Genomic DNA, 57671 nt, shown 5'->3' with positions numbered 1-57671 from the left:
CAGCTGTTGAAGGAATTGACCTGACAACTTTTGTACCTTCTATCAAGGAATTAACAAGTACAAGTGCTCACTAATAGCATTCATCAATAAGTCGTAAGATTATTGAAAATCATATCAATGGAAGATTTTAGATCCCAACGGACTAAAATCTTCCATTTTTTGTTTAGAATCGTTCTATTTTACTTTAAATACGATTTTTTTCTGAGAAAATGAAGAAAATAGAATCTATTTTTTCTTAAATTGAAAGTTATAAAATCTCTTGATTTTAGAATCAAAACAGCCCTATTAATGGATTATAGGAATGTTTTTTGATGTATAAAAAACGATTTTTCTCTTTTAAAATATCAGAGAAAGAAACAATAACGGAAAAAGAACAAAACTAAATACGATATGACTTTTGATATTGATATGATCAAAAAAGTGTATGAGCGTTACCCTGAAAGAATTGCTGCGGCAAGACAAATCGTGGGAAAACCTCTTACCCTTTCAGAAAAAATTCTTTACACCCACCTTTGGGAAGGAAATGCTACACAAGCACATGAAAGAGGAAACTCTTATGTAGATTTTGCACCGGACAGAGTAGCTATGCAGGATGCCACAGCGCAAATGGCGCTTTTACAGTTCATGCAGGCAGGAAAAACTAAAGTAGCTGTTCCTTCAACAGCTCACGCGGATCACCTGATTCAGGCGAAAGTAGGTGCTGATAAAGATTTACAGGAAGGTATTAACAAAAACTCTGAGGTGTTCAACTTCTTAAGTTCTGTATGTGATAAATACGGGATCGGATTCTGGAAACCCGGAGCAGGGATCATTCACCAGGTTGTATTGGAAAACTATGCTTTCCCTGGAGGTATGATGATTGGTACTGACTCTCACACCGTAAACGCTGGCGGACTAGGAATGGTTGCCATTGGTGTAGGAGGTGCGGATGCAGTAGATGTAATGGCAGGAATGGCTTGGGAGCTTAAAATGCCTAAGCTTATCGGGGTTAAATTAACCGGTAAAATGAACGGATGGACTTCTGCTAAAGACGTTATCCTAAAAGTGGCAGGAATTCTTACTGTAAAAGGAGGAACAGGATGTATCGTAGAATACTTCGGTGAGGGTGCTGAATCTCTTTCTGCTACAGGTAAAGGTACTATCTGTAACATGGGTGCTGAAATCGGAGCTACGACTTCTACTTTTGGTTATGATGATTCAATGAGAAGATACCTGGCTGCTACAGGAAGACAGGATGTAGTAGATGCAGCTGATAAAATTGCTGAACACTTAACGGGTGATGCTGAGGTATATGCCAACCCTGAACAATATTTCGACCAATTAATCGAAATCAATCTTTCTGAACTGACTCCGCACTTAAACGGACCTTTCACTCCGGATTTAGCGACTCCAGTCGCTGAATTCAGAGCTAAAGCTGAAGCAAATGGATGGCCTCTAGAAGTAGAATGGGCCCTGATTGGTTCTTGTACCAACTCTTCGTATGAAGATTTATCAAGAGCAGCTTCAATTGTAGAGGATGCCGTATCCAAAGGAGTGAAACCTAAAGCTATTTTAGGAATTAACCCAGGTTCTGAGCAGGTAAAATTCACAGCAGAAAGAGACGGTTTCTTAGATTCATTCAGAAAGTTTGAAAACGCAAGAATCTTTACCAATGCTTGTGGACCTTGTATCGGGCAATGGGACAGAGAAGGAGCTGAAAAAGGAGAGAAAAACTCTATCATTCACTCTTTCAACAGAAACTTTGCAAAAAGAGCTGACGGTAACCCTAATACCCATGCATTCGTAGCTTCTCCGGAAATGGTAGCTGCTGTGGCTATTTCAGGTAGATTAGACTTCAACCCGATTACAGATACTTTAACGAACGAAGCTGGTGAACAGGTAAGACTTGACGAGCCTAAAGGATATGAACTTCCTGCAAAAGGATTTGCTGTAGATGACAACGGTTATCAGGCTCCTTCTGAGGATGGATCTAAAGTGGTTGTTAATGTAAGCCCTACTTCAGACAGACTTCAGTTATTAGAAGAATTCCCGGCTTGGGACGGTAAAAATATTACAGGAGCGAAAGTATTGATCAAAGCTTTTGGAAAATGTACTACTGACCACATTTCTATGGCAGGACCATGGTTGAAATACAGAGGCCACTTAGACAATATTTCCAACAACATGTTAATTGGAGCTGTAAACGCTTATAACATGGAAACCAACCACGTTAAGAATGAATTAACGGGTGAATATGGTGAAGTTCCGGCTGTACAGAGAGCTTATAAAGCTGCAGGCGTTCCAACCATTGTTGTAGGAGACCAAAACTATGGGGAAGGTTCTTCAAGAGAGCACGCTGCTATGGAGCCTAGACACCTTGGTGTAAAAGCGGTATTGGTAAAATCATTCGCGAGAATCCACGAAACCAACCTTAAAAAACAAGGAATGTTAGGAATCACTTTCGCTAATGAGGCTGATTATGACAAAATTCAGGAAGATGATACGGTTAATTTCTTAGATCTTGATCAGTTTGCTTCAGGAAAACAACTGACTTTAGAGTTCGTTCACAAAGACGGAACTAAAGATATCATCATGGCCAACCATACTTATAACGATCAACAGATTGATTGGTTCAAAGCTGGTTCTGCCCTGAACTTGATTAAACAACAAGAGAAATAAGAATTGATTCTTAACTCTATTAATTATAAAAAGACGGCTTCTCTTGAAGTCGTCTTTTTGTTTTCATTACCATAAAATTGTAATAACCATTTAGTTTATATATTTTATAATCAACAGAATTTATTAATAAAATTGCTATAAAAAACCAATAGGATCGGATTTTAGTCCGCTTTCAAAATCAATAGGGTTTGAATACTCTGTTCTATACTATTTTAGGTTATCCAGAACAATATATCCTTCTGATACGGCTCTATTCCCAATAGTTTTTAATACTAATCCATAATACTGCTGTCTTGATGGTACTGAAAAAAAAATTTAATAAAAATGAACCTATAAAAATGGAAACCAGAAATTAGTATTTTTACGCTAAGTAATAAATTTATAAACAAATGACCTTCGGACAACAATTATTATTCTTCTTTAGTGCGTTAGGAGCTTTCAACGGGCTTCTGTTAGGGGTTTATCTATTGTTTGTAAAAAAGCAGAAAGATCTGTCTCATTTGTTTTTAGGGCTGCTTTTACTTATGCTGAGTATTCGGATCGGAAAATCAGTTTTTATATATTTTGATCGTGATCTTCCGAAAATCTACCTTCAAATAGGTTTGTCAGCATGTCTTCTGATAGGTCCTGCATTATATTATTATATCCGCTCATTGGAAATTCCCAACAAGTCTGATCTACAGAGCTGGAAATATGTATTCGGAATTCTTACAGGAATAATCGTTATAGGTGGATATTTTATTTCATATGCTGAATTTCCTTATTTATGGAACCATTATATAGTACAACTCATTTATATTGTATGGGCATTGTTCATTATATGGGCAGGATATGAATATGTAAAATATATTAAAAATAAACAATGGGCATCTCAAACCAATATCTCTTCTATATATTTCAGTAATGTAATTATTTTTTTGGCCTATCTGTTTTTTTTAATAGGTTGGATAAAAGGAGCATATATTGCAGGAAGTATTACTTTTTCATTTTTATTGTATCTCAACTTTTTATTCTTTTTCAATAGGAAAAATGAAGTTACAGCGAAAAATGAAAAAATAAATAAATATGCTAATAAAAAAATCCCAAAAGCACAGGCAGATAATTTTGTTTCAAAACTGGCAAATTTAATGGAAGCCGAAGAGCTTTATAAGGATCCAGATCTAAAACTGAGTAATCTGGCATCTAAAATGAATATCTCCTCCCACCAACTTTCTCAGCTGCTCAACGACAACCTGGGAAAAAGCTTTTCTGTATATATTAATGAGTATAGGATCAATGAAGCTTGTGAAAGAATACTCAACAGCACTAATCTTAAAATTGAAGAGATAGGGTATGAAGTTGGGTTCAATTCCAAATCTACTTTTTTCACTACTTTCAAAAAAATAAAAAATACAACACCTCTCCTGTACCGTGAGGCTTTTCAGGGAAATGAGGAGATTCATTGTAAACTATCATAATGCTATATTCCGGTTTCCAATAAGTCTTATTTTATAATTCTGCACTTCTGAATTTCAATTTCAGGACCTTTTTTATGTAATTGTCTTATACTTTTGGCTTCATAAAAATTAATTTATGAGGTTAGCGAGCTTGTCTAAAATTCATAATTTATTTTTTGTTTATCACATAGATCCATCTCCAAAGTCTATAGTCTAGATATTTTTTTGTAAAAAAGGATAATCTCATGCTCAATTTAGAATTTCAATAAGATGTAAACAAACTCTAAAAATTAAATAAAAATGAAAAAACAAAACCTGATTTTCGTATTAACGCTTTTTTGCTTTATGAATCTTTATGCTCAAAACAATGCTCAAAACAATGCTCAAAACTCAATAAGAGAAACGATAGAAATGTACTTTGACGGCTGGAAAAAAGGAGACACCCTGAAGGTGGGAAAAGCAATGCACAGTACATGCAAACTTAAAAACCTAAAAGAAGATAAAGTAATTGTCTTTGACAGGAAAACCTATTTAAGCGGATTTAAGCCTAAAACCACCTTCGAAAAAATAGAGTCTAAAATATTGAGCCTTGATATCACCGGAAATATAGCCGCTGCAAAATGTGAGATAAAAACAGCGAAATATATTTTCACAGATTATTTTAACCTCATGTATACAGAAGGCAGATGGTACATTGTTGATAAAATTTCGACGAGAAAAGAGATTTGATGTGAAATGTTTAAAGAGAGTAATTTCAAGGCATTTAAACCTTATAGGCTTTAAAAACTTATAAGGTTTGGTTTCATTGAATCCTGTTCTTTTATTTCAGCCTATCCAGTAAATTAGCTCTATAGCTATCTCCTATTGGGATTTCATACTCTGGCAGCACCAGCTTTTTAGCTCCGATACTTTTGACCTTATCCAGATTAACGATAAAAGATTTATGAATTCTTACAAACTTTTCAGATAGCTGATTTTCCATAGACTTAAGTGTATCCAGAACGATATATTCTTCTTCGGAAGTCCGGATATTCACATAGTCTTTGATACTTTCAATATAAAGGATTTCATTAAAATTGATGCGATGCTGCTGCCCTGATGATTTAACGAAGAAATGAGCATCTTCTTCCTGGAAAGAAAACCTTTCCTGTGCCTTTAGTGTACTTTTCAGAAACCGTTCAAAGGATATGGGTTTCAGAAGATAATCAACAATATTATGCTCATATCCTTCCAATGCATATTCTGAATAGGCCGTTGTTAAAATATATTTTTGTTTGGCCCCTACAATCTTCATAAAATTGATTCCTGTAAGTTCAGGCATCTGAATATCCAGAAAGATAAGATCTGAATCATTGTTCTGAATATATTCTAATGCCTCAATTGGGTTTTCTATGGAAAAAACCAGTTCAAGAAAAGGAATTTTCTGTACATACTGTTCAAGAAGCGAAATAGCCAAAGGTTCGTCATCAACGATGATACATTTTATCTTATTCATCCCGTAAATCAATTTTTAAATCTACAACAAACTCAATTTCTGACTCTATGATCTTCAGCTCGTGCTTAGGATAAAGTATTTCCAGCCTTTTTTCACATTCTGAATACCAATTCCCGAACCTGAGTCTTTCATTTTATCTTTTTAAAATTTAAAAGGTAAAAATGTAATACTTTATTCTGATCGGAAATTTTCAGTTCAAATCCTTTGCCCCGAAGATCTCCATGTTTAAAGGTATTTTCAACAAATGGCACCAAAAGCATGGGGGAAATATTCAGATGAGGATACTGAATATTTTTTTCCACAAGAATAAGTTCCGGATTTCTGAGTCTCAACTTTTCCAGCTCAATTAAACTATCGATGTAGCCAATCTCTTTATCCAGAGAAATACAATCTTTTTCAAGATCTTTTGTACTGTATCTCAATAATTGTCCAAGTTCTTCAATGGCAGGTAATGCTTTCTCCGACTTCTGATACACCAATGAATAAATATTATTTAATGTATTGAAGATAAAATGGGGATTGATCTGGGTTTTTAAAGCTTTCAGTTCTGCATTTTTCTTTTCTTCCATAAGCTGAAGTCTTTCTGCATCAAGCGAGGAATATATTTTAAATAAACAGAAAACGGTACTGATAAATATAGACGTTACACTATTATAAATATTATCAAAAAAATAATATCCAAAATTAGTTCCTTCAGGATAGTTGCTTATTCCTCCAAAATAAGGCAGCAAAACCTCATCTGTAAAATATCGTATCACCACAAAACAGGTAACACTTATGGAAAAACCTATAATGGTTTTATAAAGTTTTTTAATATCAAAAAATTGGGGAACAATAATGAAAAAGTTAAAGTAAAAGCAAATTAAGCTGGTCAGCAGATAAGTGAATTTAAACTCAATATGTTGTATATCATACACAAAATAAGGAACAATAATTGTCCCTACCAAAAACATAGCCCAATAAAAAATATGGAGAAAAATCAGTTGTCTTTGTTTCATAACACAAAAATAATTTTTCTGACGTATCCAGTACCTTATTTTCGATAAACCCGGCAATTTTATCGATGAAAATAAATTCAAAGGATAAATGATCCGCTTTGTCTAAAGACTATTTTGAGAGAAAGCTACCAACAATACCTTTGCTTAAGAAAAGAACTCGATCATTATAATTATTCATTAAAAAACAAAAACCATGAAAACCATTATTTATATTTTCTTGCTTTGCCTTCCAATTTTTATTTTAGCACAAAAACAACCTTCAGAGTATTTCAAAAATCCCAAAACTAAGGTATTGGTGGTAGGGTCTTTTCATTTCGATTATCCCAATCTGGATGCTATCAAAATAAAAAAAGAAGACCAAATTGATGTTCTATCTCCTAAAACAGCTCAGGAAGTGACGGAGCTCGTAGAATACATCAAAAAATTCAAACCCACAAAAATTGCTATTGAGGCATGGCCGGAATGGAATGCCAATGAGAAGCTGAAAGAGTACAATAAAGGAAAATACAGGGATCAAAGGGATGAGCGTTATCAACTGGCTATCCGTATTGCCAGTGAAATGAAGATCAATGAAATTTCCAGTATTGATGCGGGATCTATTTGGGAGGAACTTCAGGAAAGATTTGGTAAAACAGATTCTTCATTTTTCAAAAAAATCTCGCAGGATTACGATTTTAAAAATGAAGACCCGGTTGCACAGCAATTTGTTACCTTCTTTAAAAATTCTGATCGTAAGAACTTCTCTTCACTACTGAAAACATTTCAGTATATGAACAGTAAGGAAAGTCATCTTTACGGATATGGAGCTTATCTGAGCGGAGATTTTAAGCTAAGAGCCCATGATGGTGCAGATATGCTTGCGCTGTATTGGTATGACCGAAATCTAAGAATGTTCCGCAATATCCAGAATATTTCTCACGCTGCGGAAGACAGAATCCTTGTCATTGCCGGAAATGGCCATGCCGCAGTATTACGACAATTTTTCACCTATTCAGCGGAATATGATTTCGTAGAGTTCTCATCTTTGAAATAATAAAATCTTCTGGGTACCTGTAACAAAATTTCTTTTTTAGCGTCTAACCGGATAGTAGTAAAAACATTATGAAAAAAACTCTATTCGCTATATCGCTGGTAAGCTCTGTATTTGCTTTTTCTCAGGAAAAAAATAATAACAGCACCAAAGAAAAACAAATTGACGGCATTGTTATCACCAAAACTAAAAAAGCCGTTGAACAAAAAGCAGACCGTACTGTTTTTGATTTTTCTGAACAACCTCAGCTTAATAACGGAAATGTTCTGGAAGGAGTTAAAAAGCTTCCGGGACTTGTCGCTACAGACATTGCCGGAATGATGTACCAGGGAAAAATGCTGGAAGTATTTCTTAACGGAAGACCTTTAAACATTACTTCTAATGATCTGACAGCTTTCCTGGAGGGGATGCCTGCCAATTCTGTAGAAAGAATTGAAATCATTACCCAACCGGGAGCTGAATTTCCTGCGACTTCGGGAGGTGCAATCATGAATATCATCACCAACAAAAACGCTAATAAATATTTAACGGCCACCTATTCGGGAAATTATTCCTTCACGAATTATGATCAATATAGAAGCAGAACGACTAATTCCGTGAATTTAAATGCTAGAAATAAATATTTCGGTTGGCAATTGAACGTAGGGCAAAATTACCGTGAAAGCATGCTGAATGGTCAGCAAGATGAGCTTTTAACAAGTCATACAGACAGGTATGCACGTGGATATTTTGCAAAATCAGGATTAAGTTTTGATTTAGGTCAGGACAGATTATTATTAAACTACGATATATATCACAATAATAATGACAATTACACTTTAAGTGATGGACATGGAGATTTACCTTTCAAGAGAAATCCGGCGGATTTAAAAGAAGCGTTTTATACCTCTTCAGATGTTGCCCATACCAATACTTTGAGACAGGAGGCAGTGGTAACCTATCAGAAACGTTTTGGGGACAAATCTCAAAAACTTGATTTCCAATTTGGCTACACCAGATCAGACAACAAGTTTTCTCAGGATAATTACTTTCAGGATGGAATATTTGTAACTGAACCTACTGTACCTCTTGATAGCCCTACTAATGGTTTAAAAGATATTCTGAATAATAAATCGGTAATGAATATCGCCAATTTCAAAGTAGACTATGCACAGCCCATCAAGCTTCTGGATGGTGGAAAAGTAAGCTTTGGGGGATTGTATGAGAAACAGAATTATGATACAGAAAGTTTTGGTTTAACCAATCTTGAATACCAGAGACAAACCGCTTCTACTTATCTTGAATTTCAGGCAAAACTGAAAAAATTTGATTTCACATTGGGAACCCGTGCTGAAAACTATGATATTTCAGGAGTAACAAGGTATATTAAAGATAAAAAACTGATAGAGGATAATTTACTTCCTTTCAATAAGTTTAAATTCTTCCCGAATGCCAGTGTACAATACAGCATGATGAATCAGGTTTATATTGCCGCAAACTATAACCGAAAAATCAGCTTACCTAGTATTTCTGCCCTGAACCCGAATAATGTAACGTTCTCCGGACCCAGTACAGAAGTAAACGGTAACCCGAATCTACAGCCTACGATCTTTGATAACTATGAAATAAAAGTATCGGCATTTGATTATGCATTTATCGGGTATAGTGTAAGTTCAGCAAGCAACCAGGTAGCTCAGATTATCAGAAAAGACGGAAGAAAACTCTTCAATGAGCAGATTAATATCTCTAATATGAGAATCCATAATTTCAATATTGGACTTCCTGTTCCGTTTCAGATTTTTACCAAGTCTATAGGTGAGATTATGAAGTCGAACTTCAATCCTGACAAAATGAATTTTATGTACATTTATGCAGGATATCAGAAACATGACATTGACAACCTGAACAATAAAGGATTCTGGATCTTCAATATTATGACTCAGATTATTTTACCTAAAGATATCAAACTAACGGCTAATTATAGTTATCTGACCCCAAAAGCAGGATATTTCTACTTTACTGCAGAGAAGCCATTCAACAATTCGCTTGATCTGACGCTCACAAAGAAATTTATGAACAACCGTCTTACGCTTTCAGTTTTTGCCAATGATATTTTCAACGGACAGATGATGCAGGTACGTTCTAATCCACCATCTGGAACACCGGTAATGATCAGCAGTAAATATGACACAAGAAACTTTGGAATCTCTATCAATTATAAAATTCCTACCAAGAATAAATTGGCGAAAGAGGATCCAAATATCCTAAACCAAACCAAGAAAGAAGATAACGGCGGAGTTATGCAGCAAGGACAGCAATAGATTTAAATGATTAATAACCAAAAATGAGGCAGTAATTCTATCACTGCCTCATTTTTATTTCTATTGATTTATAATAATGAAAATTATATCTCACGCAGATTTAGCTGATAATGCAGATTTTTTTCGTCATAGAATGATAGCATATCCCCATTAAGATCTGTGAAATCTGTGTGATCTGCGAGAAAAGATCTAACCCCTTTAGAAATCTAACGTTTGAAATCTCCAGCTCAGTGTATCAATTAATGTTAACTGATTAAGATTTACAGGCAGCTCTGCTATGATTTTTAAGGTTTGAAGCGCCATCATACTTCCTACAATCCCTGGCAAAGCGCCTAGAACACCTAAACTATCACAATCTGGCATCTCTTCATCAAAAGGAGCTTCAGGGAATATACCCCGTAGATTTTTACTTCCATGATGATTGAATATAGCCACCTGCCCTGAAAATCCTAAAATACTTCCATAAACCAAGGTCTTGCCTAATGCTACACAGGTATCATTCACCAGATATCTTGTCGAGAAATTATCTGAACCATCTACAATAATATCATATTGGGAAAGGATTTCCGAAATATTGGAGGCATCAATTTTTTGCTCAATTCCCATTACGTTTACCTGATGATTAAGGCTATTCACAAACTTTTCAGCACTTTTGGTTTTCAATGTTCCCACTTCATTTTCGTTATGAATAATCTGGCGGTTCAGATTATGAAGCTCTACATGATCAAAATCGGCAATACCTATAGTGCCAACTCCTGCAGCTGCCAAATACTGAATCACAGGACTTCCTAACCCTCCAGCACCTATAACAAGCACTTTCGAAGCCATTATCTTTTTTTGTCCTTCCAGTCCTATTTCATCAATAAAGATCTGGCGGCTGTATCTTTTAAAGATATCCTCTTTCATTCTGAACTATATTATTTAAGCACCACTATAAACAGAATCCCAATCCTTCATTACCGGATCATATCCTGATTGTTTAATCATAGTTTTAATATCCTCCATGCTTCTTTCATCACTCGTTTCAAACTGTTCCAGGGACTCTTTATCTACAGCATATCCACCCGGATTGGTTTTTGAACCTGCACTCATTGTTGTGGCTCCCAGCGCTACAATATGATTTCTGAAATTTTCATTTTCTCTTGTGGAAATTGATATTTCAAGATCTTCGTTCCAGATTCTATAAGCACAGATCAGTTGCAGCAAATCTTTATCTTCCATGATAAAATTAGGTTCAATGATCCCTTCTGCCGGCCTCAGTCGTGGAAATGACACTGAAAATTTGCTTTTCCAGTACTGTTTTTGTAGATAATCGATGTGAAGAGCATTGAAAAAGCTGTCTATACGCCAATCTTCCAGCCCAAGCAGTACTCCCAGTCCCATTTTATGAATTCCAGCCCTGCCAATTCTGTCAGGTGTATCCAAGCGGAAATGGAAATTGGATTTTTTACCTTTCGGGTGATATTCTTTATATACCTCCTGATGATAAGTTTCCTGATATACCAATACCGAATGTACACCTTCTTCATGGAGAAGTTTATACTCATCCTCTTCTAAGGGCTGTACTTCAATGGAAATATTAGAGAAATTAGACCTCAGTAAACGAACGGCATTCTGAAAATAAGGAACTCCTACTATTTTATTGGCCTCACCACTCACCAGTAGAACATGATTGACTCCCATTGATTTTAAAACAGTACTTTCAATCATCAATTCAGAGTCTGAAAGTGTTTTTCTCCTAAGGTTATTATCAAGACTGAACCCGCAGTAAGTACAGATATTCTGGCATTCATTACTAAGATACAGTGGAGCATACAGTTGAATGGTCTTCCCGAAACGTTTCTGGGTGAGTGCTCTTGTCATATTAGCCATCAATTCCAGCTCCTGTGAAGCCGCTGGTGAAAGCAGATTCAGAAAGTCATCCAATGTTCTGTTTCTCTTTTGGAGACTGTTTCGAACTTCAGATAGGGTTACTTTTTCAAGTCTGGTTTTTACTTCATCCCATTGATATTGCTCGAAAACCTCCTTAAAACTATTCATGATTCTGATTTTTATTCAAACAAAAACGAAGTTAGCGGGCTTGATGCTTCAGCATGGTTGGCTATGGCTCCCAAACCTGATTCAAAAGCTCTTCTTCCGGCAATCACCCCTTCTTTAAAAGCAACAGCCATATTCACCGGGTTTCTGGCAACAGCAATCGCAGTATTCACCAAAACGGCATCTGCTCCCATCTCCATTGCTTTTGCAGCATCTGACGGTGCTCCTATTCCTGCATCTACAACCACTGGAACGTTACTTTGACTGATGATAATTTCTAAGAAATCTAATGTTCTCAACCCTTTATTAGTTCCGATAGGCGCTCCTAAAGGCATTACTACTGCTGTCCCTGCATCTTCAAGACGTTTGCATAAAACCGGATCGGCATGGATGTAAGGCATCACCACAAAACCTAATTTTGCCAGTTCTTCCGTGGCATACAGCGTTTCAATAGGATCGGGTAATAAATATTTAGGATCCGGATGAATTTCAAGCTTTACCCAGTTGGTTTCCAAGGCTTCTCTGGCTAATTGTGCTGCCAATACCGCCTCTTTTGCTGTTCTAGCCCCCGAAGTATTGGGTAAAAGATGAACATTCGTTCCTTTTAATGAATCCAGTAAGTCGTCTTCGGCTGATTGAGCATCAATTCTCTTTAAAGCCATCGTCACCATATTGGATTCTGAAGCAACAACAGAGGCTGCCATATCTTCAAGACTTCCGAATTTTCCTGTTCCTAAAAACAATCTCGATTCAAAGGTTCTGTCTGCTATTATTAATTTTTGGTTATGCATATATCATTGCTTTTTTAAATTCATTAATGATGGCTGGCTGGTTGGTAATCTGGCCTGAAACCGCTACTCCATAAATTCCGATCTGCTGTAATGCCTGAATGTCTTCAAGATCCACTCCACCAATGGCAAATATTTTAGGAATCGTCATTCCTTTTCCAAGAATCTGATCTATAATTTCCTGATAGCCTTCAAATCCAAGAATAGGGCTGAGCTTTTCTTTTGTAGAGGTAAATCTTAATGGCCCTAAGCCAATATAGTCACATGATTCGTTCATTCTTTGAATTACATCTGAAATCGTATTAGCTGTTCCGCCAATGATTTTACTCTCACCTAAAATAATTCTTGCTTCTTCAGTAGAACCATCACTTAATCCTAAGTGAACCCCATCAGCATCTATAATTTTCGCTAATTGAACATTATCATTGATGATACAAATTGACTGATATTCTGAACAAAGCTGCTTTGACACTTCACAAAGACTCATTAATTCATTTTCAGGCGCATTTTTCCAACGAATCTGCACCCATTTTATTCCGTTATCTAAAGCTTTTCGGATATTCTGCTCCTGTTCCTGTTTTGTACTTCCCTGTGAGATGTATTGTAATTTTTCCATATAGACTATGAATGTGTTCCCAATAAAGAGGGATTGCTTTTTTAAAATTATTCTCTATATAATTCTCCTTTTATACAACCGGTTTCCAGACTTCACCTTTTGTTTATTTTCCTGCATTTTCTAAAAACAGATAAAGGTTCATCACTTTCCCAAACCGCTCCTAATAAAGCCACACCATCTACTCCAAGATCAAAGACTTCCTGAATACGATCTGCATCAATTCCTCCTAAGGCAACCAGTTTTACATCGGGATTATTTCTTTGTTTCAAGCTTTCAATCACTGTTGAATCAATTCCGTATCCTTTTTTCGAAATACTTGGAAAGAATGGGCTTATGAAAGCATATTCCCATTCTTTTTCCAAAGCATTAAAAGTGGTAATATCATGGACAGAGGTTGAAATTGTATTTCCATTCATAAAAGGTTTATATTTTCTCTCCTTTCGGTCTTCTTCTCTAAAGTGAAATCTTGAAATGCCATAGTCTTTTCCAAGGTCATAATGACTGTGCAGTACCAATTTTTCATAAAACTGTTCATCAATACTGCTGATAAAACCATTCATTTCTTCTAGGCTGATCCACGGTTTTCTGATATGAAGCAGATCCAGCCCATCGTGAAACATCTGATTGATGATCGCTAATTCATTAGGAACTGAGCTTTCAGGTGTGATGACGAGAATCATATATAAATTTCCTTTCCTTTTTCTATAAACTCCTGTGATTTATCAAACATTCCCTGCTCTGCGGATTCACGGATTTCCTGAGTGATCTTCATAGAACAGAATTTTGGTCCGCACATAGAACAGAAATGAGCAATTTTAGCTCCATCAGCAGGAAGCGTTTCATCGTGATAAGCTCTTGCCGTATCCGGATCTAATGAAAGATTGAACTGGTCTTCCCATCTGAATTCAAATCTTGCTTTACTTAATGCGTTATCTCTGTATTGTGCGCCTGGATGTCCTTTTGCTAAATCTGCAGCGTGGGCAGCTAATTTGTAAGTAATCACTCCCACTTTTACATCGTCTTTGTTCGGAAGTCCTAAATGTTCTTTTGGGGTTACATAGCAAAGCATTGCACATCCGAACCATCCGATCATCGCTGCTCCAATTCCTGAAGTAATATGATCATACCCTGGTGCAATGTCTGTGGTTAAAGGTCCCAGGGTATAGAAAGGAGCTTCATCACATACTTCCAATTGTTTTTCCATATTTTCTTTGATCATGTGCATCGGAACGTGACCTGGCCCTTCAATCATTACCTGTACATTGTGTTTCCATGCAATTTTTGTCAGTTCACCTAAGGTTTCCAATTCTGCAAACTGAGCTGCGTCATTAGCATCAGCAATAGAACCAGGACGTAAACCATCTCCTAAAGAGAAAGCTACATCGTACTTCTTCATGATCTCGCAAATCTCTTCAAAATGTGTGTATAAAAAGTTTTCTTTATGATGATACAAACACCATTTTGCCATAATAGAGCCTCCTCTGGATACAATTCCTGTTACTCTGTTCGCTGTCAGATGAATATATCTTAATAAAACTCCGGCATGAATGGTAAAATAAGAAACGCCCTGTTCTGCCTGTTCTATCAGTGTATCTTTAAAAACTTCCCAGGTTAAATCTTCCGGTACTCCTTTTACTTTCTCCAATGCCTGATAAATAGGAACTGTACCGATTGGAACCGGGCTGTTTCTGATAATCCACTCTCTCGTCTCGTGGATGTTTTTTCCTGTGGAAAGATCCATAATGGTATCTGCTCCCCATCGGCAAGCCCAAACAGCTTTCTCTACTTCTTCATCAATACTTGATGACACTGCACTGTTCCCGATATTGGCATTGATTTTCACCAAGAAGTTTCTTCCAATAATCATCGGCTCACTTTCCGGGTGATTGATGTTATTTGGAATGATGGCTCTTCCAGCCGCAATTTCGTCTCTTACAAACTCCGGAGTGATCTTACTTTTAGGAGTATTAGCGCCAAAGCTATTTCCAATATGCTGGCAGGCCATTTCTTTCGGAACCGACTGCAATTGTTCTATTCTTTGATTTTCCCTGATGGCGATATATTCCATTTCAGGAGTAATGATGCCTTGCTTCGCATAATAAAGTTGAGTAAGCTCTTTTCCTTCCTGAGCCACTTTAGGTTTATGATCGTAGGAAAAGCGCAATGCATCAAGTTTAGGATCTGCCAGACGTGCTTTTCCATATTCTGAAGTGATTCCATCCAAAATCACAACATCTTCTCTGTCCAGAATCCATTGTTCTCTTATCCTAGGAAGTCCCTTTTGAATATCAATTGTTGCATTTTCATCGGTGTAAGGACCGGAAGTATCATAGATGGTTACCGGAGCATTTTCTTCAAAATTTCCATTGCTGAGTTTGGTAGGACTAAGCTTTATTTCACGCATTGCTACATTGATAGGATGAATTTTTCCTTCAATATAAATTTTCTTTGAGTTCGGAAATGGCGAACATGTAATTGAATGAGCCATAAATATGGGTATTAAGTATGAGAATTATCCGCCCTGAGTGGCAGTAATGATTAAAATAGAATCGTTGTTATTAAGGGATGTTTCCGCCCAGGCAGACAGCGGAATAATGCGATTGTTGAGGGCTACGGCAATACCTTTCTTTTTCCGGGTAATTCCATAGCCAATAATGCTTCCAGACTCTCAGGAAGTATATCAAATGTTTTTCGGGTGTGGTTGATTATAAGTTCCATTCCTAATGATTTACATATACTTTAGGAATGGCCATTATTGTACAATAGAATGTACAGCAAAAGTCATCTACTTTTCCCTACGCTGGTATGATCCAGATCAGGTTCAAAGGGTAAAGTCTCAGTCTGTAAAAACAGACACCCCTAAAGTGTGGGACGAAGTTAGTTATTTTTTGAGAATGGGCAAAATCAAATTTTACAGAAACAAGAAATCCATCTCAACTTTGGAGATGGATCTTATTGATATTTATTCAAAATGCTTTAATAGAAAAGCTTTAAGCTGCCATTGGTATTATATTGATTAGTCCAATTTGATTGATTCAGAAAAAATTCGGAGCTATAAGGTTTATACTCTTTTGAAATTCTTCTCTGAGGATTATTTTTTGATAATGAAAGGTAAAAATAATCTTCAAAAATTCCCAAATTCTTAAATGGATTTTGTGCAGAATCAAAATTATCAAATGTAATTTCGTTCGTAATGTATGCATCAACATTATTATGCTTTTCAGTTTTAGTTGCCTTTTCTAAATTTCCTGAATTATTATAAATAAACTTTTCTACGTACGTCAAAATATAATCTTGTGCGTCAGTTGGATCGTATGGAGCGTTAGGATATTGAGTTAAGATCTCAATTAACTTTCCTGAAGCGTCATAAGTATAGGTCAAAGACTTATCCATGTATGAATTATTAACCTCTGGAATAACTAATTTAATAACTCTACCTTGATGATCAAATTCAAACCTTCTTTCCTTCAATTGAACATTGAAACTAGGGTCAGAGCTATAATTTTTCATAATTGCTGTATTTCCTGTATACGTTATCATTGTATACACTGATTTTGAATAAGCATAAGAAAACCCCGTACTTCCAGAAAGTTCCAACTTCCCCCCTACTTTTTTACTAACTCTTCCCTGAGAATCATATTCGAAAATATAATTTTGTTCCAATTCATTAAACACAGGTGATAAAACAGGATAATTCCACGAGATTTTGCTAGTACTTTCAGTAACCGTCTGTTGTGAATTATCAATAGGTATTTCATCATTGTCTGAACAAGATGCCATAACCAGCAATGTGGCTAATAAAAGTGATTTGAATTTCATGTTATAGTTTATGATATGGTTATTCTTCGCAAGCTCTCCAGATCGCATCATTCTGCGGAACAGGAGCTATAATTTCAATCTTTTCCTTGGTAACAGGATGAATAAACTCTAATTTTCTGGCATGAAGATTAATTCCTCCATCCGGATTGGAACGTGGCGAACCATATTTTAAATCTCCTTTAATCGGAACACCTGTTTTAGATAGCTGGGCTCTGATCTGGTGATGCCTTCCGGTTTCAAGATCTATTTCAAGAAGCAGATAATTATCTAAAGTTTTGATAATATTATAGGTAAGAATAGCCTCTTTAGCTCCTTCTGTAGCTTTTGGAAAAACAATCGCCTTGTTATTCTTTTCGTTTTTCTTTAAATAATGAACAAGTCTTTGGCTTTGTGGAATTAATTCTTTCCCCACTACTGCCCAATAGGTCTTTTTAACTTCACGATTCTTCACCATCTGAGTAAGACGGGAAAGCGCTTTTGAGGTTTTAGCATAAATAACCAGCCCTGAAGTGGGACGGTCTATACGATGAACCAAGCCGAGAAAAACATTTCCCGGCTTAGCATCTCTTATTTTTATAAAGTTTTTGATAGATTCTAATAGTGATTCATCACCCGTCTTATCACCTTGTACAAGCTGACCAACTTTTTTGTTCACTACCAGAAGATGGTTGTCTTCATATACAATCTGCTCCTTCATTCAGTCTATCTGTTTCTGTTTCTATTGGACATTGAAAGAATAATCCCTGCCAAAAGACCAATTGTTTTAAGTCCCGAAATCATTGAACTATCCGGCAACAAAGCTCCAACCACACAAACTGCTGCTGCTGCATACATCGCATACATAAAGTTTTTATTGGTCAGCATCGGTGCCTGAATAAAGAAACTTGCCCCTATCAGAACATAGAAGACTTTTCTGGAAAGTAAATGATTGATCTCAGGTGAAAATAAATTGAACCAGCCTATAGCAAGACAGATTAATGCAGCAATAGATAATATTCCCTGAATAGATTGTTGTTGATTTTGCATGAATTAATAACTTTCGTTTTGGTTAGGGAATTCTACGTTCTTTACATCCTTTACATATTGAGACACAGCTCCTGTAATCTCTGTGTAAAGATCAAGGTATCTTCTTAAAAATTTAGGACTGAAACCCTTATTCATTCCCACCATATCATGATATACCAAAACCTGACCGTCACAATCAGCTCCGGCTCCAATTCCGATAGTAGGAATAGAAATGCTCTCAGTCACTTTTTTAGCAAGTTCAGCAGGAATTTTTTCCAATACAACAGAAAAGCATCCTAATTCTTCTAAAAGCTGAGCATCAGCAATCAGTTTTTCAGCTTCTGCCTCTTCTTTTGCTCTTACTTTATACGTTCCGAATTTATAAATAGACTGTGGTGTTAATCCTAAGTGTCCCATTACAGGAATTCCTGCATTGATGATTTTTTTAATAGATTTTGAAATCTCTTTTCCACCTTCAATTTTAACGGCATGAGCACCTCCTTCTTTCATCATTCTTACTGCAGACTCTAATGCTTTTTCAGGATTACTCTGATACGTTCCGAAAGGCAGATCAGCTACCACTAAAGCTCTGTCCGTTCCTCTTACCACACTTTGTGCATGGTAGATCATTTGGTCTAATGTAATAGGTAATGTAGTTTCAAAACCTGCCATTACATTAGCTGCAGAGTCTCCAATCAAAATAGCATCTACTCCACCAGCATCTACCATTTTTGCCGTGGTAAAGTCATAAGCAGTAAGCATTGTTATTTTTTCCTTGTCGAATTTCATTTTACGCAAGGTTTCAGTTGTAACTTTTTTAATTTCAGAGTGAACAGACATAATTTATCTATTTTTTAAAAGTTAAAAAGTCGGCCATTTAGCCGACTTAAGTTTTTATGATTTTTATAAAACTACGTGACCGAGTTTCATGAGTTTATCGTGATTTAGAATCTTGATGTTTCGTCCGTCAACTTCTATCAGGTTATCCTGTTTGAATTCTGAGATCAGACGGATGGCACTTTCAGTAGCAGTACCAATGATGTTGGCAATTTCTTCTCTGGTTAACGAGATCTTGATAAAACCTTCCGGGTCTACTCCTAATTTCTGTTCCAAAAGCAGCAATATTTCAGCCAGCCTTTCTCTCACCGTTTTCTGGGCAAGGAACGTGATGGTATTGGAAGATTCTCCTAATTCGTAAGAAATTTTCTGAAGCATTACGAAAGACAATTGCGGATCTACTTCCAGAAGATACATAAAGATATCTGCTGGTAAGAAAACACATTCAATGTCTGTCATAGCTTCTGCTTTGGCTTGGAAATTTTCCCCGCAAAGCAAAGAACGATAGCCGATAATATCCCCTTCTTTGATAAATCTTAAAATCTGATCTTTCCCAAATGCTCCTGATTTTGAAAGTTTAGCGGCTCCTTTTTCAAGTACGAACACCCCTTTTGGCGTTTCCCCATCCTCGAAAATAGTATCGTGTTTCTGAAAACTCAATCTTTTTTTACCGTTAATATATTTTTCAAAATCTGCGCTAGAAAGTCTTTCCTTAAATGATTTATCATTAAAAACTCTGGCGAACCTCTCTTCAATGGCTATCTGTTGTTCCTGCGGCATTTTATATGATATTTATCACAAAAATAGAACTTTTTAACTCGATAAACAAAAAAAATTGTTATAATTTTGTAGTTCAATAATTTAGGGAGGTGAGCGAGAACTGTTTTCATTGTGGTCAAGGGATAGAAAAAGAGAGAATTTTGTTTGATGAAAAGACTTTCTGTTGCAATGGCTGTAAGTCTGTTTATGAAATTCTGAATACAAACAATTTAAGTAATTTCTATGAACTTAATAAAGGGGCAGGAATTCGTCCGAGCGATGAAAGTTCTACTCAATTCGCTTATTTAGACACTCCGGAAATTTTTGAAAAGATCACAGATTTTTCTGAAGGAAACACCAGCCTTGTTACCTTTAAAATCCCTGTAATTCACTGCTCTTCCTGTATCTGGTTATTGGAAAGCCTTCATACCCTGAATCCTTATATTAAATATTCACAGGTTAACTTTACCAGAAAAACCTTACAGATTTCATTCAATCATAACGATCTAAAATTAAGCGATCTAGCTAATTTTTTAACAAATTTAGGATACAAACCTGTTATCAGTCTTGAAACTGCAGAAAAAAATGTTGACCATCTTGATAAATCACTTCTTGTAAAATTTGCGATTGCAGGTTTTGCTTTCGGAAACGGAATGTTTTTAGCGTTCCCGGAATATGTAGGAGGTGAAGATTACTGGATGGAACATTATAAAGGACTTTTCAGAGTTCTGATGTTCTTACTGGCATGCCCGGTAGTATTTTATTCTGCTTCCGATTATTATAAATCCGCCTGGTATGGTTTAAAAAAATAAAATCGTTAACATTGATGTTCCAATTGTATTAGGAATATTCGTTCTCTTCGGAAGAAGTATTTATGAAGTGGCAACAGATTACGGCCCAGGATATTTTGATACTTTATGTGGTCTTCTTTTCTTCATGTTGATGGGAAAACTGTTCCAGAAAAGAACTTATAGCGCTCTTTCTTATGACAGAGATTATAAGTCATTTTATCCTATTGCTGTAACGAAAGTAGACTTTGAAGGGAAACAGGAAAACATCCTTCTTTCTGAAATAAAAGTGGGAGACAGAATTCTAGTTAGAAACCAGGAAATCATCCCTGTAGACGCTATCCTGATCAACGGAGAAGGAAATATTGACAACAGTTTTATCACAGGAGAAAGTGAAAGCATCAGCAAACAACCGGGAGACAAAATCTTTGCAGGTGGTAAGCAGGTAGGATCATCTTTGGAACTTGAAGTGATTAAAGATGTAGACCAAAGTTATCTGACGCAGCTTTGGAATAAAGAAGCATTCAAGAAACACGAGACCGGCCTAGATACCCTGACTAACAATATCAGTAAATATTTCACCTTTATCATTTTAGGTATTGCATTGATTTCCGGAATTTATTGGGCATTCATCGATTTAGAGAAGATGTTCCAGGTTATTTCTGCCATTCTTATTATAGCATGTCCTTGTGCCCTTGCACTATCCGCACCGTTCACTTTCGGTCACATTATGAGAATTTTAGGCCGAAATAAGTTTTATGTAAAAGATACTTTAACGATTGAAAAAATCGCCAAATTAGACACTATCGTTTTTGATAAAACAGGAACCATTACCCACAGAAAAAAATCCAACATCAAGTATGAAGGATCTGAGATGAATGAGTTCGACCAACTGAATATCAAAACATTATTAAAAAATTCCAACCATCCACTGTCCAAGTCTCTTTATGAATACATAGAGCTTAATGACAACTATTTCCCAGTTGAAAACTTCCAGGAGATTTCAGGAAAAGGCTATGTAGCCAGCATAAGGGGAAATAATTATAAAATTGGTTCTGCCCGCTACAACAATCAAGAACCTAAGAACCTTGAAACCGCAGTTTACATCAGCAAAAATGACGAATTTTTAGGAAAATTTATCTTCAAAAATGAATACAGACCTAAACTTAAAGACTTATTCAAAAAACTCACCCAATACAAAATATTTATTCTGAGTGGGGATAATTCCTCAGAAGAAACACAGCTTAAAGAGCTTATTCCAAATTACAAAGGAATGGCTTTCAACCAGAGTCCGGAAGATAAATTGAACTACATCAAAAACCTTCAGGATCAGCACATGAAAGTGGCTATGCTAGGGGATGGACTGAATGACGCAGGAGCGCTAAAACAAAGTAACGTAGGGATTGCCATCGCTGATGACACCAATAGCTTTACCCCCTCTTCTGATGTCATTATGAACGGTGAAAAAGTGGTTACTTTGGATGACTACCTAAACGTCTGCAAAGGTTCGATTACTATTGTGAAAATGACATTTATAATCAGTTTTCTTTATAACATTGTTGGGTTAAGTTACGCTGTTACAGGCCACATGCATCCGCTTTTCGCTGCAATTATCATGCCTGTAAGTTCCATTACAGTAGTTACTTTTACTACAGTTTCAACTTGGATACTAGGTCGAAAATACTTCAAAAACCGGGCTTAAACCCGCTTATTTAGACTGATTTTAAATTAGCTGAAATCGGCATTTCGTGATGAATGTCATTATTTTTCACTAAATTTGAACCCCGAAAATAGGTTAATTTTGTTGTCCAATGGATATTCTATATTTAATGATCGTCTGCAGTGTTTCTTTAGCTGCGATCTTCCTGGTCGTATTTATAGTGTATGCCAGAAAAGGGCAGTTTGAAGATGATGAATCTCCTGCTGTCAGAATCCTTTTCGATGATGAAGTCAAGGAAAAAGATGAAACTGGCGACAAAAATAAAGACGAGAAAGAAATAGGAGAAAATAATAAAAATTGAGAAAAATAGTGAATAGTTGATATGGAAACACAAAAGTTTAGTTATGACAATAGTATTGTCCGTGCGTTCCTCTATGCGACCATTATCTTTGGTTTCATAGGATTTACGTTCGGGCTTACGGCGGCATTAATGCTTTTCTACCCTGAATTACCTGAATTCTTATTCGGTACAGATGATACAACCATTAAAAGTTTGGCATCGGGTAATATTCAAGGGTTAATAAACACTCATGGAGCGTTTGGTTTTGGTAGAATCAGAATGTTGCACACCAATACCGTGATCTTTGCGTTCGTGTGTAATATTGTTTATGTAGGGGTATACTACTCTACGCAAAGATTATTGAAGACAAGAATGTATAGTGATACATTATCTTGGATTCACTTCTGGACATGGCAGTTTATGATTGTTGCTACGTTCATTACCTTCTTTATGGGTATTAACACTTCTAAAGAATATGCTGAACATGAGTGGCCGATAGACATCCTGATTGCATTCTCATGGATTATTTTCGGGGCTAATATGATTCTCACTATTTCAAAGAGAAGAGTAAGGCACCTTTATGTTGCTATTTGGTTCTATCTTGGAACTTGGGTAGCAGTAGCAATGCTTCACATTTTCAACAACCTTGAGGTTCCATTATCTTTCTCTGGCTGGAAGTCTTATTCTGCATATGCAGGAGCAAAAGATGCCATCGTACAATGGTGGTATGGTCACAATGCAGTAGCATTCGTATTGACAACTCCAGTTCTAGGTCTAATGTATTACTTCTTACCAAAAGCTGCAGACAGACCTGTATTCTCATACAAACTGTCTATTATTCACTTTTGGTCACTAATCTTCGTATATATCTGGGCTGGTCCTCACCACCTTCAGTATACCGCTCTTCCAGCATGGGCACAGGCAGTGGGAACAGGTTTCTCTATTATGCTTATCGCACCATCTTGGGGAGGAATGTTAAATGGTCTTCTTACCTTGAGAGGAGCTTGGGATAAAGTAAGAGAAAATCCTATTCTTAAGTTCTTCGTAGTTGCAGTTACTTGTTATGGTATGGCAACGTTTGAAGGACCGCTTTTAGCAACTAAAAACATCAACAAAATTGGTCACTTTACAGACTGGGTTATCGGTCACGTACACTTAGGAGCTCTTGGATGGAATGGTTTCATGGCATTCGGGGTTATCTATTACCTGGTACCAATTATGTGGAGAACAAAAATCTGGTCTGTAAAATTAGCTAACTGGCATTTCTGGTTAGGTACTTTAGGAATCATTTTCTATGCAGTACCCATGTATATTTCTGGATTCACACAAGGATTAATGTGGAAGCAATTCAACCCGGACGGAACATTATTATGGAAAAACTGGTTGGATACAGTAACTGCAATTATTCCTTACTTCAAAATGAGATTCTTAGGAGGGTTATTCTATATTTCTGGAGCTATCCTAATGATTGTTAACGTAATTGCTACCGTAAGAAAAGGATCATTCCAGAAAGAAGTTCCTGCTGAAGCACCGGCATTAGCAAATATTGGTAACAAACGTAAAGAAGGAGAAGGATTCCACCTTTGGTTGGAAAGAATGCCATTACTTTTAACAGTATTATCATTATTTACTATTTCCATCGGAAGTATGGTAGAAATTATTCCTACTCTTACTCTTAAGAAAAGTGTCCCTACAATTTCTGCGGTAAAACCTTATTCACCGCTTGAGCTTGAAGGTAGAGATATTTATATCCGTGAAGGATGTAATGCTTGTCACTCTCAGATGATCAGACCGTTCAGAGATGAGATTACAAGATTTAACGGTAAAAACGGACAGTATTCTAAAGCTGGAGAGTTCATCTATGACAGACCATTCCTTTGGGGATCTAAGAGAACTGGACCAGATTTACATAGAGAAGGTGGTAAAAACCCAAGTTCTTGGCACTACAAGCACATGTATAACCCAAGATCTACTTCTGCAGGTTCTATCATGCCTCGTTACCCTTGGTTAATTGCTACGAACTTAGACAGATCTAAAATGGTAGATAAAATGAAGCTTATGAAGAACACATTTGATGTTCCTTACACAAAAGCTGAAATTGATTCTGCAGATAAGTGGGCAAACAACCAATCGGCAAAAATTGTAAAAGATATCTTCTCTGAAGCAAATGACTTGAAAGAAGCTTATGCTAAGAGACCTCAGGGAGAATTAGAGAAAAAAGAAATCATTGCTCTTATTTCTTATCTTCAGAGATTAGGAACAGATATTAAAACAACTGAAATTAAAACAGCAAGTAATAACTAAAAACATTAAAAGGTTAGTATGATTCCTCAGAACTTTAAAGATATATTATCCAATACAGAAAATGCTGGCTTCTACCAGACACTGGCTCTGATTTTCTTTATGCTGTTCTTCGTAGCTCTGGTAATCTATGTTTTTAGCAAGCCTAAGAAATATTACAAAGAGGAAGAAGAAGCTCCTTTAGGAGAGGATGAAGACGACGATTTTAATTTAAAAAATTAAACTATTTTTTATGAAACAAAGAACACCTGTTGTTGTAAACATCTTGATAATAATTGGACTTTTAATAGTTTTTTATTATTTGTTTGTGCAGAGCTACGCGTTCCTAGCTTCGCCTTACTTCTGGGGAACTGTTGTGATAGCTGGTATCCTTGCCTTTATCCACAGTGCTATTGGAGATTTAATTGAAAACAACAAATTCAAAAAATTATCTCCGGAAGAGAAAGCGGCTTATTTAGCTGAAAAGAAAATTCCTTTCTTCAAAAGAATGTATGCAGCTGCCTTTAAAAAGCAATCTGATACAGAAGAAAAAGATATCCTTATTGACCACGGTTTCGACGGAATCATGGAGTTGGATAACCAATTACCAAAATGGTGGGTAGGTTTATTCTATTTTGGGACTGCTTTTTGTATTGTATATATTGCAGCTTACTCTTTCACAGATTTCGCTCACCCGTTAAGCGAATATGAAAAAGAATACAAAGAGCAATTGGCAAGCATTGCAGCTTATGAAGCAAGCCAGCCTCCTGTAACGATTGAAACAGCTAAATATTCAGCTGATAATATCGCAGAAGGTAAAGAATTATTCAAAACAAACTGTGCATCTTGTCACAAAGAAGACGGTAGTGGTGGTATCGGTCCAAACCTGACTGATAACTTCTGGATCAATCAGCCTGAGAAGACGTTATTCAAAAACGTATTCCACATGGACTGGAATGGTTCTCCTACTAACCCTGCGATGAGAGCATTCGGTAAAAATGGAGAAGTTTCTGGAGCTGAAATTGAAAAGATTGCAGCTTATGTATATCACATTAACCAGGAATTACCACCAGTGACTCAGGCTCAAGGAGGAGCAGCTCCTCAAGGAACTGAAGCACATTGGGAAAAAGAATAATTTAGAAAAATTAGAAACATATGAAAAAAACATAATTTGTTATTACCTTAAAAATAGTAACGAATTATGTTTTTTCTTTTTTAAACACATTACAATATGTCAGACATAGAAGAAATAGAAGTACGAGGCGGACAGGGACAGGTTCTGGACCCTGAAACTTACAGAGATTCTATAGGGACAATGGAGCAATCCGGTAAAAGAAGATGGGTTTTTCCAAGGAAACCAAAAGGGAAATACACCAACTATAGAAACATTGTAAGCTATCTACTATTAATCATTTATTTTTCATTACCGTTCATCAAAATCAATGGTAACCCATTGTTGATGTTCAATGTTATAGACAGGGAATTTTTCATCTTTGGACAGCCTTTCTATCCACAAGACTTTTTTATCCTGACTTTAGGTGCCATCGCATCCTTAATCTTTATTATCGTTTTTACGATTGCATTCGGAAGAATTTTCTGCGGGTGGATTTGCCCTCAGACAATTTTTATGGAATCGATCTTCCGTAAAATCGAATATCTGATTGAAGGTGACCGAAACAAGCAAATGAAGCTGGACAGACAGGAGTGGGATAGCGAAAAGATTTGGAAAAGAACTTTAAAATGGTCTGTTTATATCGTTATTTCACTCATCATCACCCACTTTATGTTTATGTATATTGTTGGATATGAAGAGGTATTCAAAATTGTTTCTGAAGGACCATTTGCCCATCCTACCAATTTTATTGTAATGATTCTCCTTACCGCTGCATTTTACTTTGTATTTGCATGGTTCAGAGAACAGGTATGTACATTAGTTTGTCCATACGGCCGACTACAAGGAGTATTGATTGATAAAGATACAATCAACGTTTTCTACGACTTCAAGAGAGGGGAAAACAGATCAAAATGGAGAAAAGGTGAAGATCGAAAAGCAGCTGGAAAAGGAGATTGTATCGATTGTCACCAGTGTGTAGTGGTATGTCCTACCGGAATTGACATCAGAGACGGACAGCAGCTGGAGTGTATCAACTGTACAGCCTGTATTGATGCCTGTGATGAAGTGATGGAAAAAGTAGGCCTACCAAAAGGACTGGTAAGATATGCTTCCGAAAATGAAATTGAGAAAGAAACTCAGTTCAAATTTACAGGAAGAATGAAAGGATTCAGTATATTCTTATTACTACTGGTAGGGTTCTTAGGATACCTATTGTACAGCCGTGGAGAAATGGAAGCTAAATTCATTAAACCAGCAGGGAGTACATTCTTTGTGAAAGAAGGAAAAATTATCAATACTTATAATTATACTTTCCTGAATAAGACCAATGAGAAAAAAATCGTTACCATCAAAGTAATAGATCCTGCACATGGTGAAATCACTTATAGTGCATCAAGTAAAATTCCTGTAGACAGAGATAAAATTTCTAAGGGGACCATCAATATCAGTTTCCCGGAAGATGAAATGAAACTTTCCAAACAGAATATTACAATCGGGGTTTATGACATGAAGGGTAAACTTATCGATTCTTATCAAACTTATTTTGAAGGACCATTTAAATTACAATTTTAATTAGACAAAATGAAGAACTTTAGTTGGGGACACGGTGTTGTAGTTGCATTATTAGCATTTATTATTTTTATATTATCGATGATGTTTCTTTTCCCGAACGGGCAAAAGAATTCTGAAATGGTTACTGATAATTATTATGAGGAAGAATTACAATACCAGGATGTAATTGATGCCAAAAAAAGGGCCGATGAACTACAGGAAAAACCTGCATACAGCCAAGACGCTAATGGAATTAAAATCGTTTTTCCAAAAGATTATACTTCTACAAACACTACGGTAAAATTTGTTTTAAACAGAACCGACGATCAGAATTTAGATATCAAAAAATCTGTAGAGCTTGATGGCAACCAATCATTCATAATACCTGCACAGGTATTGAAAATGGGGAATTATACCTTAAGACTGAGCTGGACAAAAGACAAAACAGACTACCGAATGGACTATGATGTGATATGGAAATAGGACTTGTTATATCGGCTATTGCTTTAGGCTTTGCTTCCGGTTTTCACTGTATCGGAATGTGTGGTCCTATTGCTTTATCCATGGGATTAACAAAAAAGCAAGCAACCAATTTTTATCTTCAAAATCTTACCTATCAGTTTGGAAGAATTTTCACCTATTCTTTACTAGGTGCACTTCTGGGTATCATAGGGCAAGGATTTGAAATGGCAGGATTTCAGAAATACCTGACCATCACGGCCGGTATTCTGCTTATTGTTATGGCTTTATTTTCATTTGGTGGAAAAGACTTTGCTTCAAGAATTCCTTTTCTGTCCAAATTTTTATACTCTGTAAAGTCAAACCTAGGGCGGGTACTACAAAAAGCAGACTACCGTTCAAGATTTACAACTGGGGTTCTTAATGGCTTCTTACCATGTGGAATGGTTTATATGGCACTTACAGCAAGTCTTGCTGGGGGGGAATATGGCAGGGAGCTTTATATATGGCTTTATTTGGTTTGGGAACCCTTCCGTTCATGTTTGCCGTTGTTCTGGCCGGAAACCTCATGAATCAGGCCTTCAGAGCGAAAGTTTTAAAAGCTGTACCTGTCATTATGATTATTCTGGGGGGGCTTTTCATACTTAGAGGCTTAGAATTGGGTATTCCTTATGTTTCGCCAAGAGCTGAAGCTATGACCATCTCTAAAGATCATAATGGAGCCAATTGTCATATTGAAGGGCACGACCACTCCTCTACTAACTGCCATTAAATCTGCTTTTTCATTTATTTCATTTTCATGAAGAAAATATTTTTTTTATTGTCAATATGTCTTTTTATATTACAATCATGCAATGTAAGTTCCGAAATTGTCTATCATAAGGATGCCACTTCCACTTCCGTAACTGATATTGATATGAGAAGATTTTTGGCAGAAGTAAGAGCCGCCACACCAGATTCTTTGAAAGATAAAGATGAATACAGTGACCTGAATAAATATCCTGCTGCCTGGACAAACCTTCAGGAACTGGAACAAAAGAGCAGAGAAGTAAAGGACACCAATCCGGATCACATTAGAATCATGAATAAGATCTTCATGAAGACCAACAGGGAAAATGAGGCCCCTACAGGTGTTTCCTTGAAAACAGAACATTTCAACCAGGATGATTACACTATTCTCAGCAACTATCTCAAAGCAGAAAAATTACCTGTTGAACAGAATATTTTTAACCCCTGGGATGGAAAAGTGCTCACCATCAATACAGAAAATTTTAATCTAAAAAATATTCAGGCGTCAATAACATCAAGTCGTACCAAAGACGATCCTCAAAAAATAGAAGGAATGATGATGATGTACTTTAAGAATATCGGCACTACCCTGAAGTTTGAGAATAAAATAAAATCAATTACAGGAAAGCATGACTGGCTGAAACAGATCGATGATTATACGTTAAAAATCACTTATGATCTTAAAGCCTTATATGAGCAGGAAACAACATTTAAAAATTCAGATCAAAAGATTATCATTGTAACAGAATAAACAAAATAGCCATGCTTTATTAATTATCAAAAACTGAATTTCCCTTTTTAAAAAATAAAAAGATTATAATTTCAGAGGAAACGCTGTAACACTTTTCACCTCAGATAATGCAAAATATGTATGAACTGTATTCACATGCGGAAGTAAGGATAGTTTATACCGCAGGAACAGATTATAAGCGTCCATATCTTCTGTAACAACGCGAAGCAAAAAATCATACGAGCCTGCGATCTGGTAGCACTCCATCACTTCCGGAAGCTTAACAACTTCCTTTTCAAATTCCTGAAGAACTTCAAAAGTATGGGCTTTCAAAAAAACCTGGGAAAAAGAGATTAATCCTAGTCCCAATTTATGTCTATCTAATAGCACTACTGTCTTTTTAATATATTCGTTAGCTCTAAGTTTTTTAACACGTTCATGTATAGCAGCAATTGATAAATGCAGTTCTAGAGAAAGTTGTTTATTATTCAAAGTAGCATCTTCCTGCAACAGCCTTAGCAGCTTTATGTCAATAGCATCCAATTTCATTTTGAATTTATTTTGGTGGTCATACTAATTTATTAAAAAAATCGTATTTTTTTTGTTTTCTCATTATATACCAGAAAATTTCTTGAATTTCTTGTACCCTTTTGAATAAAAGATGGAGTACTACTAGTTTTGCATCATATTAATATCAAACACATGATGTCAAAAATTGAAAAAAACGAGTTTAACAAAAAATGTCTGTCTCCTGAATTAGAAAGCAGATTCAAACACTTATGGCACCTAATCGGCAACACTCCCATGCTCGAATTACAATATATTTATAAAGGTAAGCCTGGAAAAATATATGTAAAATGTGAAAACTATAATCTTACGGGTAGTATTAAAGACCGTATGGCCTTATATATTTTATACAAGGCCTATATGAACTGTCATATCCGTCCCGAAGATACCATCATTGAAGCCACCAGTGGCAATACAGGAATTGCCTTTTCTGCTATCGGAAAAGCTTTAGGCCATCAGGTTAAAATTATTATGCCTAATTGGCTAAGCAAAGAGCGTATAGATATTATAAAAAGCATGGGAGCTGAGATTGAACTCATATCCAAGGAAGAAGGAGGCTTTTTAGGGAGTATTCAATTAAGTGAAAAACTGGCAGCTAAAGGTGGTGTGTTTTTGCCACGTCAATTTGAAAATCAATATAATGCCGAAGCTCATGAGATGACAACAGGAAAAGAAATTCTACTACAGCTTTCTTCTAAAGGGCTGACACCTGATGCATTCGTCGCTGGAGTGGGTACCGGAGGAACAGTAATGGGAATAGGAAAACAATTAAGAAATCACCATCCCAATATTAAAATTCATCCTTTAGAGCCATTGGAAAGTCCTACCTTAACGACCGGATACAAAATAGGATCTCATCGTATACAAGGGATTTCAGATGAGTTTATCCCTGCGATTGTAAAATTGAATGAATTGGATCATGTTATATGTGCGGCAGATGGAGACTCTATCATTGTAGCTCAAAAGCTGGCAAAACAACTTGGATTAGCTGTAGGAATTTCTTCAGGAGCCAATATTATTGGGGCTATAAAATTAAAAGAACAAATGGGAGATGATGCTACTACTGTAACATTGCTTCCTGATGATAATAAAAAATATTTAAGTACCGATTTGATGAAAGAAGAACCGATGAAGAATGATTATATTTCTAAAGAGCTGACCTTTACAGGCTTTTCAACTATTTCACGACTTGAAAAGCCATTATTAGGTCTCTAATTTACAGAGATAAGGAAATACAAAATCCCCTTTCAAAAATTGAAAGGGGATTTTTATTATTACAATAGTTTAGTTAATCACATCGAATCTTGCGTATTCAGCAATTTTTTTAGGAAGTTTAATTCCTTCTAAAGTCTGATTATTCTCCAACAAAGCTGCCATAATTCTTGGCAATGCCATTGCAGAACCATTCAGTGTGTGTACCAATTGAGATTTACCATCTGCTTTATAACGGCATTTCAGTCTGTTAGCCTGGAACGTTTCAAAGTTGGAAACAGAACTTACCTCTAGCCACATTTCCTGTGCAGCACTCCATACCTCAAAGTCATACGTCATCGCAGACGCAAAACCTGTATCTCCACCACAAAGTCTTAAGACCCTGAATGGAAGTTCAAGATCTGTAAGGATTTCTTTAATATGCTCTACCATTTCCTCTAAAACAGCATAAGAGTTTTCAGGCTTTTCAATTCTTACAATCTCTACCTTTTCAAATTGGTGAAGGCGGTTCAATCCTCTTACATGAGCACCGTAGCTGCCTGCTTCTCTTCTGTAACATTGAGAGAAAGCTGTATTTTTAATAGGAAGATCTCTTTCATCCAATAATACATCACGGTAAAGATTTGTTACCGGAACTTCTGCTGTAGGGATCAGATATAAATTATCTTCATTGATATAATACATCTGTCCTTCTTTATCAGGTAACTGTCCGGTTCCGTAACCTGAAGCTTCGTTCACAACGTGAGGTGGATTAACTTCTGTATATCCCTTCTCTACGTTCTTATCTAGAAAATACTGAACCAAGGCTCTTTGTAGTCTTGCTCCTTTTCCTAAATAAACAGGGAATCCTGCTCCAGCGATTTTTACTCCTAATTCAAAATCAATAAGGTTATATTTTTTAGCGAGTTCCCAATGAGGGATCGCTCCTTCACCAAGACCTTCTACGGTATGAGACTGGAAAATAATTTCGTTGTCATCTGCAGAAACACCGCTTTTTACCAATTCATTTGGAATGTTTGGAAGTTGGTACAAAATGTTTAATAATTCTGTTTCTTTTACTTCCAGTTGAGATTTCAATTCTGAACTCGACTCTTTGTACTGTGCTGTTTTAGATTTTGCTGATTCCGCTTCTTCTTTCTTTCCTTCCTTCATTAAAAGTCCAATTTCCTTGGAGATTTTATTGATCTCGGAAAGCTGGGAATCTAATTCAAATTGGATTCTTTTTCTTTCGTCGTCAGTAGCAATAGCTTCGTCTACCAACTCAAGATTCTTGAATTGTCTTTTTTAAGACCTTCTAAAACGCGTTCTTTGTTGTCGCGTAAAAAATTGACTTGTAACATTTTATTTAGATGTTAAATATTAAATTTAGCCTAATATAAGCTAACAATTTTACAAATTTAAAACTATTTTGTGATAGTTACGTTATTTATCGAATTAGGAGCACCCGATTCTTTTGAAAATACGGATTCTGAATTATATAAAACCTCTGAAACCTGAAATAATTCCGGCGTATTTCGGTAATGAATTTCAAGAGTATCAGTATCCGACTCAGTAGCATTATTAACAGTCCTATTTAAGGTAATTCTCATCTTTGAATAATAATTTACTCCTGAAGAATCAAACTTTTTCCTTTTGGCTCCTGCCAAATATTCTATATAAAAAACAGAATCCTGCCTCATTCTAAGAGGGATGGTGGTTACTGGAGAATTGTCTTTGTCTCCCAACATATCATTCACTGAAAAGCTTGTAAAAGATCCGCTCTTTTTAGCATTCAATAAATCCGGGTTGGTATCAGATCTCATATAGATATTCATAATTTGATCAATTCTCTGCAAAGATTCTTCATCCTGACTACAACTTGTCAGGGCAAAAAGAATGACCATGATTCCAAAAACAATGTTTCTCATAACGCAAAGATAATTTATTTCAACTTTCTAAGATAAGAGTAGAATGAAAACATCATTAAAAACCCCACAAGCGTCATTGTTAACCCCAATGAAGCAGCCATCCCCAATACTCCTGAAGATGGAACTAAAAAGTAAGAAAAAATACTTAATACAACCAATGAAAGAATTGAAAAAAAGGTATTTCTTTTCATCAACCCAACGGCTGCCAATAAATTCCCATATAGATTTCTCAACAGCATGCTTCCACAAAAAACTCCTAACAAAACAGAAAATGCAAAGGCATTATCTGTATATTGCTCCCCAAAAAATAATCTGATAATATAATGACTCAAAAGACTTCCGCCTATCCATATTAAAATACAAATTGGGATGAAGAGTTTATAATAATTGATAATATAACTCGTGAGAAAAGATTTATCAAGATGATTTTTAGCAATTGTTGGATAATCACTCTGCATAAAAGAAAGTGCTAAAAAAGTAATATTGGCTGGAATCAGCAAAGCTACTTTGTAATTAGCAACCACACTCTCATCCTTAAAGAAACTGAGCAGTAGAATATCTGCAGAGAAAAAAGCATCGGATAAAAGAGCCGTTATAGAAGCATGTACTGCAAAACTCCATATCCCTTTTTTATTAAGTTTCAGGTACGAATTATGAGTTTTCCATGATGATTTTTTAAACCAAAAAAGAGAAAGAAACGGAGCTATAGCGTTCGCAATTAAATACCCATACAATCCCCAAAGGGTTGAGAACACAATCATCATCAATAGCCCTGAGATATTGACAACATTACTTATCATTGCAAATTGTCTGTTGTCAAGATATACACGGCGTTCAGCCTGAATATGGCTAAGAAAGTAAACTCCAATGAGTCGGATCGTAAAGAAAAAGAAAATATAAAATATGTAGTAGTAATGAGTTACATAAAAAAAAAGCCAATAAAAAAAAATACAAGACTTAAAATCAGTTGATAGTAAAATCCTTTTTTAAACAAATAGGCAGATAATTCTTTTTTATCTTTTTCCGAATTACTGAGAGAACCAAATCTAACAAGGCTTTGAGGGCTTCCAAAACCACTAAATGGAGCAAAAACAGCAAAAACAGAGGCTACAATGCTTAGCAGTCCAAAATCTTTTTCCGACAATATCCTGATCATGAATAGAGACCCTGAAAATGCACATATTTTCATTATAAGCAAGGAAAAAAATACATGCTGCCCTTTGTTAGCAAGAAATGCATTAATAAAATCTTTTAAGCTTTTCATTTCAGTATAGTCAACAGGAAATAAAGAAACACCAAATTTACTGCTTTAAACAATGCTTTTATAAACTTCACTAAATTGCTTAGCAATAGCTGGTATAGAAAAATTATCTACAACATACTGGTGAAGTGCTTCCGGGGAATCTGTTTTATGATTTCCACATAACATATTTTTCATTGCCATATAGAGCTCTTCTTCAGACTTATCAATAATGATCCCCTGATTTTCATTGATAATTTCGGGGATAGCCCCTACTCTGGTAGCAATTACCGGAACACCGGAAGAAAGGGATTCCAGAAGAACACATGAAAAGCTTTCATAATCACTGAAAAGAACAAAACAATCACTTTGTCTCATTTTTTCAGCAACTTCCTGATAGGCTATTTCAGCAAAAGTTTTAATATATTCTTTTCCATTGTACTTCAAGATCAGGCTATCTAACCTTTCTACATCTCCATCACCTCCAATGTGAAGTTCAAAATTTTCAAATTCTTTTCTAAGCCTAACAGCTGCATTAATTATGGCATCTGGATTTTTAAGAGCAATAAGATTAGAGATATGAAGAAAAGTAAAGATATTATTTTTAAGCTTTTGCGGTACAAAAAGTTCAGTATCCACAACATTTCCTACAACTTTAGAGTTCTTCCCTATTTTAAGGTCTTTTAAATTATTCATCAGAACTTTGCTTACAGGAAAAATATAAGATGCCTTACCTCCAATATACCTAGCCGTAAGAATATTTATTACAGATAGTTTGAACCTATTGACAGGAAGGAAACCAGACCAATGTTCTGATACAACAAAAGGAATTCTGAATTTTTCCTTTAAATATACTGCAAAAAACATAGAATTGTGCAGTATATTTGCATGTACCAGATCTGGTTTTTTAAGCTCTGAAAAGCCTTTCTGATACGCATTCATCCTATTTCTGAAATTCAGAACCGGGTTTCTGGAACCTCTATAATATACAATAAGTGTTCTTATTCCGTTAATCATCTGATCTTCAAAAATAAGCTCTTCTTCTTGATGAGGATCTCCTATAGCATGTAATATTTCCACCTCATGCAACAACGCCACTGCTTCTGCGTGACGCTGTACAAAATTACCGTTCGTAGGTTCTTGCCTATTCGGAAACCAGGAGGATATAAAAAGAATTTTCAAGAGAGATTATTTTATAGAAGAAGCCCAGCTTTTTTCAAATGGTAATAGAAAATGGCTTAGAAAATCAAGATAAGTATTTTTAGAAAAATCAAAAACCTGAATATCTTTTGATAATTCACCGTTTCTTAGCTTGTTCTTAAAGTCAAGAAGTTTCAATGTTTTTACTTCTCCGTTTTCTACAAAACTCGCTTTCATTCTGTCAAACAAGCCTAATTGGTACTCCTCATCAATCTCTCTCATGATCTTACCCAAAGCATCAATACTGCACCCTGAAGCAGCTTCCTTCTCTTCATCCACACATACGATAATGAATTGATTTTTTTCAATTTTAAATGATGACGAAAGGGGTTTTCCATGCGCAGCCCAGGTTGCCAGAAAATCAAACAGCTTTTCTGTGATTATCTTTGCTTCTTTGGTTTCAAATGGTCTTGATGCCGGATATATAATAACTCTGTAATCGTTTGTTTCTACAACGTTTGATTCTTCAATTTTCATATCTAATCAATTTTAAAGGATAAAATTACGATTTTTTATTCAGACAGAATGTGACTTACGTCCTGTAAAGATATTCTTTCCAATTAAAGACAGTTTACGTTCTTGAAATGTCTAGCGACAGCAATTTTATATCCATTTTTTAATACATACAATCATTTAATTTTTAATTGTATAATATTTTTGGCTCAATACATGGAGCATCATAAGAAAAAGCGGAAAAATAAACGGGAAGAAGAATCTCAATCCTGCCGTATGCGGAAAGAAAAAGAATTTGATGTACACATTCACCAGGAAAAGTACTGAAATCATCCTTACCCATGCATCTTTGGAACACCAAAATACTATTGCGATCATGATACTTACAGACAGAGTCACTTTTTTAAAGTAGATCAGTTTGATATACATAATACTCAGATAGTCTTTTAGGCTTATTTCAATAGGATGGGTGGAAATAATAGGCCTTCTGTAGATAAAAGTATCATAAAAAAGGTCTTTCCAACCGGGATAATGGTAAAATTTAATAATTGCAAGAAACATCAACAGAAGTACTGCACCCTGAGCAATAAGGGAAAAATCAATCTTCTTTTCTCTAAAATAGTAAAAGAAGAAAACAGCAATAATATAAGTCAGGGCAAATGTGATATAGTCCGGACGTATAAGGGTGATTGCAAACAGAAGTACAAACATCTCCCATTTACTCCATTTTTTGATCAAACCAATGATAAAAATCAGGATAAACTGGAAAATAAACATATCCGGAGACGAAACTCTTGACATATCTGTCATGGGCGGCAAAAGCATGACTGCTGCCGTTAGTCCTATTGCAAACCAATATTTCTTCGGAAATAAGAGTTTTATAATATAAAATAATAATAACCCTGAAAAAAATAAGAAATAAGACTGGTAAACAAGACTGCCATTGGAGAGGAAAGTCCCAACTTATAAAAGAGAGTTATTGCAAGAATATACCCTACTTTGATTTGAAAATAGGGTAATTGTTCTGTAAAAGATTGTGTATTTTTTACGAAATACTGCCTTGGAATATTCCACTGCTTTATCCCGATGATATCTGTATACTGGTCAGCAGGCGCTTCTTTTTTTATTTCATCGTAAGTTATAATTCTAACTTTATCCTGTGAATTGGGGAACTCAGAAGTATACATACTTCCTAGATATCCCGGCATATCCCAGTTATATACTCTGTTTTGGTAATTCCAGAATGTAAGAGCAGCAAGTATTGAAATAATCAAAAAAAAGGAGAGTTTCAATTCTACCTTCATAAACCGGTACAAGATTACAATTATAAATCGTCTGCTTCAGCAAGAAGTTCAACGATATCTTTTACTGCAACCTCTGTATTTTTATTGAAATGCTTTACTCCATCTGTCATCATAGTATTACAGAATGGGCATCCTGTAGCAATCACCTTTGGCTCAAAAGATAAAGCTTCTTCTGTTCTTTCAATATTGATGTCTTTATTCCCTTTTTCAGGTTCTTTAAACATCTGTGCACCACCGGCTCCACAACAAAGCCCGTTTGTTTTGCAGCGCTTCATTTCTACAAGTTCAGCATCCAATTTTTCAAGAAGCATTCTTGGAGCTTCATATTCATCATTGGCACGTCCCAGGTAGCATGGATCATGGAAAGTAATTTTTTTCCCTTTGAACGCCCCCCCTTCAATTTTCAATCTCCCTTCTTCCATTAAGGTTTTAAGGAATTGAGTATGGTGAACTACTTCAAAGTGACCTCCAAGACTTGGATATTCATTTTTAAGGGTATTGAAACAGTGTGGACATGCTGTTACAATTTTCTTCACTTCGTAAGCATTCAGAACTTCAATATTGGTAAGAGCCATCATCTGAAAAACAAACTCATTACCAGCTCTTTTTGCAGGATCTCCGGTGCAGCTTTCTTCCTGTCCCAAAACAGCAAATTCTACTCCTATCTTATTCAATATTTTGCAAAATGCTTTTGTAATTTTTTTAGCACGGTCATCAAAACTTCCTGCACAACCAACCCAAAATAAAACTTCCGGTGCTTTTCCTTCGGCAGCATATTCTGCCATTGTTTTTATATTGAAATCCATTTCTTTTCCAATTTGAAAATGTGAGAATTTGGAAATTTGAAAATGAATTGACTTTAATCAATTTTCAAATTTTCAAATTGATTAATTATTTAGTTTTCATTAGCCCAGTTCAGACGGTCTGCCTGATTATACTGCCAAGGGGCTGCATTATTTTCCACGTTCGTCATCATCAGATTCAATTCCTGTGGAGCAGCAGACTGTTCCATAACCAGAAACCTTCTCATTTCAAAGATAATAGAAAGTGGGTCTAACAATACAGGACAAGCATCTGTACAGGCATTACATGTAGTACAAGCCCAAAGTTCTTCCTTGGTGATATAGTCATTCAGCAGCTTTTTGCCGTCGTCTACAAATTTTCCATTTTTATCAATATTTCTGCCAACTTCTTCCAATCTGTCTCTTGTTTTCATTAAGATTAATCTCGGAGATAGTTTTTTTCCTGTAATATTAGCAGGACAAACAGAAGTACAACGTCCGCATTCTGTACAAGAATAAGCGTTTAATAATTGTACCTGATTAAGGTCAAAAATATCTTCAGCACCAAATTTAGAGGGCACATCAGCTTCAGCACCTTCTGCCGGTGCAGCATAAGGATCAGCGTTAGGATCCATCATCAATTTGATCTCTTTGGTTACAGAATCAAGATTGTTGAATTTTCCTTTTTTATCAAGATTTGCATACCAAGTACTTGGGAAGGCTAAAATAATGTGCAAATGCTTTGAATAATACAGATAGTTCATGAAAAACAGAATTCCTACAAAGTGGAACCACCAAGCTCCTTTTTCTGTAAAATGTAAAAATCCATCCCCAAAACCACTGAAAATAGGTCCTAAAAAAGTAGAACTAATAGGGAAACTTCCCAGTGCAGGCATTACGCCTCTTTGCTGTAGCACCCAATCAGCAGCATTCATTTTAAAGAAAGCCATCATTAAGGCAAATTCAATGATAAGAATCCAATTTGCATCCTGTTTTGGCCATCCGAAAAGTTCTTTCATGGTTAATCTCTTTACTCCATAAAAGTTTCTTCTGATGAAAAATACGACAACTCCTATTACTACAAGAAGTGCAAGAACTTCCAATGTCGCTGTAAAGAAGCTATAAAATCCGTTTCCGAAAACTGAAGCTAGGAAACGATGTGTTCCGAACAGTCCATCAACAATAATTTCAATAAGTTCTATATTGATAATCACAAAACCTACGTACACGAAAAGGTGCAAAACACCGGCAACAGGACGCTTTACCATCTTGCTCTGCCCCATAGCTACTCTAGCCATAGTACTCCAGCGCTCAGATTTTCTATCGTTTCTGTTGATCTCATGACCAAGTCTGATATTTCTATAGATCTTCAGCAGGCTTTTGGCAAACAGTCCAAATCCGGCCACTAATAAAATCAGGAAAATAATGTTATCGATGTACTGCATAAGGCATATTAGTCTTTATTGTTTTTACCGAAAACTGAGAAATTGATATATCTCTTAGGGTTCGCTTTCATATCTTCAATTAATGAATTCAAATTAGAAGACGCTGAGTTCAGATTATTGTACAGTTTGTCATCCTTCATCAGCTTTCCTAAGCTTCCCTCTCCTTTGTCTATTCCGCCAATTACTTGATTCAGTTTTCCTACCGTAGCATCAAGATTAGCAATCGTTGCGTTTAATTGCTTGGTATCAATACTCTGTGCTAGGTTTCCGTATTTATCCAGAGTTACTTTTCCACTTTGCATGGTAAGGCTTGCATCATCCAATACTTTCTGAAGTTTTGGATCGTTATGACCTACCAGGCTGTTTACATTTCCTGCAGTGGTCTGAAGTGCTCCTACTGTTTTGTTAAGGTTGGATAATAGAGCTTTTACTTCAGCTCTGTTTTGTGCATCAACCAGCAGATTAGCATTTGCCATTAAAGAGTCTACCCTGTGGAGAACTACCTGCAATTGATCTTTTACCGGACCTACCTGAGAAGAAAGACTTCCCAGTGTTCCCAGTTTGAAAGCCCCTTTCAACGTATCACCATCCTTGGCAGTTACACCGCCATACATTAGGTTTACTCTCATTTCTTTACCAGACATTAATCCTGGTTCAAAAATTTCCAGGGTTGAATTTTTTGAAAATTCAAATTTGTTATCAACCGTAATTTTTACAACAAAACTGATTTTACCATCCTTTGCTGTTTGAGGAATGATCTTATCAACCTGGCCTACTTTAAGACCATTAATAGACACCGCTGAAGATTGCGCGAGGCCTTCTACATTGTCATATTTTGCGTAAAAGATATTGTCGGTAGTAAAAAGGCTTTTCCCTTTCATAAATTGAAACAACACCACAAAGCCTACGATAGCTAGAAGTGCAATCACACCAGCTTTTAATTCTTTACTGAACTTCACTTGCTAATTTTTTTCTAATAAGCAAATATAATACATTTTAAATAAATCTTTTCCTTTATTGTTCTGCGATAAATACAAAAAAAGCGACAAAAAAATTGTCGCTTTTATATTGATAGATATGAATCTCTTATTGCTGCTGATTTCCCAGTTTGTTCCAGATCTCAATTCTGTAGTCCTGGATATCTGCGTTATCCTGAAGACTCTTCAACCAAGCCTGTCCGAACATTCCTGCATTTCTCTGAGAAATAGACTCAGTGAATTGTTTAAGATCACCAGGTTGTTTGTTTACTGTTTCTGATTTTTTAATCAATACATAAACTCCTGTTCCTCCTTCAACCGGCTTAGAAAGCTTACCTTTTGCAACACCGAATGCTGCACCGGCAACTTTAGGTTCCATAGCTCCAGCTACTGAAGGATTCAGCATATTCACCTGAGCTGTTTGTTTTGTTGTAGCAAACATAGTAGCAATCTGATCTAAACCTGAAGCTTTTGCAGCTGCAATTTTTTCAGAAATTTGTTTTGCTGCCAATTTGTTTTTAACAATTATCTCAATCTGATCTCTTACTGATTCAGGATCAGCAAGTCCTGCTTCCTGTTTTCCGTTAAGATATACTACAATTTTATCTCCTGTTCCGTCTACATTGAATAACTCAGTATCTCCTTTAGATCTTTTCTTATCAAAAGCCCAAGTAAGGATATCGCTGTCTTTTTCAGTACCTAATCCCTGAAGTTGTCCTTCGAATCTCTTCGCCGCTTTAGGATTAGTGAACTGGAAGTTTCCTTTCTTAGCAATGTTCACAAAATCGTTGAAAGATTTTCCTTGAACCTGCTGAATGAATTTTCTAGAGTTTTTATCTGTCTCAGCTTCTGTTGCATCTGAAGGCTTGATCTCTTTTACAAGATTGGCCACCTTATACCCCATCGATCCAGATTTTTTATCTTCGATATTGATAATGTGGTACCCAAACTGAGTTTCCACAACTCCTGTTGCTCCTTTAGGGTTGTTTGCCAAATAAGTAAGGAACTCAGGAACGAAAGGTGTCTCTGGAGTTGTCCAACCAAGGCTACCACCTTGTGCAGCAGAATTTGGATCATTTGACAACTTAAGGAATTCTGTAAATTTAGCAGGTGTTGACTTTACGATCGCTCCAATAGAGTCTGCCAATTTCTTAGCCTGCTCTTTAGATCTTGTCACTCCTTCTCCTGCAGGGCTTCCTTTGAAAGCGATCAGAATATGTCTTGACAATGTAGAATCTGAAGTCTTTTTACCTACAAGCTTAGAAACTACATAGAAATTTTGTTCTTTATATGGACCAAAAGTCTGTCCTACCGCAGCTGTTGCGATCTGACCTTGTATAGTAGCTGGCAATTGTGTAGGCTTCACATACTGAGGATTGAAAGGTGAATCCGAGTTTGCCATAACAAACATAGAGTCATTCTTTGTATTTTGGAAGTTTTCAGTACCTCCACTGGCATCTGTACCTCCTGAGTATAATTTAGTGATCTCCTTTAAAGCGGCTGCATCATCTGCTGCACTTGGCTTAGAAGGGAAAAATACAATACCTAAGTTTCTGCTAGGCTCAGCTTTGAACATTACAGGATGCTGTTTGATATAGTCCGCAAGATCTGCTGTAGTAACATTGATCTTTGTTTTCTGAAGGTAAGCAGCATAGTCTACCTTTACAAAGTCGATGTCAGCAAGCTGATCTCTTTCTTTCATCAATTCTTCAGCTTCTTTCTTACCTGTAGTAATCCCTGCTGAAATATTGGTAAACACTTGTCTTGCCATCAGTCTGTACTCGATTGATTTTCTAGTTTTCAACCATTGAGCATATCCCTGAGGGTTAGTGTTTTGTAATGTTTCAATTTCTTTTTTAAGCTCTTGAGTTTTAAAGTTCCCTTTCTCATCAAAAAACTGTTGATTTTGAGCGAACATCTGATCATACTGGATTTGATTCCAGAAATAATCGTCTGTCATTTCAAAGCCCAATTTCTCAAACTGTTGCTTGATAAGCTTAGATTGAACCAGTAACTGCCAAGCCTGCTCTTCAAGACCGTTCTTTGGACGACCTTGCTGCTCAGCCTGTTGCTGCAGCACGAAAAGCTGATCATTGAACTCTTCGCGGGTGATTTTCTCACCGTTTACTTTTCCTAAAACGTCAGGATTCTTACCAAAAACCTTGTCGATACTATCTGGGTTCACCAAGAACGCCAAAAGCGCTAAGGCTATTACTCCCATTAAAAGCCAAGGCTTACTCCTAATCTGTCCTAAAATTGCCATTTTATAAATTATAGTTTTTTATCAGTTTGCGAAAATACACATTTTTAAGAAATTAGAGAAGCAGAAGTTCTTTATTTTAATTTTAATTCGTAAAGATTATCTAAAAAAGGAAATTTTGACCATATTTTTAAGCAAAAAACAAATGGCATAAGTATTGTGCATTCTAGTACATTATAATATAGCACACGTTTTCAGAGCATATTATAAAAAATCAATATAACGATTAAAAACGAAAATGACAATTTGTCATTAGATCCATTATGACAGAATTTGAAGATATAAGTTTAGAAGAAATGATCGGCGACGGTTTTGATATTGTTACTGAAGAAATCAATCTTTCCGACTTTGGAGAGACTGAAAAGAATTCCGAACAGAAAATATTCCCAATACTTCCCGTAAGAAATATGGTGATGTTCCCTAATGTGGTAATTCCTATTACTGCAGGAAGAAAAACCTCTATACAACTTCTTGAAGAAGCGCAAAAAAATGGAGATTTCATTGGAATTGTAAGCCAGAAGAATTCTGATCTTGAACAACCTACCGAAAAAGACATTTACACAACCGGTACATTAGCAAAGATCATTAAGATTATAAAACTTCCTGAGGGTAATATTACAGCTATTACCAAAGGTTTTCACAGGTTTAAAATCAAGAAGATTGTTGACAATCAACCTTATTTCAAAGCTGAAATTACAAAACTAAAGGATACAAAGCCTAAAAACCAGGAGGAATACGAAGCTTTATTGGAAAATGTAAAAGATCTTGCTTTAAAAATCATTGAGCTTGACCCTAATATTCCGAATGCAGCTAACTTTGCGATCAAAAACATCAACAACAATGATGATTTGCTGAATTTCATTTGTACCAATGCCAGCTTCCCATCTTTGGAGAAGCAAAGATTACTGGAGGAAAAAAGCATGATGGAAAGAGCCAATAAATGCTATGAAATGATGCACGAGGATTTCAGAAAGCTGGAATTGAGAAATCAGATCCATCAGAAAACTTCAAAAGATCTTGATAAACAACAAAGAGAGTATTTCCTGAACCAACAAATCAGAACGATCCAGGAAGAACTGGGTGGCGGACCTGAAAGTGATGTGGCAGATCTTATTGCAAAGGCGAAAACAAAAAAATGGAACCAGGAGGTTGAAGAACATTTCCAGAAGGAAATCGGCAGATTACAAAGACAGAATCCTAATTCTCCGGACTATAATGTACAGAGAAATTATCTGGATTTCTTCACAGATCTTCCATGGGAAACTTACACCAAAGATATTTTTGACATTGCTAAGGCTGAAAAAGTATTAGACAAAGCCCATTTCGGTCTTGAAGACATTAAGAAAAGAATTCTGGAGCACATGGCTGTTTTAAAATTAAAAAACAACATGAAATCTCCTATCCTATTATTGGTAGGACCTCCGGGAGTAGGTAAGACTTCATTAGGTAAATCTATTGCAGATGCTTTAGGGAGAAAATATGTAAGATTATCTTTAGGGGGTCTTCATGACGAAAGTGAAATCCGCGGACATAGAAAAACCTATATTGGGGCAATGGCTGGAAGAATCCTGCAGTCCATCAAAAAGTCCGAACTTCAAATCCGGTAATTGTATTGGATGAGATCGATAAAATCGGACAGGGACTTCACGGGGACCCAAGCTCTGCACTCTTAGAAGTACTTGACCCTGAACAAAATAAATCTTTCTATGACAACTTCCTGGAAATGGGATATGACTTATCGAAAGTAATGTTTATCGCAACAGCCAACTCTCTTTCTACCATTCAGACTCCGCTTCTGGACAGAACAGAAATTATCCAGATTGCCGGATATACTCTGGAGGAAAAGATTGAGATTGCAAAAAGACACTTAATCAAAAAACAACAGGAAGAGAATGGTTTGGACATCAAATCATTCAAGCTTGGAAATCCTGAACTTAAACATATCATTGAGGCTCACACATCCGAAAGTGGTGTAAGAACCTTAGAGAAAAGAATTGCTTCTGTTGCAAGATGGGTAGCATTACAAACTGCTTTAGTAAAAGAATATGATCCTAAAATTTCATTGGAAAAAGTAGATGAAATTCTTGGCGTTCCAAGACCAAAAAGCTTATCTGAAATTACGGGTGTGCCTGGTGTAGTTACAGGTCTTGCCTGGACAAGTGTAGGTGGAGACATTTTATATATTGAAAGTATTCTAAGCAATGGAAAAGGAGCTTTAACAATGACCGGAAACCTGGGAACTGTGATGAAAGAATCTGCTACTATTGCTCTTGAATATATTAAAGCTAAACATGATGAACTGGGAATTGCTCAGGAAGACCTGGATAAGAAAAACATTCACGTGCACGTTCCTGAGGGAGCAACTCCTAAAGACGGACCTTCTGCTGGTATTGCCATGCTGACATCAATGGTTTCTTCTTTCAAAAACAAAAAGATAAAACCACACCTTGCCATGACAGGAGAAATTACGCTAAGAGGAAAAGTACTTCCTGTAGGTGGAATTAAAGAAAAACTTCTTGCGGCAACCAGAGCCGGAATAAAAGATGTGATTCTTTGTGAAGCTAACCGAAAAGACGTAGAAGAAATCAAGAAAGATTATTTAAAGAATCTGAAAGTACATTATGTCAACAGAATGGAAGAGGTCATTGATATCGCCATTGAAAAATAAAAACAATTCATTTACATATTAACTTCTCAATAAGAAACACGTTCTGAATTTCAGAGCGTGTTTCTGCTTTTATAAAGAGCTTTAGGAATGAATTTTGATCTGGAGATAGAAAAATCCATACGGTTTGAATAAAAAATTCTTCAGATCGACGGGTTTTTCTTATTTTTATTCCACACTGCAGATTTTTAGATTATGAATTTCCTTAGACTTCCTTTCCTTGTTAAGCTGACCCTTGTTGTTATTTCGATTATTGGAATCGGGTATCTTTTAGCATTGGGGCAAACTATTTTAGCTCCCTTCTTCTTTGCATTCCTGATGGCTATGCTGTTTTTACCGATAGCCACTTTCATGGAAAGAACGCTAAGATTTCCAAGATCTGTATCAACAATGACTTCTGTATTCATTATGTTGATGATTTTAGCGGGGATTATTTATTTTTTCACCAATCAATTATCTGATTTCAGCAAAGACCTCCCTCATTTGAGAGAGCAGCTTACCACTGTTTTTAATAATGCTCAGCATTGGGTTTCCAAAACCTTCAATGTAAAAGTAGATGAACAGGTAGATTATATCAATCAGGGATTGAATAAACTTTTATCTTCTTCAGGAGCTATTTTAGGTTTTACATTCGGGATCTTTTCAACAGGATTTGGGTTTATCATATTCTTTACTCTGTTTTTTATCTTTATTTTAAATTACAGAAGATTGTTGAACAACTTTATTGTTACAGTATTTAAAGAAAGACATAAATCTAGTGTACAGGCCGCGGTGAATGAAATTCGTGTCATGACCAAGAAATACATCTTCGGACTTTGTCTTCAGGTGATCATTGTGTCTATCCTAACCTCTATTGTACTTACCGTTTTAGGAGTAAAATATGCTATCCTTTTAGCAGTTTTAACAGGATTATTAAATGTAATTCCCTATTTAGGTATTTTCATATCACTTCTTATATCCTGCTTTATCGCATTTGCAACCGGTAGTCCTTCAACATGCATCTATGTTGCGATCGGCTATATTGGTATTCATGCTGTAGATGGAAATATTGTACTCCCATTTGTGGTAGGTTCCCGAGTGAAAATCAATGCATTATTTTCTTTTATAGGAATTCTTTTAGGGGAACACCTTTGGGGAATTGCCGGAATGTTTCTTTGTATTCCCGCCATTGCTATTATTAAAATCATTTGCGAAAAAGTTGACGATTTAAAACCTTGGGGAAAACTGCTTGGAGAGGAAGAAAGACCAAACAAAAAGAAGAAAAGCTATAAAATTTCAAAGAATATTACTTTGAAAGAAATGGACTAAATATTACCAATAAGTGATAAATAATGAGTAATAAATAAGGCTGCTTTAAAAGCAGCCTTATTTTTATTTTTACACCTTATACACCCGCAGCGCAGTAAGGATGCATTCCATTTGGACAAGTTTCTGAACAAAGAATATTGGCCTGGATATCCGGACAGTATCCGTAATCCTGTCCACCACCTCCAGTACCTCCCAGGCATGGATCACCAGGTGGAATTTTGCATGGACAACCTACAGGGCCGATATCACATTTTCCAATACCTGCTCCTCCTTGGATTTCTCTTAAGTTTGTTCGATTTAGTTTTTTAAGATTTTTCAACATAATATTATTAGTTTAGTTTGTACTCAAATATAAATAATAAAACAAGATAAAATACAACATTAACCATTCATTAACACAAACAATGTCATGTTTTGTTAAAAAAATCACAATACAATTGTGTTTTTTATTTTACATTTGATATAAAATATTTTTTATGAAAATCATTAAACTCATCATCTGCATCTTATTTGGAGTTATGTTTATTAATGCAGGATTAGACAAGTTCTTTCATTACAATCCAGTTCCACCACTCACTGAAGCCCAAATGAAACTGTATGCAGCATTTGGAGAAATAGGCTGGTTATTGCCACTTGTAGGGACTGTAGAAGTAATAGGAGGGCTACTATTTATCTTCCCAAAAACACGAGCACTGGGAGCCATTATTATCCTTCCTGTTCTGACAGGAATTCTGATCCATAATGTTTACAGAGATCCTTCCACCACAGGAATTTGTATTTCTGGTATTCTTTTTCTGATTAATCTCTGGATCTTGATCGACAATAGGGAAAAATACAAGAATCTGATTGCATAAACATTAGAACCTAATATTTAGCAGATGACCACAACCATCATCTGCTAATTTATTATATAAAAGCACTAAATCCTGTAATCGATCGTCCTACGATGAGCGAGTTAATTTCTTTTGTTCCTTCATAAGAGTAAATTGCTTCAGCATCTGCTACAAAACGAGCGACGTCATATTCCAGGAGAATACCATTTCCACCCATTACTTCTCTCGCCCTGGAAACAATATCGCGGGTTCTTAATGTACAGAAAACCTTAGCTAATGAAGCATGTTCATCTTTGAGAATTCCTTCGTCCTGCATCTCAGACAATCTGAAAACCATGGTCTGCATAGCGGTAAGATTGGATAACATTTCTACCAAATGCCCCTGAATCATCTGAAAAGAAGCAATTGGTTTTCCAAACTGCTCTCTTGTTCGGGTATAAGCTAAAGCACTCTCATAGGCTCCTCTTGCACATCCTGTCGCCATCCAAGCTACTCCTGCTCTTGTCATTCTCAGCACTTTCCCGGTATCTTTAAATGAATTGGCATTCTGTAAACGGTTTTCCTCTGTGATCAAACAATCTTTAAGTGTAATTAATCCATTCTGAACGATTCGCAAGGCCATTTTACCCTTTATTTTTTCTACAGAATATCCTGGATTATCTTTTTCAACAATAAATCCTTTCACTTCTCCACTATCTAAATCTTTTGCCCAGATAATCACAAGATCAGCAAAGGTTGCATTTCCGATCCATTTTTTCTGACCATTCAAAATCCAGCCTTCTTCTGTTTTTTTACAGGTAACAGTAAGGCCGCCCGCAGCTCCGGAACCCACTTCCGGTTCAGTCAATCCAAACGCTCCTATTTTTTCAAACTTCTGCATTTGCGGAAGCCATTTTTGTTTTTGTTCTTCCGAACCACAAATATAAATAGAACCCATTGCCAACCCTGACTGTACGCCAAAGAATGTAGCAATAGAAGCATCAATTCTTGCCATTTCCATAGCAATAACCCCTTCCATCAGGAAGGGCATTCCCGGACAACCGTATCCTTCATAAGTGACACCACAAATATCTAGTTTCTGGAATTTTGGAATCAATTCGAAAGGAAATTCATCTCTGAGCCAGTAATGATTAACCAAAGGCTTGACCTCTTTCTCCATAAAAGCCCTTACTTTAAGCTGAATTTCCCGCTGTTCAGGGCTCAAAGTATGGTAGATATCGTAAAAATCTCCATCAATGGGTGGAAGCTCTTTTTTTTCTTATCGGGATCAAGCATTTTCATAAGCCCGGCAAGTTGTTTATCATCCAGTTTTGAAAAATTATGCATTAGTTTGGGCAAATCTACTTTTTGCGAAATAGCACTTAGCTGATCAAAATCTATGGACGTGAATAGCCCTATTGCATTTCTGATTTTAGAAAAGGTATTTGACATAATGATATATTGTGATTTTGGTTTGTAAAATGATAAGCAAAAATTACTCCGAAAGCAAACCCTTTCCTTTTAACACGTTTTACAAAACACTAATATTCAATTAATTAAAATAGAAAATTCTCTTTACAAGTTTTTTACTTTTCCTTTTCAAGCATTACAAAAGATTCTGACTGAACTTTGACTCAAGCAAAACCTCAAAAATCTTACGCTATGAAAACGAATTATATTAGACTATCATTATCAACTGTGCTTTTATTGGGAATTTATTCATGTAAAAAAAGTGAAGCCACCAGTAGCAGCGAGCTTAAAAGCTATGAAGCCACTACAGATTCTACAGCTGTTTCTGAAGATAGTATTTCATCTGTTGCCAGTATGGAAGTAAAGGATAAAAAGTTCATCAAAACTGCAGATGTTAATATGGAAGTGAAAGACGTATATAATGCTACTATTGCTATTGAAAAGTCTGTTCAGGACCTTGGAGGTTTTGTTACGAAAAGCAACCTGCAGAGCAATGTGACTTATGAAGATACTTACAACACTTCTGATACTGAAGCGATGCTCATCAAAAAATATAAGACTGAAAACACAATGCAGGTAAGAGTTCCTACTGAAAAACTGGGAGAATTTCTAACTGCTATTAATACCAGCAAATTATTTTTAAATTCAAGAACAATCAATGCGGAAGATGTTACAGCCAACATCAAATATTCTGAATTGGAAGCAAAAAGAAACCAGCAGACCTCAGAAAACATTGATAAAATAAAGGCTAATAAAGACAAAGTAACATTAGATGACAATAATATGGCTGAAGGAAATCTTCAAAAGCTAAATACTATGAGCATTGCTGACAATCTCAAGTACAGCACTGTTGACATCTACATCAAGGAACCCAAATTACGCATCGCTGAAATTGCCGTTACCAATACGGACAGCATTGATAATAAATACAAGTACAACTTTATCCACGATGCAAAAGACAGCTTTGTCTATGGATTTTATCTGATCCAAAGAATTATTGTAGGACTGATCAACATCTGGCCAATCATATTAATCGCTGGCGGGGTCATTTATTTCTTAAGAAAAAGAAAAGTAAAAACAGCTGAAAAGCCTAACCCTTCAGAACAAAACTCCTAACCTATAGGTTATCATCATAATTTTAGATTTTACAACCTCCTGTTTTCAGGAGGTTTTTATTTTTTTGAAAAAAACTGTAACGATTGTAAAACATCTCTTACCTACTGTTTAAAAGAACAGAAAATAAAAAAAATACTATGAAAAATTTAATAAAACTTGGGTTTGCAGCATTATTATCAATGAATTTTATGACTGCTTCCGCACAGAGCAAGAGCACAACAAATGAAAACGGGCTGCTTTGGGAGGTAACAGGAAACGGACTCTCGAAACCATCTTATGTTACAGGAACTTTTCATATCTTATGCAGTAAAGATTTTGAAATAAAACCTAAGGTACTCAAAGCACTTGACAAATCAGAAAATTTTGTAATGGAAATCAATTTTACTGATCCCAACGAAATGGCTGCGTTACAAAAGATGCATCAGAATGATAAGAAAATATCTGACCAACTTTCACCCAATGAGGCCAAAGAATTGGATAAAATTCTTTCAGATTATGGAACGAGTCTGGAAAAAATAAATAACTCCAGTCCTCAGGCTCTTTACGCTCTCCTCAGTATGAAAGCCATTCCATGTCCTCAAACTGAAATGAAGATGTATGAAATCGAATTGCTTAAGAATGCTGTTAAAGAAAAAAAGAATATCAAAGGGCTGGAGAAAGTAAACGATCAGATGAAAGCTATCAATGATGCTTACGATTTGAAAGCTACTATTGCTCAGCTGAAACTGGGTAAAGAGTATGAAACATTATTTAAAAAGATGATAGCAGCCTTTAAAAATGAAGATGCTCAGTCATTATACACACTTTTTAAAGATGAAAGATTTATGAATGCTCAGCAGGAAAAAGCCATGCTTACTGACAGAAACAAAAATTGGGTAAAGATAATGCCGGAAATGATGAAGGCAGGAAGCTCATTTTTTGCTGTGGGCGGCTCTCATTTAATGGGAGAAAACGGAATTATTCCTCTTTTACAGTCAAAAGGATACACCGTAAAACCTGTATCCAACTTATAACAATAACCCAACCATGAAACTATTGTGAGTACGCCCACTGAAACAGCCTTTTTAAAGCTCGTCAATCAGCACAAAGGCATTTTATATAAAGCCTCCCGGATTTATGCCGATTCTATAGAAGACCGGGAAGATCTTCAGCAGGAAATTCTGATCCAGCTGTGGAAGTCCTATCAAAACTTCAAAGGAAACAGCGAGTTTTCTACATGGATGTATCGTGTTGCCATCAATACTGCCATTACTTATTTAAAGAAGGAAAAGCAGAGAGCAAAAAACCATACGGACTCTCCTCATCATTTTGAAGTACAGCAAGAAGATTACAATCCTACAAAAGATAAACAGCTGGAAATTTTTTACCATGCCGTTCAGGAATTGAATGCTCTGGAGAAAGCCGTTATCTTTTATTTCATGGAGGGAATGTCACATAAAGAAATTGGAAACAACCTCGGGCTCAGCGAAGGCAATGCCCGTGTAAAACTCAACAGAACCAAAGAAAAAATACAGCAAATCATAAAAAAATCAGGTTATGAATTTTGATCAATTAAAAGAACAATGGAATAATGAAGACAGCAATGTTCATATTCCGGACACTATACAGCAATTAAAGGAAAGCAAGCACCCTATCGAAAAAATCCAGAAGAGCATGAAAAAAGAATTTCCAGCACAGATTCTGGCGATCATTCTTATCGGATTCTTCCCTCTTCAGTTTAAATTTCCTTCTTCTCAGTATATTATTTATTATATATCCTATGTCATGATGGTAGTGATATCGTCCTATTATCTTTACGGATTTTATAAGTTTTACAAGCAAACTGAGCTCTACAGCGGAAATACAAAGAACAGCCTTTGGAAAATTTTCCATGAACTCAAACTAAATATGGAAAGATATCAGTCATTCGGGTTTTTACTTCTGCCTCATTTTCTGCTCACCATCGGATTAGTAATTTATAATACTTTAGAAGAAAAGGGAAAAACCCTATCCGAGCTTACCAATGCTCATCAATATTCTTTAATTTTAGCTGTTCTGGTAGGAACCCTTTTTTTCGTAACAAGTATTATTCTATGGACAAAATATTTTTATGGACGTTCAGCTAAGCAATTGGAAAACATTCTGAATGAAATAGACGAATAACATTCAAAAAAACATATTTAACCCTATAAAAAGTAAACCTCAGATCAATTCTGGGGTTTTGTTTTTTAAAAAATCGTTATTTATCATCTTCAAATTTATTTGAGGTTTTATTTTTCCTTAAATTTGCAAATCAGAAATAAATCGTTATGGATTTCTAAAGATTTGATCCGGCACATTATTTTCTGAACTATAAATTCTCAACGACATGCTATCAAAAATAAACCCTATACAAACCAACAGCTGGAAAGCCCTTGATGAACATTTTGCATCCAATGATCTTGAACTAAGAAGCCTTTTCCAGTACAACCCGAACCGTTTTGAAGAATTTTCTCTGCAAAAGGATAACTATCTTTTCGATTATTCTAAAAACCTGATTGATTCAAAAACTAAAGAACTGTTATTACAGTTGGCAGAAGAATGCCAATTAAAAGATGCTATTTCTAAAATGTTCTCTGGTGACAAAATCAATGAAACAGAAGGAAGAGCTGTATTGCATACTGCTTTGAGAGATTTTTCTGACCGTGAAATTCTTGTAGACGGTGAAAATATTAAGCCGCAGATCAAAAGAGTATTGAACCACATGAAAGCTTTTTCTGAAAAAATAATTTCAGGAGAACATAAAGGTTTCAGCGGAAAAGAAATTACGGATGTAGTCAATATCGGAATTGGAGGGTCAGATCTTGGACCTGTGATGGTTTGTTCAGCTTTAAAGCATTTTAAAACAAGACTAGATGTTCACTTTGTTTCTAATGTGGACGGAAATCATATTGCAGAGGTTCTTAAAAACCTAAATCCTGAAACCACCCTATTCATTATTGCTTCTAAAACGTTTACCACTCAGGAAACGATGACGAATGCCAATTCAGCAAAAGACTGGTTCCTAAAAGCAGGAAAACAGGAAGATGTAGCTAAGCACTTTGTAGCTTTATCTACCAATATTGAAGCGGTTAAACAATTCGGAATCGCAGAAGAAAACATTTTCGAATTCTGGGATTGGGTAGGCGGAAGATATTCACTTTGGAGTGCCATCGGATTAAGCATTGTATTGGCTGTAGGTTATGAAAACTTTGAACAGCTTTTAAAAGGAGCTTTTGATACAGACCAGCACTTCCAGACTGAAGATTTCTCCGAAAACGTTCCTGTATTAATGGGACTTTTAGGAATCTGGTATCGTAATTTCTACGCAGCAACTACCTATGCAATCCTTCCTTATTCACAATATCTGGACAGATTTGCAGCTTATCTTCAGCAAGGAGATATGGAAAGTAACGGAAAATGTGTAGACAGAAATGGCGAATTTGTAGAATATGAAACAGGACCAATCATTTGGGGAGAACCTGGAACGAATGGTCAACATGCATTTTACCAATTGATTCACCAAGGTACAGAATTGATTCCAGCAGACTTTATTGCCTATGCTAAAAGCTCTAATAAAGTTTCTGACCATCAGGATAAATTATTAGCCAACTTCTTCGCTCAAACAGAAGCCCTTGCTTTCGGAAAAACAGAAGAAGAGGTGGAAGAAGAACTTAGAAATGCAGGAAAATCAGATGAGGAAATAGATCAGGTATTAAACTACAAGGTTTTCCATGGAAACACCCCTACTAACTCTATATTATTCAAAGAATTATCTCCTTTTTCATTAGGACAGTTAATTGCCCTGTATGAACATAAAATCTTCGTTCAGGGGGTTATCTGGAATATTTTCAGCTTCGATCAGTTTGGAGTAGAACTAGGTAAAGTACTTGCTAACAAAATCTTACCTGAGCTTGAAAGCAATGAGACGATCACCTCACATGACAGCTCTACCAATGGATTGATTAATTATTATAAAGGAAATAAATAGCAGATGTCTGCATTACGATCATATTATTATAAACTGCCTCCCGGCTTTAGACTTTTAGGAAGAAAACTCTATTATTTTCCTATAGACCTTTATGAAGGAATTACAGGAAAAAGAGCTAAAAACGAACCTAAAAAAGGAGACATTTATGTGGGGAGCAGCGATTTTATTCCCCATGGAATCCGTCAGATGGATGTCCTTAAAAAACATATCGCACTCAAAAATACAGACCATGTTCTGGATATAGGCTGTGGAATCGGAAGAACCGCTATTGCTCTCTCCGGATTTATAGACCAAGGGACTTATGACGGTTTTGATGCTGTAGAAAAAGGAATCAGATGGTGCGACAAACACATCCATAAAAAATATCCGAATTTCAACTTTAAGTTTACACCGATTTATAATGATCTGTATAATACTTTCAGCCAGAAAGCGGAAAATTTCACATTTCCTTATAAGGATGCTCAATTTGACAAGGCATTTCTGTTTTCCGTATTCACTCATATGCAGATCCCTGAGATCAAGCAATACCTGAATGAGATCAGCAGGGTTTTAAAAATGGCGGGCAATGTCTGGCAACATTCTTTCTGTATGATGAATCTAAAAAAGAAGGCGGCAGTATGCACTTCCCTCATCAATATGAAGGATACCGACTTATGGATGATAAAGTAACAGCAGCCAATATCGCTGTAAGCATTCCATTATTGAATCAAATGGCTCATGAAGCAGGTCTGAAAGTGAAAACAATACAAGGAGGATTCTGGAGATATGATGTAGAAAAAGAAGGCGCCGATGAATTTCAGGATATTGTAGTATTTGAAAAAATCTAAATCTAAATAAAAGTAAAAAGTAAAAATGGCAGAAATTCTAGACGGACTTAAAGTATCCAAGGAAATCAAAGCAGAGATCAAAGTTGAAGTGGAAAAAATCCTTGCAAGCAAAAGAAGAGCACCTCATTTGGTAGCAATTCTTGTAGGAAACAACGGAGCAAGTAAGGCGTATGTAAATGCTAAAGTAAAAGACTGCGAAGAGGTAGGATTTCAATCCAGCTTAATCAAATTCCCTAGCACCGTTTCGGAATCCGAATTATTGGAAAAAATTGATGAACTGAATAAGTCTAAAGCAGTGGATGGATTTATTGTTCAGCTTCCTTTACCAGATCAGGTTGACCAGGAAAAAATTATCAATGCTATTGACCCTAGAAAAGATGTGGACGGATTCCATCCTGAAAACTTCGGGAAAATGGCTCTTGAAATGGATACTTTCTTACCAGCGACTCCTTTCGGGATTTTAACATTATTGGAAAGATATAATATTGAAACCAAAGGAAAAGACTGTGTAATTATCGGAAGAAGTAAAATTGTAGGAAGACCAATGAGTATCTTAATGGGAAGAAAAGATTTCCCAGGAAATTCAACCGTTACCCTTACACACTCGTACACAAAAGACATTGAAGAATATACAAAAAAGGCAGACATCGTTATTACAGCTTTGGGAGATCCTCATTTCTTAAAAGGAGAAATGATTAAAGAGGGTGCTGTTATCGTTGATGTGGGTATCACCAGAGTAGACGATGATTCTCCAAAAGGATATTACCTTGCCGGTGATGTAGATTTTGATAGCTGCGCAGCAAAAGCCAGCTGGATTACACCGGTTCCTGGAGGAGTAGGCCCAATGACAAGAGCGATGTTGATGAAAAACACCATCATTGCTTATAAAACTTCGGTCTATAACGACTAATTTTAAAATGAATAAAGAACAAGATATTTTATTAAAAGAAGGTAAAATGCTCCCTGTAATGGAGCATTTTTACACTTTACAAGGAGAAGGAGCACACACAGGAAAAGCCGCCTATTTTATCAGATTAGGAGGTTGTGATGTGGGCTGCCACTGGTGTGATGTAAAGGAAAGCTGGGATCCGGAGCTTCATCCGTTGATGGACGCTGTGGAAATTGCAGAAACAGCAGCTAAACATTGTAAAACCATCGTTCTTACAGGAGGTGAACCTCTTACATGGAATCTGGAGATCCTAACTTCAAAATTAAAGGAACTTGGATGTACTATCCATATTGAAACTTCAGGAGCATATCCTATGAGCGGACATCTGGACTGGATTACCCTTTCCCCAAAGAAAACAGGATTGCCGAAAGAAGAGATTTATCAAAAAGCACACGAGCTTAAAGTAATCGTTTTCAATAATCATGACTTTGCATTTGCTGAAGAGCAAGCTGCCAAAGTTTCTGAAAACTGTAAGCTTTACCTTCAGAGTGAATGGAGCAAAAGAAATGATATGTATCCTAAGATTACCGACTTTATTCTGGAACACCCGGAATGGCAGGCTTCAGTTCAAACCCATAAATATCTGAATATACCGTAAAATTACGTACATTAGCTGGCCGTTCCTGTAATAATAACCGATAGATGCAGAGAATTCGATACTCTAGATACCTGAAATCAATCATTATTTTGCTTGACCTCATGGTTATTGCATCTATCTTCATATTCTTTTTATAAGCAGAAACGAAAATCTGAAATGTCATAAGGAAACCTGGTATCAGAATGCTTTTTCTCTGGTTTTATTGTTTTTGTTCTGGGTGCTTCTCAGCGGTAGAACAAAAATATATAATATTCCAAGGAACCTTACGTATACACTCTTTCTGGAAAGGCTATTGATTCACTTCATATCCTTTATATTAGGAGTTTTGCTTATTGGAAAGGTCAGTAATAATGTATTCTTTAATTCAGACATTTATTGGCTGTCTCTTTATCTTTTTATATTTATCTTTTTAGCAAAATCATTCATCTATTTTTCTATTAAGTATCTACGCTCTTTAGGTGCTAATTATCGAAATATCATGTTTTTAGGAAATGGTGATTCTACAGAAATCCTAAAAAACATTTTTAAGGAACGTAAAGATTATGGCTATAGAATATTTGAACATGAAAACGCAGATACCAATACAGCCGAACTGGTGAGTTTCTGGAAGAAAAACGGAATCCATACTCTGTTTTTATCTACAGAAAATTCTTATAGTGAAAGTGCTGAATCTGAAATATTCAAGCTGGCAGAAGAAAATAAAGTTCATATCTCATTGGTTCCAAGTATCACCCATAGTGATTTCTTCCTGTACGATTTAGCCTATATTCAAACTCAGCCCGTTCTTAATCAGGCAAGATATCCATTGGATTATTATTCCAACTTCCTGATGAAAAGAACTTTTGATATTTTCTTTTCCATATTTGTGTTGGTTTTTATTTGTACCTGGCTATTCCCGGTCATTGCTGTTTTAATCAGGATAAGCTCTAAAGGACCTATCTTTTTCTTACAGAAAAGATATGGATTCCATGAAGAAGTATTCAACTGCATCAAATTCAGAACCATGGTGGTGAATGACGAATCTACCACCAGTACTACCAAAGAAAATGATACAAGAATCACCAAGGTCGGTAAATTTTTAAGAAAAACCAGCCTTGATGAG

Annotated in this window: 53 protein-coding genes, 5 pseudogenes and 1 riboswitch (2 of these 59 cut by a window edge); of the genes and pseudogenes, 29 read left to right on the top strand and 29 right to left on the bottom strand. The window is 36.0% G+C overall.

The genetic code is table 11. The features are described 5' to 3' along the window. From H5J24_RS24990 to H5J24_RS24975, 4 genes are all read left to right on the top strand, one after another. Nucleotides 1-74, top strand: partial view of a bifunctional aconitate hydratase 2/2-methylisocitrate dehydratase gene (locus H5J24_RS24990; protein ID WP_068939201.1) — the 3' end only. Its footprint begins 2710 nt before the window's first position; the window shows 74 of its 2784 coding nt (coding positions 2711-2784); the start codon falls outside the window, past its left edge; it ends in the stop codon at nucleotides 72-74. Nucleotides 75-390: 316 nt separating this feature from the next. After that, nucleotides 391-2658, top strand: coding sequence for an aconitate hydratase (locus H5J24_RS24985; protein WP_068939199.1), 2268 nt, complete (start codon nucleotides 391-393; stop codon nucleotides 2656-2658). Between the two features lie 389 nt (nucleotides 2659-3047). Beyond that, nucleotides 3048-4115, top strand: coding sequence for a helix-turn-helix domain-containing protein (locus H5J24_RS24980; protein ID WP_068939197.1), 1068 nt, complete (start codon nucleotides 3048-3050; stop codon nucleotides 4113-4115). Between the two features lie 279 nt (nucleotides 4116-4394). Then, the gene (locus H5J24_RS24975) at nucleotides 4395-4823 is read left to right on the top strand and encodes a nuclear transport factor 2 family protein (RefSeq protein ID WP_082810958.1); all 429 of its coding nucleotides are present in this window, start codon (nucleotides 4395-4397) and stop codon (nucleotides 4821-4823) included. Nucleotides 4824-4914: 91 nt separating this feature from the next. Here H5J24_RS24975 and H5J24_RS24970 read toward each other — a convergent pair whose 3' ends face one another. Then, nucleotides 4915-5589: a LytR/AlgR family response regulator transcription factor gene (locus tag H5J24_RS24970; protein WP_068939193.1), complete on the bottom strand. Its 675-nt coding sequence runs from the start codon at nucleotides 5587-5589 to the stop codon at nucleotides 4915-4917. A gap of 128 nt (nucleotides 5590-5717) precedes the next feature. Next, on the bottom strand, nucleotides 5718-6587 hold the full coding sequence (locus H5J24_RS24965; protein ID WP_232815935.1) for a sensor histidine kinase: 870 nt from the start codon (nucleotides 6585-6587) through the stop codon (nucleotides 5718-5720). Nucleotides 6588-6780: 193 nt separating this feature from the next. Between H5J24_RS24965 and H5J24_RS24960 the strand changes: the two genes are divergently transcribed. Together H5J24_RS24960 and H5J24_RS24955 are read left to right on the top strand one after the other, a co-directional pair. Next, complete coding sequence (locus H5J24_RS24960; protein ID WP_068939189.1) at nucleotides 6781-7620, top strand: DUF5694 domain-containing protein; 840 nt, start codon at nucleotides 6781-6783, stop codon at nucleotides 7618-7620. Between the two features lie 68 nt (nucleotides 7621-7688). Then, nucleotides 7689-9917 (top strand): outer membrane beta-barrel family protein, encoded by a 2229-nt coding sequence (locus H5J24_RS24955; protein ID WP_068939187.1) that lies wholly within the window; start codon nucleotides 7689-7691, stop codon nucleotides 9915-9917. A gap of 198 nt (nucleotides 9918-10115) precedes the next feature. On the opposite strand, the gene H5J24_RS24950 is transcribed toward H5J24_RS24955, so the two are convergent. The 12 genes from H5J24_RS24950 to H5J24_RS24895 form a co-directional block, all read right to left on the bottom strand. Further along, nucleotides 10116-10823, bottom strand: a complete 708-nt coding sequence (locus tag H5J24_RS24950; protein WP_068939185.1) for a HesA/MoeB/ThiF family protein — start codon at nucleotides 10821-10823, stop codon at nucleotides 10116-10118. Between the two features lie 15 nt (nucleotides 10824-10838). Further along, on the bottom strand, nucleotides 10839-11957 hold the full coding sequence (gene thiH / locus H5J24_RS24945; protein WP_068939183.1) for a 2-iminoacetate synthase ThiH: 1119 nt from the start codon (nucleotides 11955-11957) through the stop codon (nucleotides 10839-10841). An 11-nt stretch (nucleotides 11958-11968) separates the two neighbouring features. Next, nucleotides 11969-12745 (bottom strand): thiazole synthase, encoded by a 777-nt coding sequence (locus tag H5J24_RS24940; RefSeq protein WP_066695711.1) that lies wholly within the window; start codon nucleotides 12743-12745, stop codon nucleotides 11969-11971. Further along, entirely contained in the window at nucleotides 12738-13358 is a 621-nt protein-coding gene (thiE, locus tag H5J24_RS24935) for a thiamine phosphate synthase (protein WP_068939181.1), read from the bottom strand. The genes H5J24_RS24940 and thiE overlap by 8 nt, the downstream gene beginning before the upstream one ends. A 92-nt stretch (nucleotides 13359-13450) precedes the next feature. Continuing rightward, the gene (locus tag H5J24_RS24930) at nucleotides 13451-14038 is read right to left on the bottom strand and encodes a thiamine phosphate synthase (protein ID WP_068939179.1); all 588 of its coding nucleotides are present in this window, start codon (nucleotides 14036-14038) and stop codon (nucleotides 13451-13453) included. Next, nucleotides 14035-15846: a phosphomethylpyrimidine synthase ThiC gene (gene thiC, locus H5J24_RS24925; RefSeq protein WP_068939177.1), complete on the bottom strand. Its 1812-nt coding sequence runs from the start codon at nucleotides 15844-15846 to the stop codon at nucleotides 14035-14037. The genes H5J24_RS24930 and thiC overlap by 4 nt, the downstream gene beginning before the upstream one ends. 24 nt (nucleotides 15847-15870) lie before the next feature. Then, nucleotides 15871-15945 carry a ubiquitin family protein gene (locus H5J24_RS24920; RefSeq protein WP_232816401.1) on the bottom strand — a complete coding sequence of 25 codons (75 nt, stop codon included), beginning with the start codon at nucleotides 15943-15945 and terminating at the stop codon, nucleotides 15871-15873. 188 nt (nucleotides 15946-16133) lie between these two features. After that, nucleotides 16134-16229: riboswitch (TPP riboswitch) on the bottom strand. A 105-nt stretch (nucleotides 16230-16334) separates the two neighbouring features. Then, nucleotides 16335-17177 (bottom strand): hypothetical protein, encoded by an 843-nt coding sequence (locus tag H5J24_RS24915; RefSeq protein WP_141395604.1) that lies wholly within the window; start codon nucleotides 17175-17177, stop codon nucleotides 16335-16337. Between the two features lie 19 nt (nucleotides 17178-17196). Continuing rightward, complete coding sequence (locus H5J24_RS24910) at nucleotides 17197-17874, bottom strand: RluA family pseudouridine synthase (protein ID WP_068939172.1); 678 nt, start codon at nucleotides 17872-17874, stop codon at nucleotides 17197-17199. 5 nt (nucleotides 17875-17879) lie between these two features. Further along, nucleotides 17880-18203 (bottom strand): hypothetical protein, encoded by a 324-nt coding sequence (locus H5J24_RS24905; RefSeq protein ID WP_068939170.1) that lies wholly within the window; start codon nucleotides 18201-18203, stop codon nucleotides 17880-17882. Between the two features lie 3 nt (nucleotides 18204-18206). Further along, the gene (gene panB / locus H5J24_RS24900; protein ID WP_068939168.1) at nucleotides 18207-19022 is read right to left on the bottom strand and encodes a 3-methyl-2-oxobutanoate hydroxymethyltransferase; all 816 of its coding nucleotides are present in this window, start codon (nucleotides 19020-19022) and stop codon (nucleotides 18207-18209) included. Nucleotides 19023-19085: 63 nt separating this feature from the next. Further along, entirely contained in the window at nucleotides 19086-19799 is a 714-nt protein-coding gene (locus H5J24_RS24895) for a Crp/Fnr family transcriptional regulator (protein ID WP_045501403.1), read from the bottom strand. 89 nt (nucleotides 19800-19888) lie between these two features. Here H5J24_RS24895 and H5J24_RS24890 point away from each other — a divergent pair. The 9 genes and pseudogenes from H5J24_RS24890 (at nucleotide 19889) to H5J24_RS24850 (ending at nucleotide 29510) form a co-directional block, all read left to right on the top strand. Continuing rightward, nucleotides 19889-22268, top strand: a pseudogene (locus tag H5J24_RS24890) (heavy metal translocating P-type ATPase). Nucleotides 22269-22377: 109 nt separating this feature from the next. Further along, entirely contained in the window at nucleotides 22378-22587 is a 210-nt protein-coding gene (ccoS, locus tag H5J24_RS24885; RefSeq protein ID WP_068939164.1) for a cbb3-type cytochrome oxidase assembly protein CcoS, read from the top strand. A gap of 21 nt (nucleotides 22588-22608) precedes the next feature. Further along, a complete protein-coding gene (gene ccoN / locus H5J24_RS24880; protein ID WP_068939161.1) occupies nucleotides 22609-24870 on the top strand; it encodes a cytochrome-c oxidase, cbb3-type subunit I in 2262 nt (753 codons plus the stop codon). An 18-nt stretch (nucleotides 24871-24888) separates the two neighbouring features. Then, nucleotides 24889-25089, top strand: a complete 201-nt coding sequence (locus tag H5J24_RS24875; RefSeq protein WP_045501410.1) for a cbb3-type cytochrome oxidase subunit 3 — start codon at nucleotides 24889-24891, stop codon at nucleotides 25087-25089. Nucleotides 25090-25099: 10 nt separating this feature from the next. Continuing rightward, nucleotides 25100-25981, top strand: coding sequence for a cbb3-type cytochrome c oxidase N-terminal domain-containing protein (locus H5J24_RS24870; protein WP_068939159.1), 882 nt, complete (start codon nucleotides 25100-25102; stop codon nucleotides 25979-25981). 96 nt (nucleotides 25982-26077) lie between these two features. Beyond that, entirely contained in the window at nucleotides 26078-27532 is a 1455-nt protein-coding gene (ccoG, locus tag H5J24_RS24865; RefSeq protein ID WP_068939157.1) for a cytochrome c oxidase accessory protein CcoG, read from the top strand. A 9-nt stretch (nucleotides 27533-27541) separates the two neighbouring features. Next, on the top strand, nucleotides 27542-27994 hold the full coding sequence (locus H5J24_RS24860; RefSeq protein ID WP_068939155.1) for a FixH family protein: 453 nt from the start codon (nucleotides 27542-27544) through the stop codon (nucleotides 27992-27994). Next, nucleotides 27985-28742 (top strand): annotated as a pseudogene (locus tag H5J24_RS24855) (sulfite exporter TauE/SafE family protein). Before H5J24_RS24860 ends, H5J24_RS24855 begins: the two are co-directional and overlap by 10 nt. Nucleotides 28743-28769: 27 nt before the next feature. Then, nucleotides 28770-29510, top strand: a complete 741-nt coding sequence (locus H5J24_RS24850) for a hypothetical protein (protein ID WP_068939151.1) — start codon at nucleotides 28770-28772, stop codon at nucleotides 29508-29510. A gap of 63 nt (nucleotides 29511-29573) precedes the next feature. Here H5J24_RS24850 and H5J24_RS24845 read toward each other — a convergent pair whose 3' ends face one another. After that, nucleotides 29574-30038, bottom strand: a complete 465-nt coding sequence (locus tag H5J24_RS24845) for an Lrp/AsnC family transcriptional regulator (protein ID WP_068939149.1) — start codon at nucleotides 30036-30038, stop codon at nucleotides 29574-29576. Nucleotides 30039-30191: 153 nt separating this feature from the next. Between H5J24_RS24845 and H5J24_RS24840 the strand changes: the two genes are divergently transcribed. Beyond that, nucleotides 30192-31271 (top strand): PLP-dependent cysteine synthase family protein, encoded by a 1080-nt coding sequence (locus tag H5J24_RS24840; protein WP_096788258.1) that lies wholly within the window; start codon nucleotides 30192-30194, stop codon nucleotides 31269-31271. 69 nt (nucleotides 31272-31340) lie between these two features. On the opposite strand, the pseudogene serS reads toward H5J24_RS24840, so the two are convergent. The 12 genes and pseudogenes from serS to H5J24_RS24780 all read right to left on the bottom strand — a co-directional run bounded on the left by serS (nucleotide 31341) and on the right by H5J24_RS24780 (nucleotide 42839). Continuing rightward, nucleotides 31341-32608 (bottom strand): annotated as a pseudogene (serS, locus tag H5J24_RS24835) (serine--tRNA ligase). A gap of 63 nt (nucleotides 32609-32671) precedes the next feature. Continuing rightward, entirely contained in the window at nucleotides 32672-33175 is a 504-nt protein-coding gene (locus tag H5J24_RS24830) for a hypothetical protein (RefSeq protein ID WP_068939143.1), read from the bottom strand. A gap of 14 nt (nucleotides 33176-33189) precedes the next feature. Further along, nucleotides 33190-33975, bottom strand: a complete 786-nt coding sequence (locus H5J24_RS24825; RefSeq protein WP_232815934.1) for an MATE family efflux transporter — start codon at nucleotides 33973-33975, stop codon at nucleotides 33190-33192. Between the two features lie 119 nt (nucleotides 33976-34094). After that, nucleotides 34095-34439 (bottom strand): oligosaccharide flippase family protein, encoded by a 345-nt coding sequence (locus H5J24_RS24820; RefSeq protein WP_232815933.1) that lies wholly within the window; start codon nucleotides 34437-34439, stop codon nucleotides 34095-34097. A gap of 45 nt (nucleotides 34440-34484) precedes the next feature. After that, a complete protein-coding gene (locus tag H5J24_RS24815) occupies nucleotides 34485-35597 on the bottom strand; it encodes a glycosyltransferase (RefSeq protein WP_068939139.1) in 1113 nt (370 codons plus the stop codon). 6 nt (nucleotides 35598-35603) lie between these two features. Next, nucleotides 35604-36092 (bottom strand): hypothetical protein, encoded by a 489-nt coding sequence (locus H5J24_RS24810; RefSeq protein WP_068939137.1) that lies wholly within the window; start codon nucleotides 36090-36092, stop codon nucleotides 35604-35606. Nucleotides 36093-36248: 156 nt separating this feature from the next. After that, nucleotides 36249-36869 (bottom strand): hypothetical protein, encoded by a 621-nt coding sequence (locus H5J24_RS24805; protein WP_232815932.1) that lies wholly within the window; start codon nucleotides 36867-36869, stop codon nucleotides 36249-36251. A gap of 77 nt (nucleotides 36870-36946) precedes the next feature. Further along, nucleotides 36947-37342, bottom strand: a complete 396-nt coding sequence (locus H5J24_RS24800) for a hypothetical protein (protein WP_232815931.1) — start codon at nucleotides 37340-37342, stop codon at nucleotides 36947-36949. A 50-nt stretch (nucleotides 37343-37392) separates the two neighbouring features. Then, on the bottom strand, nucleotides 37393-38178 hold the full coding sequence (locus H5J24_RS24795) for a (Fe-S)-binding protein (RefSeq protein ID WP_065400895.1): 786 nt from the start codon (nucleotides 38176-38178) through the stop codon (nucleotides 37393-37395). Nucleotides 38179-38267: 89 nt separating this feature from the next. Beyond that, on the bottom strand, nucleotides 38268-39599 hold the full coding sequence (locus H5J24_RS24790) for a 4Fe-4S dicluster domain-containing protein (RefSeq protein WP_068939133.1): 1332 nt from the start codon (nucleotides 39597-39599) through the stop codon (nucleotides 38268-38270). An 8-nt stretch (nucleotides 39600-39607) separates the two neighbouring features. Continuing rightward, on the bottom strand, nucleotides 39608-40558 hold the full coding sequence (locus H5J24_RS24785) for an MlaD family protein (RefSeq protein ID WP_068939131.1): 951 nt from the start codon (nucleotides 40556-40558) through the stop codon (nucleotides 39608-39610). A gap of 127 nt (nucleotides 40559-40685) precedes the next feature. After that, nucleotides 40686-42839 (bottom strand): peptidylprolyl isomerase, encoded by a 2154-nt coding sequence (locus H5J24_RS24780; protein ID WP_068939129.1) that lies wholly within the window; start codon nucleotides 42837-42839, stop codon nucleotides 40686-40688. 260 nt (nucleotides 42840-43099) lie between these two features. On the opposite strand from H5J24_RS24780, the pseudogene lon reads away from it, so the two are divergent. Continuing rightward, nucleotides 43100-45504: pseudogene (lon, locus tag H5J24_RS24775) on the top strand (endopeptidase La). A 192-nt stretch (nucleotides 45505-45696) separates the two neighbouring features. Beyond that, nucleotides 45697-46809, top strand: coding sequence for an AI-2E family transporter (locus H5J24_RS24770; RefSeq protein WP_068939125.1), 1113 nt, complete (start codon nucleotides 45697-45699; stop codon nucleotides 46807-46809). A gap of 76 nt (nucleotides 46810-46885) precedes the next feature. On the opposite strand, the gene H5J24_RS24765 is transcribed toward H5J24_RS24770, so the two are convergent. After that, nucleotides 46886-47131, bottom strand: coding sequence for a bacteriocin-like protein (locus tag H5J24_RS24765; RefSeq protein ID WP_068939123.1), 246 nt, complete (start codon nucleotides 47129-47131; stop codon nucleotides 46886-46888). A gap of 154 nt (nucleotides 47132-47285) precedes the next feature. Between H5J24_RS24765 and H5J24_RS24760 the strand changes: the two genes are divergently transcribed. Beyond that, nucleotides 47286-47663 (top strand): MauE/DoxX family redox-associated membrane protein, encoded by a 378-nt coding sequence (locus H5J24_RS24760; RefSeq protein WP_068939121.1) that lies wholly within the window; start codon nucleotides 47286-47288, stop codon nucleotides 47661-47663. 52 nt (nucleotides 47664-47715) lie between these two features. Here the strand turns inward: H5J24_RS24760 and H5J24_RS24755 are convergent. Then, nucleotides 47716-49073: pseudogene (locus tag H5J24_RS24755) on the bottom strand (acyl-CoA dehydrogenase family protein). 210 nt (nucleotides 49074-49283) lie between these two features. On the opposite strand from H5J24_RS24755, the gene H5J24_RS24750 reads away from it, so the two are divergent. The 10 genes from H5J24_RS24750 to H5J24_RS24705 all read left to right on the top strand — a co-directional run. Then, complete coding sequence (locus H5J24_RS24750; protein ID WP_068939116.1) at nucleotides 49284-50207, top strand: DUF4349 domain-containing protein; 924 nt, start codon at nucleotides 49284-49286, stop codon at nucleotides 50205-50207. A gap of 137 nt (nucleotides 50208-50344) precedes the next feature. Beyond that, on the top strand, nucleotides 50345-51220 hold the full coding sequence (locus H5J24_RS24745; RefSeq protein WP_141395602.1) for a TraB/GumN family protein: 876 nt from the start codon (nucleotides 50345-50347) through the stop codon (nucleotides 51218-51220). 24 nt (nucleotides 51221-51244) lie between these two features. Beyond that, entirely contained in the window at nucleotides 51245-51754 is a 510-nt protein-coding gene (locus H5J24_RS24740) for an RNA polymerase sigma factor (protein WP_068939113.1), read from the top strand. Beyond that, nucleotides 51744-52349, top strand: coding sequence for a hypothetical protein (locus H5J24_RS24735; RefSeq protein ID WP_068939111.1), 606 nt, complete (start codon nucleotides 51744-51746; stop codon nucleotides 52347-52349). The genes H5J24_RS24740 and H5J24_RS24735 overlap by 11 nt, the downstream gene beginning before the upstream one ends. Before the next feature lie 205 nt (nucleotides 52350-52554). Then, entirely contained in the window at nucleotides 52555-54195 is a 1641-nt protein-coding gene (pgi, locus tag H5J24_RS24730) for a glucose-6-phosphate isomerase (protein WP_068939109.1), read from the top strand. A 3-nt stretch (nucleotides 54196-54198) separates the two neighbouring features. Then, nucleotides 54199-54864 (top strand): class I SAM-dependent methyltransferase, encoded by a 666-nt coding sequence (locus H5J24_RS24725; protein ID WP_232815930.1) that lies wholly within the window; start codon nucleotides 54199-54201, stop codon nucleotides 54862-54864. Next, nucleotides 54849-55022, top strand: a complete 174-nt coding sequence (locus tag H5J24_RS24720) for a hypothetical protein (protein WP_232815929.1) — start codon at nucleotides 54849-54851, stop codon at nucleotides 55020-55022. The genes H5J24_RS24725 and H5J24_RS24720 overlap by 16 nt, the downstream gene beginning before the upstream one ends. Nucleotides 55023-55047: 25 nt before the next feature. After that, nucleotides 55048-55932 carry a bifunctional 5,10-methylenetetrahydrofolate dehydrogenase/5,10-methenyltetrahydrofolate cyclohydrolase gene (locus tag H5J24_RS24715; RefSeq protein WP_068939107.1) on the top strand — a complete coding sequence of 295 codons (885 nt, stop codon included), beginning with the start codon at nucleotides 55048-55050 and terminating at the stop codon, nucleotides 55930-55932. Nucleotides 55933-55939: 7 nt separating this feature from the next. Next, entirely contained in the window at nucleotides 55940-56569 is a 630-nt protein-coding gene (locus tag H5J24_RS24710) for a 7-carboxy-7-deazaguanine synthase QueE (RefSeq protein WP_068939105.1), read from the top strand. Between the two features lie 112 nt (nucleotides 56570-56681). Then, nucleotides 56682-57671, top strand: the 5' portion of a protein-coding gene (locus tag H5J24_RS24705; RefSeq protein WP_346730011.1) for an exopolysaccharide biosynthesis polyprenyl glycosylphosphotransferase. It continues 312 nt past the right edge of the window; 990 of the gene's 1302 nt are visible here — the first part of the coding sequence; its start codon is at nucleotides 56682-56684; the stop codon falls past the right edge of the window.

The organism is Chryseobacterium capnotolerans (assembly GCF_021278965.1).
Classification (GTDB): Bacteria; Bacteroidota; Bacteroidia; order Flavobacteriales; family Weeksellaceae; genus Chryseobacterium; species Chryseobacterium capnotolerans.
The sequence above is the reverse complement of the archived record's forward strand: the minus strand, read 5'-3'. Positions and strand labels throughout refer to the sequence as shown.

Excerpts from the sequence above, each read along its gene's own strand:
- H5J24_RS24810 (WP_068939137.1), bottom strand. The coding sequence starts at position 36,092 with ATGAAAATTGAAGAATCAAACGTTGTAGAAACAAACGATTACAGAGTT.
- H5J24_RS24735 (WP_068939111.1), top strand. The coding sequence starts at position 51,744 with ATGAATTTTGATCAATTAAAAGAACAATGGAATAATGAAGACAGCAAT.
- H5J24_RS24790 (WP_068939133.1), bottom strand. The coding sequence starts at position 39,599 with ATGCAGTACATCGATAACATTATTTTCCTGATTTTATTAGTGGCCGGA.
- H5J24_RS24795 (WP_065400895.1), bottom strand. The coding sequence starts at position 38,178 with ATGGATTTCAATATAAAAACAATGGCAGAATATGCTGCCGAAGGAAAA.
- H5J24_RS24770 (WP_068939125.1), top strand. The coding sequence starts at position 45,697 with ATGAATTTCCTTAGACTTCCTTTCCTTGTTAAGCTGACCCTTGTTGTT.
- H5J24_RS24720 (WP_232815929.1), top strand. The coding sequence starts at position 54,849 with ATGGATGATAAAGTAACAGCAGCCAATATCGCTGTAAGCATTCCATTA.
- H5J24_RS24825 (WP_232815934.1), bottom strand. The coding sequence starts at position 33,975 with ATGATAAGTAATGTTGTCAATATCTCAGGGCTATTGATGATGATTGTG.
- H5J24_RS24780 (WP_068939129.1), bottom strand. The coding sequence starts at position 42,839 with ATGGCAATTTTAGGACAGATTAGGAGTAAGCCTTGGCTTTTAATGGGA.
- H5J24_RS24985 (WP_068939199.1), top strand. The coding sequence starts at position 391 with ATGACTTTTGATATTGATATGATCAAAAAAGTGTATGAGCGTTACCCT.
- ccoN (WP_068939161.1), top strand. The coding sequence starts at position 22,609 with ATGGAAACACAAAAGTTTAGTTATGACAATAGTATTGTCCGTGCGTTC.
- H5J24_RS24710 (WP_068939105.1), top strand. The coding sequence starts at position 55,940 with ATGAATAAAGAACAAGATATTTTATTAAAAGAAGGTAAAATGCTCCCT.
- ccoS (WP_068939164.1), top strand. The coding sequence starts at position 22,378 with ATGGATATTCTATATTTAATGATCGTCTGCAGTGTTTCTTTAGCTGCG.
- H5J24_RS24745 (WP_141395602.1), top strand. The coding sequence starts at position 50,345 with ATGAAAAATTTAATAAAACTTGGGTTTGCAGCATTATTATCAATGAAT.
- thiH (WP_068939183.1), bottom strand. The coding sequence starts at position 11,957 with ATGAATAGTTTTAAGGAGGTTTTCGAGCAATATCAATGGGATGAAGTA.
- H5J24_RS24805 (WP_232815932.1), bottom strand. The coding sequence starts at position 36,869 with ATGTCAAGAGTTTCGTCTCCGGATATGTTTATTTTCCAGTTTATCCTG.
- pgi (WP_068939109.1), top strand. The coding sequence starts at position 52,555 with ATGCTATCAAAAATAAACCCTATACAAACCAACAGCTGGAAAGCCCTT.
- H5J24_RS24830 (WP_068939143.1), bottom strand. The coding sequence starts at position 33,175 with ATGAGAAACATTGTTTTTGGAATCATGGTCATTCTTTTTGCCCTGACA.
- H5J24_RS24975 (WP_082810958.1), top strand. The coding sequence starts at position 4,395 with ATGAAAAAACAAAACCTGATTTTCGTATTAACGCTTTTTTGCTTTATG.
- H5J24_RS24930 (WP_068939179.1), bottom strand. The coding sequence starts at position 14,038 with ATGATTCTCGTCATCACACCTGAAAGCTCAGTTCCTAATGAATTAGCG.
- H5J24_RS24820 (WP_232815933.1), bottom strand. The coding sequence starts at position 34,439 with ATGAAAAGCTTAAAAGATTTTATTAATGCATTTCTTGCTAACAAAGGG.
- H5J24_RS24860 (WP_068939155.1), top strand. The coding sequence starts at position 27,542 with ATGAAGAACTTTAGTTGGGGACACGGTGTTGTAGTTGCATTATTAGCA.
- H5J24_RS24950 (WP_068939185.1), bottom strand. The coding sequence starts at position 10,823 with ATGAAAGAGGATATCTTTAAAAGATACAGCCGCCAGATCTTTATTGAT.
- H5J24_RS24875 (WP_045501410.1), top strand. The coding sequence starts at position 24,889 with ATGATTCCTCAGAACTTTAAAGATATATTATCCAATACAGAAAATGCT.
- H5J24_RS24840 (WP_096788258.1), top strand. The coding sequence starts at position 30,192 with ATGATGTCAAAAATTGAAAAAAACGAGTTTAACAAAAAATGTCTGTCT.
- H5J24_RS24850 (WP_068939151.1), top strand. The coding sequence starts at position 28,770 with ATGAAGAAAATATTTTTTTTATTGTCAATATGTCTTTTTATATTACAA.
- H5J24_RS24715 (WP_068939107.1), top strand. The coding sequence starts at position 55,048 with ATGGCAGAAATTCTAGACGGACTTAAAGTATCCAAGGAAATCAAAGCA.
- H5J24_RS24905 (WP_068939170.1), bottom strand. The coding sequence starts at position 18,203 with ATGCAAAATCAACAACAATCTATTCAGGGAATATTATCTATTGCTGCA.
- H5J24_RS24980 (WP_068939197.1), top strand. The coding sequence starts at position 3,048 with ATGACCTTCGGACAACAATTATTATTCTTCTTTAGTGCGTTAGGAGCT.
- H5J24_RS24970 (WP_068939193.1), bottom strand. The coding sequence starts at position 5,589 with ATGAATAAGATAAAATGTATCATCGTTGATGACGAACCTTTGGCTATT.
- H5J24_RS24845 (WP_068939149.1), bottom strand. The coding sequence starts at position 30,038 with ATGAAATTGGATGCTATTGACATAAAGCTGCTAAGGCTGTTGCAGGAA.
- H5J24_RS24965 (WP_232815935.1), bottom strand. The coding sequence starts at position 6,587 with ATGAAACAAAGACAACTGATTTTTCTCCATATTTTTTATTGGGCTATG.
- H5J24_RS24910 (WP_068939172.1), bottom strand. The coding sequence starts at position 17,874 with ATGAAGGAGCAGATTGTATATGAAGACAACCATCTTCTGGTAGTGAAC.
- panB (WP_068939168.1), bottom strand. The coding sequence starts at position 19,022 with ATGTCTGTTCACTCTGAAATTAAAAAAGTTACAACTGAAACCTTGCGT.
- H5J24_RS24750 (WP_068939116.1), top strand. The coding sequence starts at position 49,284 with ATGAAAACGAATTATATTAGACTATCATTATCAACTGTGCTTTTATTG.
- H5J24_RS24960 (WP_068939189.1), top strand. The coding sequence starts at position 6,781 with ATGAAAACCATTATTTATATTTTCTTGCTTTGCCTTCCAATTTTTATT.
- H5J24_RS24940 (WP_066695711.1), bottom strand. The coding sequence starts at position 12,745 with ATGCATAACCAAAAATTAATAATAGCAGACAGAACCTTTGAATCGAGA.
- H5J24_RS24895 (WP_045501403.1), bottom strand. The coding sequence starts at position 19,799 with ATGCCGCAGGAACAACAGATAGCCATTGAAGAGAGGTTCGCCAGAGTT.
- H5J24_RS24915 (WP_141395604.1), bottom strand. The coding sequence starts at position 17,177 with ATGAAATTCAAATCACTTTTATTAGCCACATTGCTGGTTATGGCATCT.
- H5J24_RS24765 (WP_068939123.1), bottom strand. The coding sequence starts at position 47,131 with ATGTTGAAAAATCTTAAAAAACTAAATCGAACAAACTTAAGAGAAATC.
- H5J24_RS24870 (WP_068939159.1), top strand. The coding sequence starts at position 25,100 with ATGAAACAAAGAACACCTGTTGTTGTAAACATCTTGATAATAATTGGA.
- H5J24_RS24955 (WP_068939187.1), top strand. The coding sequence starts at position 7,689 with ATGAAAAAAACTCTATTCGCTATATCGCTGGTAAGCTCTGTATTTGCT.
- H5J24_RS24725 (WP_232815930.1), top strand. The coding sequence starts at position 54,199 with ATGTCTGCATTACGATCATATTATTATAAACTGCCTCCCGGCTTTAGA.
- ccoG (WP_068939157.1), top strand. The coding sequence starts at position 26,078 with ATGTCAGACATAGAAGAAATAGAAGTACGAGGCGGACAGGGACAGGTT.
- thiE (WP_068939181.1), bottom strand. The coding sequence starts at position 13,358 with ATGGAAAAATTACAATACATCTCACAGGGAAGTACAAAACAGGAACAG.
- thiC (WP_068939177.1), bottom strand. The coding sequence starts at position 15,846 with ATGGCTCATTCAATTACATGTTCGCCATTTCCGAACTCAAAGAAAATT.
- H5J24_RS24760 (WP_068939121.1), top strand. The coding sequence starts at position 47,286 with ATGAAAATCATTAAACTCATCATCTGCATCTTATTTGGAGTTATGTTT.